Source organism: Streptomyces sp. V1I1 (assembly GCF_030817355.1).
GTDB lineage: Bacteria > Actinomycetota > Actinomycetes > Streptomycetales > Streptomycetaceae > Streptomyces.
This window is the reverse complement of record NZ_JAUSZH010000001.1, coordinates 4,214,521-4,269,097: the sequence shown is the minus strand read 5'-3', so window position 1 is coordinate 4,269,097 and position 54,577 is coordinate 4,214,521. Positions and strand designations below refer to the sequence as shown.

At 71.2% G+C, this 54,577-nt stretch carries 54 protein-coding genes, 3 tRNA genes and 4 pseudogenes (2 of these 61 running past the window's edge); 31 read left to right on the top strand and 30 right to left on the bottom strand.

Annotated elements, in window-relative coordinates:
• From QFZ67_RS20095 to QFZ67_RS20075, 5 genes are all read left to right on the top strand, one after another.
• Positions 1–171, top strand: the 3' end of a protein-coding gene (locus tag QFZ67_RS20095; RefSeq protein ID WP_307662463.1) for a PRC-barrel domain-containing protein. 186 nt of this gene lie to the left of the window's left edge; 171 of the gene's 357 nt are visible here — the last part of the coding sequence; the start codon falls outside the window, past its left edge; it ends in the stop codon at positions 169–171.
• 74 nt (positions 172–245) lie between these two features.
• The gene (locus tag QFZ67_RS20090) at positions 246–416 is read left to right on the top strand and encodes a hypothetical protein (protein WP_307662462.1); all 171 of its coding nucleotides are present in this window, start codon (positions 246–248) and stop codon (positions 414–416) included.
• A 173-nt stretch (positions 417–589) separates the two neighbouring features.
• The gene (locus QFZ67_RS20085; RefSeq protein ID WP_307662461.1) at positions 590–1,207 is read left to right on the top strand and encodes a DUF5994 family protein; all 618 of its coding nucleotides are present in this window, start codon (positions 590–592) and stop codon (positions 1,205–1,207) included.
• A gap of 5 nt (positions 1,208–1,212) precedes the next feature.
• Positions 1,213–1,365 (top strand): hypothetical protein, encoded by a 153-nt coding sequence (locus QFZ67_RS20080; RefSeq protein WP_307662460.1) that lies wholly within the window; start codon positions 1,213–1,215, stop codon positions 1,363–1,365.
• 52 nt (positions 1,366–1,417) lie between these two features.
• On the top strand, positions 1,418–1,924 hold the full coding sequence (locus QFZ67_RS20075) for a DUF5994 family protein (RefSeq protein WP_307662459.1): 507 nt from the start codon (positions 1,418–1,420) through the stop codon (positions 1,922–1,924).
• Between the two features lie 15 nt (positions 1,925–1,939).
• On the opposite strand, the gene QFZ67_RS20070 is transcribed toward QFZ67_RS20075, so the two are convergent.
• On the bottom strand, positions 1,940–2,761 hold the full coding sequence (locus QFZ67_RS20070) for an alpha/beta fold hydrolase (protein WP_307662458.1): 822 nt from the start codon (positions 2,759–2,761) through the stop codon (positions 1,940–1,942).
• A 122-nt stretch (positions 2,762–2,883) separates the two neighbouring features.
• Here QFZ67_RS20070 and QFZ67_RS20065 point away from each other — a divergent pair, with 122 nt between their 5' ends.
• Both QFZ67_RS20065 and QFZ67_RS20060 read left to right on the top strand, forming a co-directional pair.
• Entirely contained in the window at positions 2,884–3,474 is a 591-nt protein-coding gene (locus tag QFZ67_RS20065; RefSeq protein WP_307662457.1) for a TetR/AcrR family transcriptional regulator, read from the top strand.
• A 48-nt stretch (positions 3,475–3,522) separates the two neighbouring features.
• Positions 3,523–4,260, top strand: coding sequence for an SDR family oxidoreductase (locus QFZ67_RS20060; RefSeq protein ID WP_307662456.1), 738 nt, complete (start codon positions 3,523–3,525; stop codon positions 4,258–4,260).
• Positions 4,261–4,353: 93 nt separating this feature from the next.
• Here the strand turns inward: QFZ67_RS20060 and QFZ67_RS20055 are convergent, their stop codons facing one another.
• On the bottom strand, positions 4,354–4,800 hold the full coding sequence (locus QFZ67_RS20055; protein ID WP_307662455.1) for a hypothetical protein: 447 nt from the start codon (positions 4,798–4,800) through the stop codon (positions 4,354–4,356).
• A gap of 204 nt (positions 4,801–5,004) precedes the next feature.
• Here QFZ67_RS20055 and QFZ67_RS20050 point away from each other — a divergent pair.
• Positions 5,005–5,481, top strand: a pseudogene (locus tag QFZ67_RS20050) (aldo/keto reductase); the annotation flags it as partial.
• Between the two features lie 7 nt (positions 5,482–5,488).
• Here the strand turns inward: QFZ67_RS20050 and QFZ67_RS20045 are convergent.
• Positions 5,489–6,097 carry a sigma-70 family RNA polymerase sigma factor gene (locus tag QFZ67_RS20045; RefSeq protein ID WP_307662454.1) on the bottom strand — a complete coding sequence of 203 codons (609 nt, stop codon included), beginning with the start codon at positions 6,095–6,097 and terminating at the stop codon, positions 5,489–5,491.
• A gap of 140 nt (positions 6,098–6,237) precedes the next feature.
• Positions 6,238–6,858: a hypothetical protein gene (locus tag QFZ67_RS20040; protein ID WP_307662453.1), complete on the bottom strand. Its 621-nt coding sequence runs from the start codon at positions 6,856–6,858 to the stop codon at positions 6,238–6,240.
• A 226-nt stretch (positions 6,859–7,084) separates the two neighbouring features.
• Here QFZ67_RS20040 and QFZ67_RS20035 point away from each other — a divergent pair, with 226 nt between their 5' ends.
• The 3 genes from QFZ67_RS20035 to QFZ67_RS20025 are packed head-to-tail and all read left to right on the top strand — an operon-like array spanning position 7,085 to position 9,205.
• Positions 7,085–8,269, top strand: coding sequence for an MFS transporter (locus QFZ67_RS20035; RefSeq protein ID WP_307665902.1), 1,185 nt, complete (start codon positions 7,085–7,087; stop codon positions 8,267–8,269).
• Positions 8,266–8,664 (top strand): hypothetical protein, encoded by a 399-nt coding sequence (locus tag QFZ67_RS20030; RefSeq protein WP_307662452.1) that lies wholly within the window; start codon positions 8,266–8,268, stop codon positions 8,662–8,664. The genes QFZ67_RS20035 and QFZ67_RS20030 overlap by 4 nt, the downstream gene beginning before the upstream one ends.
• Positions 8,612–9,205: a hypothetical protein gene (locus QFZ67_RS20025; RefSeq protein WP_307662451.1), complete on the top strand. Its 594-nt coding sequence runs from the start codon at positions 8,612–8,614 to the stop codon at positions 9,203–9,205. The genes QFZ67_RS20030 and QFZ67_RS20025 overlap by 53 nt, the downstream gene beginning before the upstream one ends.
• On the opposite strand, the gene QFZ67_RS20020 is transcribed toward QFZ67_RS20025, so the two are convergent.
• Entirely contained in the window at positions 9,202–10,395 is a 1,194-nt protein-coding gene (locus tag QFZ67_RS20020) for an acyl-CoA dehydrogenase family protein (RefSeq protein WP_307665901.1), read from the bottom strand. The genes QFZ67_RS20025 and QFZ67_RS20020 overlap by 4 nt on opposite strands.
• A 114-nt stretch (positions 10,396–10,509) precedes the next feature.
• Here QFZ67_RS20020 and QFZ67_RS20015 point away from each other — a divergent pair, with 114 nt between their 5' ends.
• Together QFZ67_RS20015 and QFZ67_RS20010 are read left to right on the top strand one after the other, a co-directional pair.
• Complete coding sequence (locus QFZ67_RS20015; RefSeq protein ID WP_307662450.1) at positions 10,510–12,330, top strand: CoA transferase; 1,821 nt, start codon at positions 10,510–10,512, stop codon at positions 12,328–12,330.
• On the top strand, positions 12,327–13,985 hold the full coding sequence (locus tag QFZ67_RS20010) for a class I adenylate-forming enzyme family protein (protein WP_307662449.1): 1,659 nt from the start codon (positions 12,327–12,329) through the stop codon (positions 13,983–13,985). Before QFZ67_RS20015 ends, QFZ67_RS20010 begins: the two co-directional genes overlap by 4 nt.
• Before the next feature lie 60 nt (positions 13,986–14,045).
• Here QFZ67_RS20010 and QFZ67_RS20005 read toward each other — a convergent pair whose 3' ends face one another.
• From QFZ67_RS20005 to QFZ67_RS19980, 6 genes are all read right to left on the bottom strand, one after another.
• The gene (locus tag QFZ67_RS20005; RefSeq protein ID WP_307662448.1) at positions 14,046–14,852 is read right to left on the bottom strand and encodes a metal ABC transporter solute-binding protein, Zn/Mn family; all 807 of its coding nucleotides are present in this window, start codon (positions 14,850–14,852) and stop codon (positions 14,046–14,048) included.
• Positions 14,807–15,676, bottom strand: coding sequence for a metal ABC transporter permease (locus tag QFZ67_RS20000; protein WP_307662447.1), 870 nt, complete (start codon positions 15,674–15,676; stop codon positions 14,807–14,809). Before QFZ67_RS20000 ends, QFZ67_RS20005 begins: the two co-directional genes overlap by 46 nt.
• Positions 15,673–16,308 carry a metal ABC transporter ATP-binding protein gene (locus QFZ67_RS19995; RefSeq protein ID WP_307662446.1) on the bottom strand — a complete coding sequence of 212 codons (636 nt, stop codon included), beginning with the start codon at positions 16,306–16,308 and terminating at the stop codon, positions 15,673–15,675. The genes QFZ67_RS20000 and QFZ67_RS19995 overlap by 4 nt, the downstream gene beginning before the upstream one ends.
• A gap of 83 nt (positions 16,309–16,391) precedes the next feature.
• Positions 16,392–16,907 (bottom strand): copper chaperone PCu(A)C, encoded by a 516-nt coding sequence (locus QFZ67_RS19990; protein WP_307662445.1) that lies wholly within the window; start codon positions 16,905–16,907, stop codon positions 16,392–16,394.
• Entirely contained in the window at positions 16,888–19,173 is a 2,286-nt protein-coding gene (locus QFZ67_RS19985; protein WP_307662444.1) for a cation-translocating P-type ATPase, read from the bottom strand. Before QFZ67_RS19985 ends, QFZ67_RS19990 begins: the two co-directional genes overlap by 20 nt.
• A complete protein-coding gene (locus QFZ67_RS19980; RefSeq protein ID WP_307662443.1) occupies positions 19,170–19,361 on the bottom strand; it encodes a hypothetical protein in 192 nt (63 codons plus the stop codon). The genes QFZ67_RS19985 and QFZ67_RS19980 overlap by 4 nt, the downstream gene beginning before the upstream one ends.
• Positions 19,362–19,538: 177 nt before the next feature.
• On the opposite strand from QFZ67_RS19980, the gene QFZ67_RS19975 reads away from it, so the two are divergent.
• The 4 genes from QFZ67_RS19975 (at position 19,539) to QFZ67_RS19960 (ending at position 23,157) form a co-directional block, all read left to right on the top strand.
• The gene (locus QFZ67_RS19975; RefSeq protein WP_307662442.1) at positions 19,539–20,126 is read left to right on the top strand and encodes an HhH-GPD-type base excision DNA repair protein; all 588 of its coding nucleotides are present in this window, start codon (positions 19,539–19,541) and stop codon (positions 20,124–20,126) included.
• Between the two features lie 187 nt (positions 20,127–20,313).
• A complete protein-coding gene (locus QFZ67_RS19970) occupies positions 20,314–21,840 on the top strand; it encodes a M28 family metallopeptidase (RefSeq protein ID WP_307665900.1) in 1,527 nt (508 codons plus the stop codon).
• A gap of 274 nt (positions 21,841–22,114) precedes the next feature.
• Positions 22,115–22,411, top strand: a complete 297-nt coding sequence (locus QFZ67_RS19965) for a type II toxin-antitoxin system VapB family antitoxin (RefSeq protein ID WP_003955420.1) — start codon at positions 22,115–22,117, stop codon at positions 22,409–22,411.
• A gap of 113 nt (positions 22,412–22,524) precedes the next feature.
• Positions 22,525–23,157, top strand: a complete 633-nt coding sequence (locus QFZ67_RS19960; RefSeq protein ID WP_307662441.1) for a LytR C-terminal domain-containing protein — start codon at positions 22,525–22,527, stop codon at positions 23,155–23,157.
• A gap of 1 nt (position 23,158) precedes the next feature.
• On the opposite strand, the gene upp is transcribed toward QFZ67_RS19960, so the two are convergent.
• Positions 23,159–23,794 (bottom strand): uracil phosphoribosyltransferase, encoded by a 636-nt coding sequence (gene upp, locus QFZ67_RS19955; protein ID WP_307662440.1) that lies wholly within the window; start codon positions 23,792–23,794, stop codon positions 23,159–23,161.
• Positions 23,795–23,914: 120 nt separating this feature from the next.
• Between upp and QFZ67_RS19950 the strand changes: the two genes are divergently transcribed.
• The 9 genes and pseudogenes from QFZ67_RS19950 (at position 23,915) to QFZ67_RS19910 (ending at position 29,055) form a co-directional block, all read left to right on the top strand.
• Positions 23,915–24,106: a hypothetical protein gene (locus QFZ67_RS19950; RefSeq protein ID WP_307662439.1), complete on the top strand. Its 192-nt coding sequence runs from the start codon at positions 23,915–23,917 to the stop codon at positions 24,104–24,106.
• A 142-nt stretch (positions 24,107–24,248) separates the two neighbouring features.
• Positions 24,249–24,779, top strand: coding sequence for a hypothetical protein (locus QFZ67_RS19945; protein ID WP_307662438.1), 531 nt, complete (start codon positions 24,249–24,251; stop codon positions 24,777–24,779).
• Between the two features lie 62 nt (positions 24,780–24,841).
• A pseudogene (gene tadA / locus QFZ67_RS19940) lies at positions 24,842–25,271 on the top strand (tRNA adenosine(34) deaminase TadA).
• A gap of 88 nt (positions 25,272–25,359) precedes the next feature.
• Positions 25,360–25,444 (top strand) — tRNA-Ser (locus tag QFZ67_RS19935).
• A 157-nt stretch (positions 25,445–25,601) separates the two neighbouring features.
• Complete coding sequence (locus QFZ67_RS19930; RefSeq protein ID WP_307662437.1) at positions 25,602–25,766, top strand: hypothetical protein; 165 nt, start codon at positions 25,602–25,604, stop codon at positions 25,764–25,766.
• Between the two features lie 9 nt (positions 25,767–25,775).
• Complete coding sequence (locus tag QFZ67_RS19925; protein WP_307662436.1) at positions 25,776–26,069, top strand: Dabb family protein; 294 nt, start codon at positions 25,776–25,778, stop codon at positions 26,067–26,069.
• Between the two features lie 179 nt (positions 26,070–26,248).
• Positions 26,249–27,094: an RNA polymerase sigma factor SigF gene (locus tag QFZ67_RS19920; RefSeq protein WP_307662435.1), complete on the top strand. Its 846-nt coding sequence runs from the start codon at positions 26,249–26,251 to the stop codon at positions 27,092–27,094.
• Positions 27,095–27,327: 233 nt separating this feature from the next.
• Entirely contained in the window at positions 27,328–28,191 is an 864-nt protein-coding gene (locus QFZ67_RS19915; RefSeq protein WP_307662434.1) for an RNA polymerase sigma factor SigF, read from the top strand.
• A 60-nt stretch (positions 28,192–28,251) separates the two neighbouring features.
• Positions 28,252–29,055, top strand: coding sequence for a hypothetical protein (locus tag QFZ67_RS19910; RefSeq protein WP_307662433.1), 804 nt, complete (start codon positions 28,252–28,254; stop codon positions 29,053–29,055).
• A 29-nt stretch (positions 29,056–29,084) separates the two neighbouring features.
• Here QFZ67_RS19910 and QFZ67_RS19905 read toward each other — a convergent pair whose 3' ends face one another.
• On the bottom strand, positions 29,085–29,303 hold the full coding sequence (locus QFZ67_RS19905; protein ID WP_307662432.1) for a hypothetical protein: 219 nt from the start codon (positions 29,301–29,303) through the stop codon (positions 29,085–29,087).
• Positions 29,304–29,497: 194 nt separating this feature from the next.
• Here QFZ67_RS19905 and QFZ67_RS19900 point away from each other — a divergent pair, with 194 nt between their 5' ends.
• From QFZ67_RS19900 to QFZ67_RS19890, 3 genes are all read left to right on the top strand, one after another.
• Entirely contained in the window at positions 29,498–29,953 is a 456-nt protein-coding gene (locus tag QFZ67_RS19900) for a MarR family winged helix-turn-helix transcriptional regulator (protein ID WP_307662431.1), read from the top strand.
• Between the two features lie 23 nt (positions 29,954–29,976).
• Positions 29,977–31,860 (top strand): MFS transporter, encoded by a 1,884-nt coding sequence (locus QFZ67_RS19895; RefSeq protein ID WP_307662430.1) that lies wholly within the window; start codon positions 29,977–29,979, stop codon positions 31,858–31,860.
• Positions 31,861–31,988: 128 nt separating this feature from the next.
• Positions 31,989–32,456, top strand: coding sequence for a PPOX class F420-dependent oxidoreductase (locus tag QFZ67_RS19890; protein ID WP_307662429.1), 468 nt, complete (start codon positions 31,989–31,991; stop codon positions 32,454–32,456).
• Positions 32,457–33,497: 1,041 nt separating this feature from the next.
• Here QFZ67_RS19890 and QFZ67_RS19885 read toward each other — a convergent pair.
• The 12 genes and pseudogenes from QFZ67_RS19885 to QFZ67_RS19830 form a co-directional block, all read right to left on the bottom strand.
• Positions 33,498–34,289 carry a TetR/AcrR family transcriptional regulator gene (locus QFZ67_RS19885; RefSeq protein WP_307662428.1) on the bottom strand — a complete coding sequence of 264 codons (792 nt, stop codon included), beginning with the start codon at positions 34,287–34,289 and terminating at the stop codon, positions 33,498–33,500.
• Positions 34,290–34,323: 34 nt separating this feature from the next.
• Positions 34,324–35,344 (bottom strand): annotated as a pseudogene (locus tag QFZ67_RS19880) (MFS transporter).
• 73 nt (positions 35,345–35,417) lie between these two features.
• A pseudogene (locus tag QFZ67_RS19875) lies at positions 35,418–37,674 on the bottom strand (ArnT family glycosyltransferase).
• Positions 37,671–39,032, bottom strand: a complete 1,362-nt coding sequence (locus QFZ67_RS19870; protein ID WP_307662427.1) for a bifunctional glycosyltransferase family 2/GtrA family protein — start codon at positions 39,030–39,032, stop codon at positions 37,671–37,673. Before QFZ67_RS19870 ends, QFZ67_RS19875 begins: the two are co-directional and overlap by 4 nt.
• A 25-nt stretch (positions 39,033–39,057) precedes the next feature.
• The gene (locus QFZ67_RS19865; protein WP_307665899.1) at positions 39,058–40,515 is read right to left on the bottom strand and encodes a HAMP domain-containing sensor histidine kinase; all 1,458 of its coding nucleotides are present in this window, start codon (positions 40,513–40,515) and stop codon (positions 39,058–39,060) included.
• A gap of 52 nt (positions 40,516–40,567) precedes the next feature.
• Complete coding sequence (locus QFZ67_RS19860; protein ID WP_307662426.1) at positions 40,568–41,305, bottom strand: response regulator transcription factor; 738 nt, start codon at positions 41,303–41,305, stop codon at positions 40,568–40,570.
• A 66-nt stretch (positions 41,306–41,371) separates the two neighbouring features.
• A complete protein-coding gene (locus QFZ67_RS19855) occupies positions 41,372–42,292 on the bottom strand; it encodes an amidohydrolase family protein (protein WP_307662425.1) in 921 nt (306 codons plus the stop codon).
• On the bottom strand, positions 42,285–42,629 hold the full coding sequence (locus QFZ67_RS19850) for an antibiotic biosynthesis monooxygenase (RefSeq protein WP_307662424.1): 345 nt from the start codon (positions 42,627–42,629) through the stop codon (positions 42,285–42,287). Before QFZ67_RS19850 ends, QFZ67_RS19855 begins: the two co-directional genes overlap by 8 nt.
• Before the next feature lie 87 nt (positions 42,630–42,716).
• Positions 42,717–43,589, bottom strand: a complete 873-nt coding sequence (locus tag QFZ67_RS19845; protein ID WP_307662423.1) for a DUF2797 domain-containing protein — start codon at positions 43,587–43,589, stop codon at positions 42,717–42,719.
• Positions 43,590–43,617: 28 nt separating this feature from the next.
• The gene (locus QFZ67_RS19840) at positions 43,618–44,478 is read right to left on the bottom strand and encodes an arginase family protein (RefSeq protein WP_307662422.1); all 861 of its coding nucleotides are present in this window, start codon (positions 44,476–44,478) and stop codon (positions 43,618–43,620) included.
• A 139-nt stretch (positions 44,479–44,617) separates the two neighbouring features.
• A tRNA-Arg gene (locus QFZ67_RS19835) sits at positions 44,618–44,690 on the bottom strand.
• A gap of 159 nt (positions 44,691–44,849) precedes the next feature.
• Positions 44,850–44,943, bottom strand: a tRNA-Ser gene (locus QFZ67_RS19830).
• 246 nt (positions 44,944–45,189) lie between these two features.
• Here QFZ67_RS19830 and QFZ67_RS19825 point away from each other — a divergent pair.
• A complete protein-coding gene (locus QFZ67_RS19825) occupies positions 45,190–45,645 on the top strand; it encodes an SSI family serine proteinase inhibitor (protein WP_307662421.1) in 456 nt (151 codons plus the stop codon).
• A gap of 168 nt (positions 45,646–45,813) precedes the next feature.
• The gene (locus QFZ67_RS19820; RefSeq protein ID WP_307662420.1) at positions 45,814–49,749 is read left to right on the top strand and encodes a PAS domain-containing protein; all 3,936 of its coding nucleotides are present in this window, start codon (positions 45,814–45,816) and stop codon (positions 49,747–49,749) included.
• Positions 49,750–49,824: 75 nt separating this feature from the next.
• On the opposite strand, the gene QFZ67_RS19815 is transcribed toward QFZ67_RS19820, so the two are convergent.
• From QFZ67_RS19815 to QFZ67_RS19795, 5 genes are all read right to left on the bottom strand, one after another.
• Positions 49,825–51,471 carry a long-chain fatty acid--CoA ligase gene (locus QFZ67_RS19815; RefSeq protein ID WP_307662419.1) on the bottom strand — a complete coding sequence of 549 codons (1,647 nt, stop codon included), beginning with the start codon at positions 51,469–51,471 and terminating at the stop codon, positions 49,825–49,827.
• Between the two features lie 199 nt (positions 51,472–51,670).
• Complete coding sequence (locus tag QFZ67_RS19810) at positions 51,671–52,252, bottom strand: SigE family RNA polymerase sigma factor (protein ID WP_307662418.1); 582 nt, start codon at positions 52,250–52,252, stop codon at positions 51,671–51,673.
• Between the two features lie 205 nt (positions 52,253–52,457).
• Positions 52,458–53,624 (bottom strand): lipid-transfer protein, encoded by a 1,167-nt coding sequence (locus tag QFZ67_RS19805; protein ID WP_307662417.1) that lies wholly within the window; start codon positions 53,622–53,624, stop codon positions 52,458–52,460.
• The gene (locus QFZ67_RS19800; RefSeq protein WP_307662416.1) at positions 53,621–54,016 is read right to left on the bottom strand and encodes a MaoC family dehydratase; all 396 of its coding nucleotides are present in this window, start codon (positions 54,014–54,016) and stop codon (positions 53,621–53,623) included. The genes QFZ67_RS19805 and QFZ67_RS19800 overlap by 4 nt, the downstream gene beginning before the upstream one ends.
• Positions 54,013–54,577, bottom strand: the 3' portion of a protein-coding gene (locus tag QFZ67_RS19795; protein WP_307662415.1) for an acyl-CoA dehydrogenase family protein. 467 nt of this gene lie beyond the right edge of the window; the window shows 565 of its 1,032 coding nt (coding positions 468–1,032); its start codon lies off the right edge, out of view — the gene reads right to left on this strand; the stop codon is at positions 54,013–54,015. The genes QFZ67_RS19800 and QFZ67_RS19795 overlap by 4 nt, the downstream gene beginning before the upstream one ends.

Below are 54,577 nucleotides of genomic sequence, written 5' to 3'. Positions count from 1 at the left end.
CTCGGGCCCGGCTACGTCAGGGTCGCCTACGCCAAGGGACTGGTGAGGAAGGCCCCTTCGATCGGCACGGACGACGTACTGCCCGCCGAGCAGGAGGAGTCGATCTTCCAGCACTACGGCATTCCCTACCGGCAGGGCGCGAACGGCGAACGGCAACTCGCGCGGCGCTGACCGCCCGCGCTCAGTACAACCGGCACAGCTCAGCACAGCTCAGTTCAGCTCAGCACAGAGGAGGTGTTCGGGTGATGGTGCTCTTCCTGCTTCTCGTCCTGGTGGCCGTCGTACTGGGAATCATCGGTGTGGCAGCAGAGGGCCTGGGCTATCTGCTGATCATCGGCATCGTGCTCCTGGTGGCCGATGTGGCGTTCATTGCGGTGCAGTGGTCCCGGCGCGCGGGGCGGCGTCCCATCCGCTGACGGGGCTCCCCGCAAGGCCTTCAACCCGTTGCTCGGTATCTGTCCGGCGGGGTTGGCCAGGAGTACCCTGAAGTTACCGAGAACATTTCGCATACGAGCCTTCACGTTCGTGTCGTTCCCGGCGATTCACAACACCGGGCCGGTCCCGACCGGCCCGGAGCGGGGTCCGCGTCATGACCGCGACCATTTTCGATAAGCCCGCGGTCGAAGAGCGGGCCTCTTCTTCGTTGCCGCTGCGACTCACGCTGGCGCCGGCCGGCACCGCTCCGACGCTGATCGACGGTGCGTGGTGGCCCCGCTCCCGCGACCTGACCGCTGAACTTCCCGCGCTCACAGCCGTACTGGACCCGTTGTGGGGGCGGATCACCCGCGTCACGGTGAACCCCACCTTCTGGCCGGTCATCCCGCGCAAGGTGCCCGTCGCCGGGCATCTGGTGCACGTTGGCTGGTTCAAGGCCGAGCAGGACCCCCACAAACTGCTGCTGCTCTCCTACACCGCCGGCCGCTGGGACCTGCTCGTGATCCCACCGGAGACCAGCCCCGACACAGCCGCCCGACTCATGACCGCCGCCGCCGACCCGTTGCGCGTCCTGACCGCGAGCGGCCTGGTCCAGGAGGCAGAGTTCTTCCGGATCGCGGCCGAGGCCGACTGGGACTCGACCCGGGAGCGGGCCTGGGACTCCGAAGGCGGCCATGGAGCAGGCCGCCGGATCTCACGATCACCCGCCCAGGCATTCACCGCTGCCCAGGCAGTCACTGCACAGATACCGGTTCCGAAGGAAGGCAAGTGAGGATCATGGGCACCTTCGTCACCATCCTCGTGATCACGGCGATGATCGCTCTGGGCGCGCTCGCGATCCACATGCTCAACGCCCAGCACAGCGAACGCATCGCCGATGGTGTCGGCGGCTTCGGGCGGCTGTGGCCACGACGTCGCGCCCGGAAGTGAGCCAGCATGCGCAGTCGGCCCTTGCCGAAAGGCCCTCAGAGGGCGGCAACCCATGACTGCCGATTCCAGCACTCCGACTTCCGGCACTCCGACTTCCGGCACCCCGGCTCCTCTCCTGCTCCTCGCGGACACAAGCGATCAGCCGATGACTCCCGGCGCGGCCGTACTGAGGATGGAGACAACCTCCAGCCGAGTGGGGCTTTTCGACGGCGTGTGGTGGCCACGCTCCCGCGCCATCGAAACCCAACTGCCCGGCCTGATCGTCGCCCTGACCACCCGACTGGGACCCATCGCACGCGTCGGCCTGGACGCAAGCGCCTGGGACCACGCTCCCGGCCACATGGTCATCGACGACCGCACAGTCCGTATCGACTGGTCAGCCGTCGACGACCACACCATGATCATCACTCGCGGGCCTCAGGACCACTTCTCCTTCCTGGTGATCCCGCCACACGCCGACGCCTCCGCCGCCCGTGCCGCGATGACCATGGCTGTCCAGGACGACAACTGCACGTCGGCGGAACAGATACTCACCGACACCGGTATCACCCCGGCGTAGCAGCGCCCGTCCGGCTTACTTCTTGATGAAGTCGATCAGGTCGTTGGTGAATGCCTGCTCGTAGTCGCCGGTCAGGCCGTGCGGAGCGCCCGGGTAGACCTTGAGGGTCGCGTCCTCGACCAGCCGGGCCGCCTTGTGCGCGGAGTTGGCGATGGGGACGATCTGGTCGTCGTCGCCGTGCGCGATGAGGGTGGGGACGTCGATGCGCTTCAGGTCCTCGGTGAAGTCGGTCTCCGAGAACTGCTTGATGCAGTCGTACGCGGCCTTCAGCCCGGCCTGCATGCTCATCAGCCAGAACGCGTCCCGGGTGCCTTGCGAGACGGTGGAACCGGGCCGGTTGGCACCGAAGAAGGCCTCGCTCAGCGTCCGGTAGAACTCCGACCGGTCGACATGTACACCTTCCCGGATGCCGTCGAAGACCTCGATGGGCAGGCCTTCCGGGTTGCTGTCGGTCTTCAGCATCTGCGGCGGTACGGCGCCGAGGAGTACGGCCTTGGCGACGCGGCCGGTGCCGTGCCGGCCGATGTAGCGGGCGACCTCGCCGCCGCCGGTGGAGTGGCCGACGAGGATGACGCCTTCGAGGCCGAGGTGTTCGATCAGCTGGGCGAGGTCGTCGGCGTAGGTGTCCATGTCGTTGCCCTGCCACGGCTGCGCGGAGCGGCCGTGTCCACGCCGGTCGTGGGCGATGGCGCGAAAGCCGTTCTCGGCGACGAGGCGCAGCTGGTGGTCCCAGGCGTCGGCGTTCAGCGGCCAGCCGTGGCTGAAGATGACGGGCTGTCCGCTGCCCCAGTCCTTGTAGTGGATGTCGGTGCCGTCGGTGGTGGTGAAGCTGCCCATGAGTCCTGTTCCTCTCGACTGCAATCCAGGTAGACAGAACGTTCTGTCCTCCTCAGAGTGAACCCCCTGCCCGCCCGCTGTCAAGGCCAAAGGAGACAGACCGGTCTGTTAGCGTGGGAAGCATGTCCGCTCAGTCCACCCCGCCCGCCCCCGCTTCCAGGTCATCCGCGCGTACTCGCCTCGTCACAGCCGCGGCGGACATGTTCTACGCGGAGGGCATTCACTCCGTGGGCGTCGACCGCCTCATCGCCGCCGCCGGGGTGACCAAAGCGACGTTCTACCGGCACTTCCCCTCCAAGGAAGACCTGGTCATCGAGTACCTCCGCCTGCGGGACGCGGAGATCCGGTCCCAGGTCGCGCACACGACCGCGGAGATCCCGGACCCCCGCGAGGCATTTGCCGCCGTGGTCGAGTGGCTGGCCGATGAGGTGTGCGGTGCCGGATTCCGCGGCTGCCCCTTCATCAACGCCGCAGCCGAGTACCCCGACCCGGCCCACCCGGTCAGGCTCCTGATCACCGGGCACCGCACATGGTTCCGCGGGGCGGTCGCCGACCTGCTGCGTGCAGCCGGGCACCCGGACCCCGTACCGGCCGCGGCGTCTCTCCTGCTCCTGCGCGACGGCGCGATGGTCGGCGGCTACCTCGACGGAGACGAGGTCCGGGACACCATGATCCGCACAGCCGACGAGTTGCTCAAGGACACCGACGACTGAACCACGGCACCAGCCGGGCCCGGCCGCACCGCAGCTGAAGGACGCGCCATGACCACCATCGCGACTGCCAAGGACACCCTCGACGGGCGGCGGCTGATCGTCGTCGGCGCCGGCTCGCACGTCGGGAGGCAGCTCGCCGCGGCCGCATCGGCGGCGGGGGCCGAGCTGGTCCTGGCCGGGCCCGATGCGGGGAAGCTGGAGGCGACGGCGGTCGCTCTTGCCGGGCCGGCGCGGATACAGCCGGTTGATCTGGCAGACGAGGACTCGATCGCCGCCCTCGCCGCGCAGGCGGGGGCCTTCGACCATCTGGTCTCCACGGCGGCGATGCCCGCCAACGGTCCGGTCGCCACACTTGAACTCGCCGCAGTGCAGCGCGCGTTCGCGGCCAAGGTGATCGGTCCACTGCTGCTCGCCAAGCATCTGGCGGGGCAGGTGAACGAGGGCGGCTCCTTCACCTTCTTCTCCGGCGTTGCCGCCTGGCGGCCCGCCCCGGAGCGGGTGGTGATGGCCACGACCAACGGCGCACTGTCCTTCCTGGTCGAGGCACTCGCGGTGGAGCTCGCGCCGGTCCGCGTCAATGCCGTATCGCCCGGCATCGTCGACTCGGGGGCCTGGGACGGCCTCGGCGAGCGCAAGGAGGCGTTTCTGCGGGGCATCGCGGAGCGCAATCCGGCGCGGCGGGTCGGCACCCCCGACGATCTGGTCCAGGCCGTGCTGTACGCGATCGCCAATCCCTTCGTCACCGGCACCGTTCTGCACGTCGACGGCGGCGGCCGGCTCGCCTGACGCTCAAACCTGACGCTCATAGGGGAAGGCCCGGACCGCATCGCGGTCCGGGCCTTCCCCTGCCGGCGGGGGCCCGCCGACAGGGGTCCGTGCCTACTCCACACGCGAGGAACTCGCGGACCAGTCCGCGCACAGCGCCCAGATCACGAAGACGCCGATCGCGATGCCGATGAGCCCCCAGAGCGGCAGGTACGGCAGCCAGATGAAGTTGATGATGACGATGAGGCCTGCCAGCGCCACACCCACTGCGCGGGCCCAGCCCGCGTTCCTGAGGATGCCCGCGCCGGTGACGGCCGCGATCACGCCGATGATCAGGTGGATCCAGCCCCAGGCGGTCAGGTCCCACTCGAAGACGTAGCTGCCGATGCGCGTGTAGACGTCGTCCGCGGCTATGCCCGCGATGCCGTTGAGGATGCCGAGGATGCCGTCCACGAGGAGCAGGACCCCGGCGAACATGGTGCCGCCGGCCGCCCATGCCTCGCCGGGAGCGGGCGCGGGGGACCTGGTGGTGCCGGACGAGGTCGATGCCTGCTGTGCCATGAGAGCTCCTTGGTCGGGATGACTCCGAGCGTGAGCGGGAGCCTCCCGGACGACCACGCGGACGCGTCCATTCGGGTGAATTACCGACGCTTGCGTGACCGTGCGGGTACAAGGCGCAGTCGATTGCCCGATGGACCTGCCGGGCGTAGAGGAAGCGCCGTGCCCTCGCCGTCGTGGGGCTCTTGACATAGAGCGCGCTTGGCCTGGCGCGTGGAACGGGCCCGCACCCTGGCCGCGGCGGCCGGACTGCCCGGCTACGAAGTCCTGCAGTACCACCACAGCTATCTGCGCCGCCGCACCGACCGGCCGACCCTGCGCTCCCCGGACGGCGAGGTGGGCGTGGCCGCCGGAGACCTGTTCAGCTGTCTGCGGGCCGAGCCGGAGCTCGCCCTCGTCGCCTACTCACCGCTGCTGGCGCGCGGTTACGTACGCGAGGACAAGCCCCAGGACTCCGGCTTCGACCACGCGGGCACGCCCGTCCGGCTGGCCGCGCTGCGTAAGGTCGCCAAGGAGACCGGCGCGACCGTCAATCAGGTGGTCCTCGCCTGGCTGATCGGCGGCGAGATCCCCGTGATCCCGCTGGTCGGCGCCTCCTCGGTGGCGCAGCTGGACGAGAGCCTGGCCGCGGTGGACCTGGAGCTGACCGCGGACCAGCGGGCATGGCTCGACGCGGCAGGGTGACACCGCCTCAGGCGGGCGGCTGCCAGGTGGGGCGCTCGGCGTCGTGCAGCAGTCCGATCAGGGAGCTGCGCGCCCGCGCCACCCGGGAGCGGACGGTGCCCACCGGACAGCCGCTGACCAGGGCTGCCTCGGCGTACGGCAGTCCCAGCAGCTGCGTGAGGACGAACGCCTCCCGTCGCTCGTCCGGGAGGGTCGCCAGGAGTTCGGCCAGAGCGATGCCGTCGTCGAAGCCCGGCAAATTCCGGGACTGGGCACGCTCGGCGGCCGCCTGCCAGTCGTCCGTGTCCGCGAGCCGGGGGCGCGCGGCGGTGTAGCGGAGGCTGTCGATCACCGCGCGGCGGGCTATGGAGAGCAGCCAGGTGCGGGCCGACGAGCGGCCTTCGAAGCGGTGCAGGCTGCCCAGCGCCCTGAGAAAGGTGTCCTGGGTCAGATCGTCGGCGGCTTGTGGGTCCGCGCTGAGGTAGGCGACGTACCGGCGTACGTCGCGGTGCAGTGCGCGCACGAATCGCTCAACGGCCAGTGGGTCACCGCCGCGGGCGGCAAGCGCCCACGCGGTGATCGCGTCGTCGTGACCGGTCGTACATCGCGGCATGGTCGAGGTGAGGGCAGCGTTCATCGCCTGGTGTCCTTCTCGGGAATCCGGGATCCGGACCGGCATGTCTGCGGGCCCGGTGAGTCGTACGGCCGCACGCGAAGGGCGCGGCCGATGCCCGAGCGCCGGGGATTGACCCCGTGGCGGCATCGGGAAGCCGGCTGTCAGATGACAGCGGTCCCGGCGGGCGGACCCCGAGAAGTAAGGACGTGAACGAGCAGCAGCTGCCGGGGCGTACGCATGGCACGGTTCCGGCGCGGGCGGACGCGTGGCCGGTGCGGCATCGCGGGGACGCGGACCGGCAGGCACAGCGGTACGACGAGCCAGCCGGCGACGGCGCGCAGGATCCGGAACGCCGCCCGCTCTCCGTACGCGAGCCAGAGGCCGCTCAGCAGCGCGGCCAGCAGGTGGGCGGCGAGCATTCCGGTCGACGACATGTCGCTCATGTCGTGGTTGGTCGGTGCCATGGATGCCATGGACTGCATTGCGGACCCGGCATGGTGGTGGTGCATGGGCTGCGCCGGCTCAACTGCCGTCTGGGACAAGGAGAACGCGGTGTGCAGTGCGCTCTGGGCGACCAGGGCGAAGGCCACGACCGGGAACAGGCCGTATTCCCGCCCGGCCAGACACCACGCCGCCGCGCCCGTCACCGTGACTCCGGCGAGCGGCGCCCACCAGGGAAGACCCGCCTTCGACATGAGTACGTGGCCGATGGTGGCGAGCAGCACGCAGACGGCCGCGAACACCGCAGCCCGTACCGCGCGCACACCCCGACCAGCAATCATGGCGGGCTCATCCTTGCATTCGCCGCGAGTTCTTCAAGGGTGGATACGGGACTTCCCGAGCGTCGCTCGAGGTTCGGCACGTGATTCAAGCCATAGAAATCCGCGGGAACTTGAGGGGTCATCCGGCCGACTCCTGGCACGACTGGCGGGACCCGGGCACCCGGGTGGAACCGCCCGGGGCGGCAACAGGAATGGAGAGGTGCCTGTGAGGGCGGAGCAGATAGTGATGGGCGCCGCGGCGGGCACGAGCCGTGGGACGAGCGCCACGACGGCTCTGCTGACCTGCGCCATGGCGTTCTCGATGATGCAGTTGTTCCTGCTCGGGGCGCTGGGCCCGCGGCTGGTGGACGAGCTGGATGTATCGCCCACCGTGCTCGGTCTGACGACGACCATCGGCTTCGGCGCCGCGGCCGTGCTCTCGCCGGTCGGCGGCCGCGTGGTCGACCGGGTGGGACCGCGCCGCTGTCTGGTCGCGCTGCTCCTCGTCTCCGCCATGGCGCTGGCGCTGATCGGATCGGCGCCCGGCGTCGGACTGCTGCTGGCGGCGGTCGCGCTCGGCGGGCTCCCGCAGGCGCTGGCCAACCCGGCCACCAACAAGGCGATCCTGGCCACGGTGCCGCCCCGGCGGCGCGGCTCGGTGACCGGGATGAAGCAGTCGGGCGTACAGCTCGGGGCGTTCGCCGCCGGACTGCCGCTCGCCGCGCTGGCCGGGGTCGCGGGCTGGCGGGGAGCGGTGTGGACGGCAGCGGGTGCGGCGGCGGGAGCGGCCCTCTGGGCGGCGCGAGGGCTGCCTGCCGATCCGCCGCCGGTCGCCGCCGGACCGCGCTCGTCGCTGGTGCCCCGGGGCGCGATCGCCTGGCTCGCGGTGTTCTCACTGCTGCTGGGCTGCGGGATCGCGTCGGTCAATACGTACCTGGCGCTGTACGGCGCGCAGCGGCTCGGCCTCGGCCCCACGGCCGCCGGTGCGCTCGTGGCCGTACTGGGTGTCGCGGGTGTCGCGGGCCGGGTGGGCTGGTCGAAGGTGGCCGGAGATGCAGGCCGTGCCGTGTGGCTGCCGGGCGGTCTCGCTGCGGGCTCGGTGGCGGCGGCGCTGCTGCTGGCGGGCGCGTCCTTCGTGCACCCGCTGGCGTGGGTCGCGGCGGTCGCCGTCGGCGTCTTCGCGGTCGCCGCCAACGCGGTGTCGATGGTGCTGGTCATGCAGCGGGCGGCGCCCGGGCGGGCGGGGCAGGACTCGGCGCTGGTCTCGGCGGGGTTCTTCGCCGGGTTCGCGGTCGGACCGCCGCTGTTCGGGCTGCTGGCCGAGTCCGGGCACTACGGGCCCGGGTGGGTGCTGGTCGCGGGTGAGTTCGCGGGGGCGTGTGCGGTCGCGGTGTGCTGGGCCGTACGGGACCGGCGCGAGGCGCGGGCGTGAGTACGCCGCCGAATACGCCGCCGAATACGCCACATTGGGCCGAGCCCGCCCTGGCCAGGGTCCTCGAACGGGTCGCCGTGACCCGGACCGGAGTCGGCGACCGGTTCCCGCTGTACGCGGACCAGGAGACCGGGCTGTGGACGACGACCAGGCGCGGCTCGTGGACCGGCGGGTTCTGGGCGGGGCTGCTGTGGCTGCGGGCCCGGCACACCGGTGACGTACGCGACCGGGAGGCGGCCCGGGCCACCGCGATGCGGCTCGCCGACTGGGCAGGGGCCGACACCGCGACCCGCGGCCTGATCCTCTGGTACGGCACCGCCCCTCGCAGACGACCCGGGGGCCGTGGCGCTGCAAGAGCGCGCGGCACGCGCCTGCCTCGACGCGTACGACCATGAACTCGGGCTGGTTCCTTGGGGATCGGCCTTCGGCGACCCCCGGCGCGTGGCGCGCGTGGACGGCGCACCGGGCATGGTGCCACTGCTCGCGTCGGTGAACGCCAAAGCGGCCGAATCGCATCTGCGCGCGCATCTCGGACTCGGCTCGCCCGGGTGGAGCCGTGGCCGTGCCTGGTTGCTGCTCGCGGTGGCGGACGGACTGCGGTGCCTGGATATGCCCGATCTTCGCGGTACGGCAGGGGAGTTGACGCCTTCGCGACGTGTTCCGCCCGCTACCGAGGAGCGTCCCGACGGGCCCCTCGACACCTCCGCCGCCGCCATCACAGCTGTGGCCCTGCTCAAACTCGGGCAGCACGAGCATGCCGTCGCGGTGCTGGAAGAGCTCGTACGCGTACATCTGGCGGCCAACGGCTCGCTGCGGCACGGCTGCTACGACCTTGACAGTGGCACCGCCACACGGCACGAGCTGGTGTGGGGCAGCTTCTTTCTGGCGTTCGGGCTGGCCGTGCTGACGGGGCTCGTCGACGCCCACTCCGCCTAGGACGTACGCAGCACCCGCCGCGCCACGGAAGTGATGTGCAGTTCGTCCGGGCCGTCGAGTATCCGCGCCATCCGTCCCGTACGGAACAGCGCGGGCAGCGCCGTGTCGGGGCCGAGACCCGCCGCGCCGTGCACCTGGATCGCCGCGTCCGCGACCTGCTGGAGCATGCGCGCCGCCGCGACCTTCGCCAGGCCCACCTCCACATGGGCCTCGCGCCCGGCGTCGAGGTGCGCCACCGCCTCGTACACCAGCGGGCGCGTGGTGCGCAGGGCAAGCAGCCCCTCGAAGATATGGCGCTGGACGAGCTGGAGGTCACCGAGCGGTCCGCCTGACCGGCCTGACCGGGTACGGGTGATCGCCCGCTCGCGCATCAGGTCGAAGGCGCGGCCTGCCTGGCCGAGCCAGCGCAGACAGCGCAGGGTGCGGCCGAGCTGGAGCCGCTCGCCGGCGATCGCCAGGGCCTTGCCGCGTTCGCCGAGCAGATGGTCGCCGTCCACGGGCACCGCGTCCAGGGCGATCTCCCACTGGCCGCCCGCCCCCAGCACGGGCAGTTCGCGCACCACCCGGAAGCCGGGCGAGTCCGTGCCGACGAGCAGCAGCGAAAGACCTTCGCGGTCCGGCGGGACACCGTCGGTGCGGGCGAGGACGGTGACCAGGTCGGCGTCGGCGGCAGCGCTGGTGAACCACTTGCGGCCGCTGACGCGCCACGTGCCGTCCACGGCGGGCTCGGCCCGGGTTTCGGTGAGGAAGGGGTCGGTGCCGGGGGTTTCGGGTTCGGTCATGGCGTAGCAGGAGCGGATCTCGCCCGCGACCAGCCGCTTCAGATACTGGTCGCGTACGCGCGCGCTGCCGTGCCGCCGCAGCATCAGCACGTCGAGCAGGGACGCGGAGCCGAGTACGACCGGCCCGTGGTCGCTGGCGCCCTCAGCCTCTGCGATATGCGCGTACGACAGGAGGGGCAGCCCCTGGCCGCCGAGTTCGGCGGGCAGGGGCAGCGCCCACAGGCCCTGCTCCTGGGCCTCGTGCCGGAGCCCGCGCAGCACGGCGGCGGCGTCCGGGCCGCCCAGGTCGAGCACCGGCTCCCGCGGCATGACCCGGTCCCGTACGAAGTCAGCGACCCGGTCCCTCAACTCCCGTACGTCGGGCGGACACGGGGGAAGTCCAGCTTTCGCCGACGCCTCGCGCTGCACCACTTTCCGCCGCCTTCCGGGAACCCATGGGAACGACTGTCCGACTGCCTCTCACACGGAACTGGTCGGGCGCGACGGCTCCCGGGTTCCCACCACTTCGGGGAGAGCAGAGGCATGGCATCAGGCACCGCATCACCGGGCACCAAGCGCGCGGTCCGGCCGCTGGACGGACTGCGGGTGCACAAATCGGGGCCGCCGGGGCCGGGCGCCGGGCTTGTGGCGGAGCATCTGCGGCTGCTGGGCGCGGAGCCCCCGAGCGCCTTGGGCTCTCATGCCGTCGGTTCGCATGCCGTCGGTTCTCATGTCGCCGGTTCTCATGTCGTCGTCGAGGGCGCCGGGTTCGACGGGCTCGCCGCCCGGGCCGTATGGAGCGAGGCCGCGGGCGGCCTCACCGACGAGGCCACCGTGCAGGCCGCCACCGGGATCATGGCGGTGCACGGGCGGCGCGACGGCCGCCCGCGCGGCATCGCGGCCGACTACGCCGCCACCGCCACCGCCGTACTGACCGTGCAGGGCTTGCTGGCGGGGCTGCTGGCCCAGGCGCGCGGCGGACAGGTCGCGCAGGTGTCGACCAGCGCCGACCGGGCCGGGCTGCTGGCCGTCTCGCAGTATCTGGCGGCGGCAGGAGCGGAGGAGGGCGAGGCGGCCGAACTCGCCCCGGGCGGGCCGCCCTTCACCTCCGCCGAAGGGACCGTCTTCGAGCTCGAGACCCTGGACCCGGGAGCGTGGGCCGCGTTCTGGCGCACGCTCGGCGCTCCGGAAGAAGCGATACGGGCCGGCTGGCGGCCCTTCCAGTTCCGTTACGCCACGGCCTGCGCGCCCTTCGCCGAAGTCCTGCACACCACCGTCAACGGATGTTCCTGGGAGCGGATCCGGTACGCCGCCGAGGCCTCCGGCGCGGAAGTGTGCCCTTTGCGCTCCCTCGCCGACCGGGGCATCGCGGGCGCGCCGCCGTGGGCGCTGACCTCGTACGAAGCGTCATACTCCTCGAGATACTCCTCGAGCACACCCCCGCTCGGCCTGCCGCTCGCCGGGCTGACCGTCCTGGAGGCCGGACGGCGCATCCAGGCCCCGCTGTCCGCACACCTGTTGGGCCTGCTCGGCGCGGAGGTCGTCCGTATCGAGCCGCCGGGCGGCGACCCGTTGCGCGGTATGCCGCCCGCCTGCTCCGGGATCTCGGCGCGCTGGCTCGCGCTCAACCGGGGCAAGGAGGCCGTCGAGGTCGACATCAAGTCGGACCACGACCGGCGGCGACTGCGCGAGATGGCGGCCGGCGCCGACGTCTTCCTGCACAACTGGGCGCCGGGCAAGGCCGCCGAGCTCGGCCTCGACCGTGAGCAGCTGGCCGCCGCCAACCCCGCACTCGTCTACGCGTACACCAGCGGCTGGGCGAACCGGCTGCACGCGGCGCTTATGGGCACCGACTTCATGGTGCAGGCCCATACGGGTGTCGGCGAGGCGGTCCGGCCGGCCGACGAGCCGCCCGCGCCGTCCCTGATGACCCTGCTCGATGTGCTCGGCGGGCTGCTCGGTGCGGAGGCTGTGCTGGCCGGGCTGCTGCTGCGGGAGCGCACCGGCAACGGCGTACGGGTGGACTCATCCCTCCTCGGGGCGGCCGACGTCCTCACCGCGCCCGCGCTCCGTCGTCTCGCGGACGGCCGGGGCGCGCGCCGTCCCGCCGGGTTCCGCCGCCCCTTGCCCACCGCCGACGGCTGGATCGCGCCCGCCGACTCCTGCGCGGTCGCGGCCGCGGCGTACGACCTGTGCGAACTGCCCACGGCCGAGGCGCTGGCGCGGCTGCGAGCGCACGGACTGACCGCGACCGCGGTCACCGCCGATCTGGCGGCTCTGCACGACGACCCACGCTTCGCCGGCTCGATCAGCCGCGACGCGCATGGTGCCCCTGCCGTTCCCGACCCCTGGAGCTTCCTGTGACCGTCGCCCTGCACGACCTGCTGCCCGCCGAGCTGCGCCGCTCCTGGACGGTCGACGGCACCTGCCCCGACCTCGACATGTACAGCCTCTACCGGGCGCGCCAGATCGCCGACCTGCATCGCACCGCGGTGATCGACGCCAAGGGGAAACTCTGTTACACGGCACTCGACCGCAAGGTGCGATGTCTGGCCGCCGGCCTCACCGGCCTGGGCATACGCCCGGGCGATGTGGTCGGCGTACAGCTTCCGGGCGGCCGCAACGCCGTCATCGCCGACTTGGCGCTGGCCGCGATCGGCGCGGTCGCGCTGCCGTTCCCGGTGGGCCGGGGCGGGCGCGAGGCGGCCTCGCTGCTGAGCAGATCCGAGGCGGTCGCCGTGATCGCCGCCATCGAGAACCGGGGCTGCCCGCACGCCGCCGATCTGGTCGGCCTCGCCGCCGAACTGCCTGCCCTGAGCACGGTGATCGCCGCCGGACGCGGCGACGCGCCGGAAGGCTCCGTACCGCTGTCGCAGCTGCTGCGTACGGACGCGAGCGCCTTCGTCCCGGCCCGCCCGGACCCCGAGTCCGCCGTACGCATCCTGGTCTCGTCGGGCTCCGAGGCCGAGCCCAAAATGATCGCGTACTCGCACAACGCGCTGGCCGGCGGCCGCGGTAACTTCCTGGCATCCCTGCTGAAGGACGGGCAGCCGCCGCGCTGCCTCTTCCTCGTCCCACTCGCCTCCGCCTTCGGCAGCAACGGCACGGCGGTCGTCCTCGCCCGGCACGGCGGAACCCTCGTCCTGCTCGACCACTTCACGCCAGAGGCGGCCCTGGACGCCATCGCCGAGCACGAGCCGACTCATGTGCTGGGCGTGCCGACGATGATCCGGATGATGCTCGACCGGCTGGCCGAGCAGCCGCGCGAACTCCCGGCGCCCACCGCGCTGGTGCTCGGCGGCTCGGTCCTCGACGCAGCCACCGCGGACGAGGCGCGCCGCGTTTTCGGCTGCCCGGTGGTCAATCTGTACGGGTCGGCGGACGGCGTCAACTGCCATACGGGGCTTGGCGACGACGCTCTACAGTCGGCCGGGCCCGGCGTGCTCGCGGGCCACCCCGACCCGCGCGTCGCGGACATCCGGATCGCGGTCCCGGACACCCGCGAGATGGAGGAGGTGCCCGCGGGAACGGTCGGCGAGATCGTCGCCCGCGGCCCGATGACCCCGCTCTGCTATGTCGGCGCGCCCGAGCTCGATGCCCGCTACCGCACGGCCGACGGCTGGGTGCGCACCGGAGACCTCGGCATCCTGCCGGAGGACGGCGCGCTGCGGGTCGTGGGCCGCCTGAAGGACGTGGTGATCCGCGGCGGCGCGAACATCAGCCCCGCCGAGGTCGAGATCGAACTGGCCGCGCATCCGGGGATACGGGACGTGGTGTGCGTCGGCGTCCCGGACCCGCTGATGGGCGAGCGGCTCGCGGCCTGCTTGGTCACCCGGGACGGCCACGCCCCCACGCTCGACGACCTGCGCGCCCACCTCGACGCCCGCGGCCTGGAGCGCCGCAAGTACCCGGAACGCCTGCTGGTGGTGGCGGCGGTTCCACTGACCCCGGCGGGCAAGCCGGACCGGGCGTCCCTGCGGGAGCAGTTCGCCGGTGATCCGTTGGTTCAGGCGGTCTGACCCGCGGGTCCGTCCTCAATCGCCGGACGGGCTTGAAATCAAGCCCGGCCGGCGCAGGGCTCAGGCGGCCTGGGCCATCGCCTTCTTCAGCGCCGACGCCGCATCGCGGTACACCGGCAGCAGATCCAGGTCTTTCCCCGGGAAGTTGACGATCTTCACCTGCTTCGCGCCCGTGTCGGGCAGCACCGTCCCCGTCGACATATGCGCGTTGTCCAGAACCAGCGCGGGCTTCTTCGCCGACAGGTCCGAGAGCTGCTTCGCGGTCACGGCCTCGGGACCGTACGTCCCAACCACCTCCGCGCCCGCCAGCTTCGCCGACCACGCCGTGAAAACCTGCGTGACGACAGCCGGAGCCTTGCCGCCCGGCCACGCCGCCTTCAACTCCCACTGCAGATCCGCGTACTGCGTCCCGAACGTCTTCTGCCACGTCGCTGCCGCGTCCTGCGTGCCGAACAGCTTGCCCAGCCGGGCCACTTCCGCGCTCGCCTTGTCCGCGTCGTTGTCGAGATTCACCTCGACCAGCTCGGCCTCCGAGCCCGCCGCCTCCTTGATCTTCTCGGCGTACGGCTCGAAGGGCGCGTAGAGGACGAAGTCGGCGTCGGCCACCGCCGCGAGGTCGGACGGCTTCGGGTCGTAGTCGGGGGCGTGCTGCACCGACTGCGGAACGATGACCTTGACGTCCTTCGCACCCGCGGCCTTGGCGAAAGCGCCCTCCCAGGTCGTGGTGGCCACGACCACCGGAGCCCCGTCGTGAGCGTGCCCACCGTCGCCGGACTTGGCGTCCGAACTGCCGCAGCCCGCGGTGAGAAGCAGTACGGCGGTCAGTGGTGCAAAAAGGTATGCGAGGCGGACGCGGTTGCGCGCCATGGGCGGGTTCTCCGTTCGGGTACGAGATGGACGCCGAGGGCCACGGCCCCCGCCGTCAGGACGAGGACCGGGCCTGGCGGCAGGTCCAGCCAGAGGGCGACGAGGAAGCCGGTCGCGTTGACCGCGACGCCGATGGCGACGGCCCACGCTGTGATCGACTTCAGCGAGGAGCCCAGGCGCCGCGCGGCGAGCGCGGGCAGCAGGGTCAGCGCGTCGACGAGCAGCGCGCCGGTCAGTTTGATCGCGCCGGCGACGGCCACCGCGACCAGGACGAGCAGGAGGAGCGTCAGCCGCTCGACCCGCACGCCTGAGCAGAGGGCGAGTTCACGGTCGTACAGCAGCAGGGCGATGTCACGCCGCCGCCACCAGAAGAGCCCCGGCACCAGGACGGCGAGCGTCCCCAGCACCCACAGGTCAGCCGTGCCCACCGAGAGGATCGAGCCCCACAGCAGCGCGAACGCGCCCGCGGCGTTGACCCCCGAGACGGCGAGCACCAGCAGTGCGGCCGCGATGGCGAGACTCATCAACAGGCCCATCGCGCCGGAGAGTCCGTCCGGTGTACGGGCGAGCGGCGCGACTCCGGCGCCGGCGAGCGCACACGCGAGAAGCGCACACAGCATGGGGTCGAGGCCGGTCAGAAGGCCCACGGCGATCCCCAGCAGAGCCACGTGCATCATCGCGAAGCGCACCGGCATGATGTCGAGCCCTGCGATCACCACGCCGATGACCGGTAGCCCGACGGCGGCCAGCAGCAGGGCCACGCCGGCCCGTTGAACGGGGACGAGCTGCAGCAGGGCCCCGATGTCGGCGGTGGCGAGAGTCATCCGGCCTCCCGCAGCCGCCCGGCGGCCATCTCGAGCACCCGCTCACAGCGGTCGGCCAGCGCCCGGTCGTGGGTCACCACGACGAGGGTCGCGGGCAGCGCCAGCAGTACGTCGGCCGCCTCTTCCTGACCGGCGAAGTCGAGCGCGGCGGTGGGCTCGTCGGCCAGCAGCACTCCGGCCCCGGCGGCGACGGAACCGACCGCCCGCGCCAGATACATACGCTGCAACTGCCCCCCGGACAGGGTGTGCAGCGGCCGCCGGGCCAGCTGCCCAACGCCCAGCTTCTCCGCGGCGTCCGCCGACTCCGCGGGAGCTCCGCTGCTCGCCAGCAACTCCCCTGCTTGCAGCGGGAACCGCCCGGCCGCGGGCTTCTGCGGAATCCACGCACACGCCCGCCGCCGCCATGCCCACTCGGCGGCCGTACGCGCCTGCCGCCCGCCGACCAGGATCTCGCCGTCGGCCGTGCGGTGCAGACCGAGCAGGGCCCGCAGCAGCGTGGTCTTGCCGGATCCATTGGTGCCGGTCAGCGCCACGCGCTCACCGGCAGCGACGTCGAGATCGACGCCGCTTACGGCATCCACGCGGCCGTGCCGGCAGCCGACGTGGCGCATCCGGATGTCCAGCCCGCCCATTCCACCTCCCAGGTCACGGGAGAGGAGTCGGACGACGGGGCGGGTCGGTTCCCGCGCTTTGCCAGGTCACTGACCGCACCAGGTCACTCCCCGGCCCGCACCACCACCGCCACCGCCCGCACCGTACTCGCGTCCCCGAACCGCAGGACGAACTCGACCCGCTCGCCCAGCTTCAGCTCCGGCGGGTCCTCGACCATCACGTCCCCCACCGCCGGGGACATCTTCAGCTCACCGCCCGCGGGCACCTTCAGCGCGGACACCGCCTCCATCCGGCCCGCGCCGTCCGTCTCGACGTCCCGGGCCAGCATGGTGGGGGAGCCGAGCAGCGGGGCGTCGACCGATACCAGGGTGGCGTCGGTGCCGCCGGTGTTGCGCAGGTCGATGTAGGCCACCGTGTCCCGGTCCGGGAGCGGCTGGACGAGGCGGGCGCGGGTGACGGTGATCTCGGCGGGCGGGGTGCCGGCCGCGCCGCTCGTCACGTAGGCCGTGAGCAGGGCGAGCGTCACGGCGCAGGCCGCCACCGGGATCAAGACGGCCGCGGCCACGGCTGCCCGGGGCCCGGGGAGGTCGTCGGAGCCTTCAGCGGAGGCTGAGGTCATCGGAGCCCCTCCGGGCGTCGGCGGCGGAACGGTGGGTGACGCGCGCGGGGTTCGCGGGCCGGGTGCGTGGCTGGGACCTGTGGGTGCGCAGCCGAAGGCTGTTGCCGACGACCAGCACGGAGCTGGCGGACATCGCGAGCGCCGCGAACATCGGGTTGAGCCAGCCGGTCGCGGCCAGCGGCACGGTGACCACGTTGTAGCCGAAGGCCCAGACGAGATTGGCCCGGATCGTGGTGAGCGTGCGGCGGGTGAGGAGTACCGCCGCGACGACCGCCGCCATGTCCTCCCGTACGAGAGTGATGTCGGCGGCCCCGATCGCCGCGTCAGTGCCGCTGCCCATGGTGATGCCGAGGTCCGCGGATGCGAGGGCGGCCGCGTCGTTGACGCCGTCGCCGATCACCGCGACGTGCCGCCCCTCGGCGCGCAGCGAGGCGACCAGCTCCGCCTTGCCCTCGGGGCTGACGCCCGCGTGCACGGAGGTGATGCTCAGCTCACGGGCGACCGCCCGCGCCGCGGCCGGTCCGTCGCCGGTCACCAGGACCGGCTCGATGCCCAGGCGCTTCAGCTTGGTCACCGCGGCGCCGCTGGAGGGCCGCACGGTGTCCCCGACGGCGAGCAGAGCCACGGGCCGGGAGTCGATCTCGACGACGACCGCCGTGTGTCCTGCCTCCTCGGCGCGCAGCAGGCCGGTGTGCAGGGCGTCCGGGAGCGGGCCCGCCGCGCGTGGACTGCGTACGGAGATCTCCCGGCCCTCGACCCGGCCGTGCACGCCCTCGCCCCGCACGGCCCGGAAGCCGGCCACCTCGGGCAGCTTGTCCTCGCCGGTCTGCTGGCGAGCGGCGGCCACCAGGGCGCGGCCGATGGGGTGTTCGGAGCCGTACTCCACCGCACCCGCGAGACGCAGCACGGCCGCGGTGTCCAGACCCTCGACGACCACCGTCTCGACGAGCGTCATACGGCCCGTGGTGAGCGTGCCCGTCTTGTCGAAGACCGCGGTGTCGACACGGCGCAGCCGCTCCAGCGCGCCCGGCTCCTTGATCAGTACGCCGAGCTGCGCACCGTGCCCCGTTGCCGCCAGGAACGCGGTGGGCGTCGCAAGGCCCAGCGCGCACGGGCAGGCCACGACGAGCACGGCGACCGCGGCGGTGACGGCCGCCTCCGGCTCGGCACCGGCCCCGAGCCAGAAGCCGAGCACGCACGCCGCGACCGTCACGATCGCCGGGACGAACACCCCGGCGATCGCGTCGGCGAGCCGCTGGATGCGCGCCTTGCCGGCCTGGGCATCGGTGACCAGCCGGGTGATACGGGCGAGTTGGGTGTCGGCTCCGACGGCGGTCGCGCGGACGACGAGCAGCCCGCCGGAGTTGACGGCACCACCCACCACACGAAAGCCGGGCCCCACTTCCACCGGTGTCGACTCACCGGTGACCAGGGAGAGATCCAGCGCCGAGCTGCCCTCGGTCACCACCCCGTCGGTGGCGATCTTCTCGCCAGGCCGGACCATGAACTCCTGCCCGGTCCGCAGCTCCGACACCGGGATACGGCGGCTGCCGCTCCCCTTCAACTCCACGTGCTTCGCTCCGAGTTCGGTGAGCGCCCGGAGCGCGGACCCGGTGCCGTGCCTGGCACGCGCCTCCAGATACCGGCCGGTGAGGACGAAGAGCGGAACGCCGACCGCGGCCTCCAGATACACATGCGCGGTTCCGCCGTCCGCGGTGGGCAGCCAGCTGAACGGCATCCGCATGTCCGGATCGCCCGCGCCGCCGAAGTACAGGGCGTACACGGACCAGAGGTAGGACGCGATCACACCGAGCGAGACGAGGGTGTCCATGGTGGCCGTGGCATGCCGCAGGCCCCGCAGCGCCCGGGCGTGGAAAGGCTCGGAGCTCCAGACGACGACGGGGCCCGCGAGACTGAAGCAGAGCCACTGCCAGTAGTCGAACTGCAGGGCGGGGACCATGGACAGGACCAGGACCGGGATCGCCAGAACGGCGGTGATCAGCAGCCGCTCGCGGCCCTCGGCCCGCTCGTCCTCGTCGTCGTCGGAAGTCTCCTCGGCCGGTGGCGGCGGCAACTGGGCGGTGTAGCCCGCACGTTCCACCGTGGAGATCAGCTCGTCCTCGCCCACCTCGGGCGGATGCGCGATCCGGGCCAGGCCGGTGGCCAGATTGACGGTGGCTCTCACCCCGTCGATGCGGTTCAGCTTCTTCTCGACCCGGGCCACGCACGCCGCGCACGTCATGCCGCCGACCAGCAGGTCCGTCATCGGCCCTCCCCCGCGCCATGCATGCCGGGCATGCCGGGCATGCGGTCGGGACCCTCCTCGACGCGGTGCAGCCCCGGCGCCACCGGACCGACGGCACGCCCCACCGCGTACGAGACGGCCGTCAGCGCGAGCACCAGGAGCACGAACCCCACCAGAGCCGGGGGCGCGGGTATCCGTGAAGTCCTCATGCGTCCATACCGTAAGGGGGTATGGACGCGAGGCGAACCCCCCGGCGCTGTGAGGAAGAACAGCGCCCCCGCCGGGAACCCGCGAGGGCACCGCTCCGACTGCGTCCGGTCAGATCCGACTGGCGAGTCGGCCGACGATTACTGGCGGCGCGCCCACGGCCGGGCGATCATCGGGACATGAGCCCCACGATTCATCTCGCCCAGCAGCCCGAGGCCGACGAACTGCTCGGCCGCAGTCCGCTCGCCGTCCTCGTCGGCATGCTGCTCGACCAGCAGGTCCCAATGGAGTGGGCGTTCTCCGGCCCGTACACCATCGCGCAGCGCATGGGCAGCGACGATCTCGACGCCGCCCGGATCGCCTCGTACGACCCCGATGCCTTCGCCGAACTGCTGAAGCAGAAGCCCGCCGTCCACCGCTACCCGGGAAGCATGGCCAAGCGGGTGCAGCAACTGTGCCAGTACCTGGTCGACAATTACGACGGCGATGTCAGCGCCATCTGGCGCGATGTGGCGACCGGCGACGAGTTGCTGGCGCGGCTGAAGGCGCTGCCGGGCTTCGGCGAGCAGAAGGCGAAGATCTTCCTGGCGCTGCTGGGCAAGCAGTTCGGGGTGCAGCCCAAGGGCTGGCGCGAGGCGGCCGGGGCGTACGGCGAGAAGGGCTCGTACCGCTCGGCCGCCGACATCACCGGGCCGGAGTCGCTGGCCAAGGTGCGCGCGTACAAGCAGGAGGCGAAGCGCGCCGCAAAGGCGGCCGAAGAGACCTGACGTTCCGCTGTGCTCGCTCGGCGTGTTGAAGTGGATGCATCACGTCCTGGTGTCAATGCGATGAAATGCGCCGTGAGTTGAGGCACATCTGTTCACAGAACCCGCAGAGATCGCTAACTTCCCCTCAACCTCGTACACACCGGGAAGGACCTCTGTGAAGGCAACCCATCGCAGAGCCGTGGCCACCATGGCCGCCGCCGCACTCGCGACCCCGCTCCTGCTGGCATCCGCCTCCCCCTCCGTCGCGCACCGCCACAGCCCTGGCGAGCAGGCGGCGAAGGACGCGTCGAAGCTGGCCAGGAAGCTGGTCGAAAAGTCGTCCGCCACGGACGCCTACAAGCATCTGCAGAAGTTCCAGCAGATAGCCGACACGACGGGCGGCCACCGGGCCGCGGGCACGCTGGGGCACGACGCCTCCGCCGCCTACGTCTACCAGCAGCTGAAGAAGTCCGGCTACGACGTCTCGTACCACCAGTTCGACTTCATCTACACCGAGACACAGGCCGAGAAGCTCTCGGTGCTCACGCCCGCGCCGCGCGACATCGAGATCAAGGCGATGACGTACACCAAGTCCACGCCGGTGGGCGGCATCAAGGCCGATCTGGCCGCGGTGCCCGTGGACGAGACGACCGGCTGCGAGCCCGCCGACTACGCGTCGGGGACCTTCACCGGCAAGATCGCGCTGATCAAGCGCGGCGGCTGCACCTTCGGCGCGAAGCAGGCAGCCGCGGCAGACGCGGGCGCGGCCGGCGCGATCATCTACAACAACGCCGACGGCGCGCTCGCCGGCACCCTGGGCGACTCGGCCACCGGCAAGATACCGACCGGCGGAATCACCAAGGCGGAGGGCGAGAAGCTCGCCGCCGACCTCGCCACGGGCCCGGTGAGCATCTCCTTCGAGATCCGCCAGCTGCAGCAGAAGCGCGTCACCAACAACGTCATCGCGGAGACCCGCGGCGGCAACGCGGCCAACACCGTGATGCTGGGCTCACACCTCGACTCGGTGACCGCGGGCCCCGGCATCAACGACAACGGCTCCGGCTCCGCCGGACTCCTCGAAGTCGCCCAGGAACTCGCCAAGTCCAAGTCGAAGCCCGCCAACAAGGTCCGCTTCGCCTGGTGGTCGGCGGAGGAGAACGGCCTGCTCGGCTCGGAGGCGTACGTCGCGCAGCTGAGCTCCCTGGGCAAGCAGGAGATCAAGCTCTACCTGAACTTCGACATGATCGCCTCGCCGAACTACGGGCTCTTCGTCTACGACGGCGACGACTCGGACGGCGTGGGGGCGGGTCCCGGCCCGGTCGGCTCTGCCCAACTCGAGCGCGACATCAATGAATTCCTCGACAAGCGGGGCACGCCGCACGAGGGCACGGACTTCACCGGCCGCTCCGACTACGGCCCGTTCATCGAGGTCGGCATCCCGTCCGGTGGCACGTTCACGGGCGCGGAGGGCATCAAGACCGACAAGCAGGCGGAGAAGTTCGGCGGCACGGCGGGCGTCGCGTACGACTCCTGCTACCACGCCAAGTGCGACACGATCAGCAACATCGACATGAAGGCGTTCGCCGTCAACATCGGCGTCATCGCCAACGCGGTGGGTACCTACGCCCATGACCTGAGCTCGCTGCGCAAGCCGGTGGTCACCGTCCCGACGGACGGCGACGCGGGCAGCGGCGGCGGCCTGCACGACGGTCACGGCCACGAAGTGACCGAGTAACCGGTCCGGGGGACCCCCAAGAGACTGAAACTCGTGAGAACACTTCCCCTACGTCCTGCGGGCGTAGGGGAAGTGCACGTTCAGCGCCGGCGCGGCCGTCCCGCCCGTCCCGACCCGCCCGGCCGTAGGCGCGGGCGTGTCCGTTCCGGCGCGGTCGGCGGCTGCTCGGTGACGCTCATGACACCCCCCTATTCCGGGTTTGCGTCATTTTGATCAACATTGCACTGGCGCTGCGTGGCTGCGCCAGGAGCCGCTTGACCGGTAGGCTTTCCGTGTGATCTTCAAGCGCATCGGTAACGGGCGGCCGTATCCCGACCACGGCCGGGAAAGCACCCGGCAGTGGGCGGATGTCGCGCCGCGCCCGGTCCGCCTCGATCAGCTCGTGACCACCAAGGGCCAGCTCGATCTCGAAACGCTGCTCGCCGAGGACTCCACGTTCTACGGCGACCTCTTCGCCCATGTCGTGAAGTGGCAGGGTGACCTCTACCTCGAGGACGGCCTGCACCGCGCCGTGCGCGCCGCGCTGCAGCAGCGCCAGGTGCTGCACGCCCGCGTTCTCGAGCTGGGCTGAGCCGGAGCGGCCACGGTCGCCGACTGACCCTTTCGGGCCCTTTCGGGACCGTACGGACGCAATCGGTTGATCATTTAGTAGGCATCGGCACCAGGCCGCACTACGCTGCGCCCATGAGCATGCTCACTCCCCCCGGCATGGGCGGAAAGTACCGCATCACGGGCGACAGGTACCCCCGAATGCGACGCCCGCGCAACCGCGGCAGGATCGTTGTGGCAGCCGTTGCCGCGGTGATCGCCCTCGGCCTGGCCGGCTGGGGAACGCTGCAGCTCATCGACGTCTTCACCGGCAACGGCAAGAGCACGTCCGCGGCCGTCCGCACGACGGACTGCAAGCCCTCACCCAAGCCGTCCGGCGCGCCCGTGCGGCCCGTGACGCTCAAGCCGGGCCAGATCACGGTGAACGTCTACAACGCGACTCCTCGCAGCGGCCTCGCCAAGGCGGCCGCCGACGAGCTGAAGAAGCGCGGCTTCGCCATCGGCAAGGTGGGCAATGCCCCGGCGGAGTACGACAAGAAGATCCCAGGCACCGCGATACTGCTGGGCGCGCCGGCGGCCACCAACGGCCCCTTCTCGGTGCTCGGCACCCAGCTGAAGGACGCCACGACCAAGATCGACGCCCGCACGACCCCTGACGTCGACCTGATCCTCGGCACGGCCTTCAAGACCCTGGACGCGCCGAAGGACGCGGACGCGGCCCTGGCCACGTTGGCCAACCCCGTGCCCGCGCCCTCCAGGAAGTGCTGAACTAGTCCGCCGTGCCGTACATCCGGTCGCCCGCGTCGCCGAGCCCCGGCACGATGTAGCCGTTGTCGTTGAGCCGCTCGTCGACCGAGGCGGTGACGACCGTGACCGGCGCGCCCGCCAGCTCGCGCTCCATCACCTCGACGCCCTCAGGCGCCGCCAGCAGCACGACCGCGGTCACGTCGTCCGCGCCGCGCTTGATCAACTCCCGGATCGCCGCGACGAGCGTGCCGCCGGTGGCCAGCATCGGGTCCAGGACGTACACCTGGCGGCCGGAGAGGTCCTCCGGCATCCGGGTCGCGTACGTCGACGCCTCAAGGGTCTCCTCGTTGCGGATCATCCCGAGGAAACCCACCTCGGCGGTCGGCAGCAGCCGCACCATGCCGTCGAGCATGCCCAGGCCGGCCCGCAGGATCGGCACGACCAGCGGGCGCGGGTGCGAGAGCTTCACGCCCGTCGTCCCGGTGACCGGGGTCTCGATGTCCACCTGCTCGGTGCGCACATCCCTGGTGGCCTCGTACGCGAGCAGGGTGACCAGCTCGTCGGCGAGCCGCCGGAAGGTCGGGGAATCGGTGCGCTTGTCGCGCAGCGTGGTGAGTTTGTGCGCCACCAGCGGGTGGTCGACGACATGGATCCGCATGGCGCCAACAGTAGCCCGGGCTCGCATCAAGGGAGGGTCCGGAGGGAAAGTGGTGGGGGTACCCCCAGGCCGCAGGGCCGAGGGGGAGTACGGACCCAGCCGTGGGGTGGTGTGTGGCCGATGCCGAAGCCAGAGCCTGATCCTGAGCAGTACGACATAGAAACCGAGAGCGATGCGGAGCGCAGGCGGCGACGCGCCCATTTCCTCCGCGAGCTCAATGAGGCCAAGGCACTGCGCGACCGCGTCCAGCCACGGCGGGCCCGAGCGGCCCGGATGCGCCAGCAGATGCGCATGCGGACCTTCCGCTGGTAACCGGTCGTGGTGAGAACTGATGGCCGACGCAACGACGGAAGACCTCTCGCATCGGCTTGGTTTCTGCCACGATTCCGAGTGGGCGGGGCACAGAGCATTTGCACCGCCGGTCGTCACACCTCTGATCAGTGGGAGAGTCACGGTGTACTTCGCCGCACTGCTCGCGCGCACTCAAGACGGGTGGGAAGCGAGCGACACAGAGCTCGACGATGTGGAGACCCTGTCGGATCTGACCGACCTGGCCCGCGAGGCCTCGGTGGACGAGGACACGGTGCTCGTCTACATCGAGCAGGAGGACGCTTGGTTCGGGATCATCCGGGTCGAGGGCGAGGAGGATCCTCGTATCTTCGTCTCGGACGCGGCCGCGGCCGCGCGTTCCTCGTACGGGGAAATCCTCACCAATGAACTGCTCGGCGGGGACGATGACGACCCGGCCGACGATCTGGACGCGCTGGACCTCGACGGCACGGAAGACGGAGAGCCGGACGAGGACGACGAGGAGGGCGAGTCCGCCCCGGTCGGCGAGCTGGTGCCCGCGGGACCGGTCGGCGACCGCTTCATCCTCACGGACCTGGGGCTGTCGGAGAAGGAGCTGCTGGCACTGGACACGGACGCTTTGGCGGAGATCGCGGACTCGCTGGGCGCGGCCGAGGTGCTGGAGACCGTCCGCTAGTGACTCCGGCTCCCCCATCCCCTCCCGTAGGCGATCCAGTACGCGATCCCTGGGAGGAGCCGATGCGTCTCGCCCTGGCGGAGGCGGAGCGCGCGACGCTGTCCGGCGATGTGCCGGTCGGCGCCGTCGTGCTGGCCAGGGACGGCGCGCTGCTCGCCGCCGGGCACAACGAACGCGAGGCGACCGGCGATCCGACGGCGCACGCCGAGGTGCTGGCGATCCGCAGGGCCGCGGCCCTGACCGGCGACTGGCGGCTGAGCGGCTGCACGCTCGTCGTGACGCTGGAGCCGTGCACGATGTGCGCGGGCGCGGATCGTGCAGTCCCGGGTGGACCGGGTGGTCTACGGCGCACGTGACGAGAAGGCGGGCGCGGCCGGCTCGCTCTGGGACGTCATACGGGACCGGCGGCTGAACCACCGGCCCGAGGTGATCCTCGGTGTGCTCGAGCAGGAGTGCGCGAAGCAACTGACGGACTTCTTCCGCGAGCGCTGACCGCCGCGAGCTCCGGCCGACGGGTTCCCGATACGGGTTCCCGATACGGATTTCGGAGCACGGCCCACCTTGGGCTAAGCTCTCTCCCGGTAGCGTGTCCGAGCGGCCGAAGGAGCTCGCCTCGAAAGCGAGTGTGGGGAAACTCACCGAGGGTTCAAATCCCTCCGCTACCGCTCTTGTCGAAGGGGCCCCGGTGCATCGCACCGGGGTCCCTTCGTCTTTGACGTGTGCGGCCCCCCAGTGAGGGCCGGTCCCTGGCCCGTTAGACTCACGCGACGCGCGGCCAGGGGGCTGCAGAGGCCACAGGGATCGCAGGGGAGGCAGGGGCTGATGGTGCAAACGAAGAAGATAGCTCTCTACATCGTCGTCGTCTTCGTGCTGTACACGATCATCACCTCCCCGGCCAAGGCAGCCGACCTGGTCCAGATAGGGTTCGAGGGCATTTCGAGCGCCGCGCAGGGCGTCGGAGAGTTCATGTCCGAGCTGGTCAACTAGGAGTGCCCCTTGATCCGCCATCTGGTCCTCTTCAAGCTCAATGAGGGCATCGAGCGCGACGAGCCGCGTGTACTCGCCGGTGTGAAGGCCTTCCAGGAGCTGGATGGCTTCGTACCCGAGCTGGAGTTCTGGGAGTGCGCCTGGAACATCACCGACCGGCCGATCGCCTATGACTTCGCCATCAACTCGGCAGTCGCCGACCGCGATGCGCTGAACCGGTACATCGCGCACCCGGCCCATCAGGCGGCCGCCGGACAGTGGCGCGAGTTCGCCACGTGGGTGATCGCCGACTACGAGTTCTGAGCCCCCGGCTTCCCAGGCCCCTCGCCACTCTGGCGAGGGGTTTTCTGAGGTTTAAATCCCAACTTTACCGTCAACACGGCGTTATCAGGTGCTTGCACACAGTGGACATGTCTTGTGATGCTATGACCGCTTTTGACGGATGAGTTGACCGTAGTTGACCGCAAAGGGGTCGCGTGACCGTGCCGGCCAGTACTGCGCCTCAGGTGCCGCCCCAGAACGAGCGGCCCGACGATCCCCCGGCCACTGCCGGGAAGCCCCAGAGCAGGGGCGCGGACACCCGGGCGCTGACCCAGGTGCTCTTCGGCGAGCTCAAGGGACTCGAACCGGGCACCCCGGAACACTCCCGGGTCCGCGGGGCGCTGATCGAGGCGAATCTGCCACTGGTGCGGTACGCAGCCGCCCGCTTCCGCAGCCGCAATGAGCCGATGGAGGACGTCGTCCAGGTCGGCACGATCGGGCTCATCAACGCGATCGACCGGTTCGACCCGGACCGCGGGGTGCAGTTCCCGACCTTCGCAATGCCCACCGTGGTCGGCGAGATCAAGCGGTACTTCCGCGACAACGTGCGGACCGTGCATGTGCCACGACGGTTGCATGAGCTGTGGGTGCAGGTCAACGGCGCGACCGAGGATCTGACGACGGCTCATGGCCGCACGCCCACGACCGCCGAGATCGCCGAGCGGCTGAAGATCGGCGAGGACGAGGTGCTGGCCTGCATCGAGGCCGGGCGCTCGTACCATGCGACTTCGCTGGAGGCGGCCCAGGAGGGCGACGGGCTGCCCGGGCTGCTCGACCGGCTCGGTTACGAGGACCCGGCGCTGGCCGGCGTCGAGCATCGTGACCTCGTACGCCATCTCCTCGTACAACTGCCCGAGCGGGAGCAGCGGATCCTGATGCTCCGCTATTACAGCAATCTGACGCAGTCGCAGATCAGCCAGGAACTGGGCGTTTCCCAGATGCATGTGTCAAGACTGCTGGCCAGAAGCTTCGCGCGACTGCGATCCGCAAACAGGATCGAGGCGTAGCTGGAACGGGTAGACCACTCCAGGACCCCTTCAGCCACCCATAAGCCGCACACCCCCTCTTTCCAGCGCAAATTCACCCGACACTTGTCGACATGTCACTACAGCGTGTTGCCGACATGTGACATTCTGCCGGAACCGCGTTTGCCGCAGCCCCGCCTCCGGTATTCAGGTGGAGGCTGCGTTCCTCCGATGGTCGTGGCCGCCGCGACCGTCCGCGACCTCAAGGGGGTGGCATGTCCTCAGAACAGGGCAGCTCCAAGGTGCTCACGCTCACGAAGAGCGCTCCCGCACCCGTCGTGCCTGACAGCTCGGAAGCCATCGACACCCGCACCCTGTCCCGCTCCCTGTTCCTGCGGCTGCGCGCGCTGGATACCGAGAACGCCGCGGGCACGGGCAACACCCCGGAGCGCACCTATGTGCGTGACACCCTCATCGAGCTCAATCTCCCCCTCGTGCGGTACGCCGCGGCCCGCTTCCGCAGCCGCAATGAACCGATGGAGGACATCGTCCAGGTCGGCACGATCGGCCTGATCAAGGCGATCGACCGGTTCGACTGCGAACGGGGGGTGGAATTCCCGACGTTCGCGATGCCGACGGTCGTCGGCGAGATCAAGCGCTTCTTCCGCGACACCTCGTGGTCGGTGCGGGTGCCGCGCCGGCTCCAGGAGCTGCGGCTCGCGCTGACCAAGGCCAGCGACGAGCTGGCGCAGAAGCTGGACCGCTCCCCGACCGTTCCCGAACTTGCCGCGGTGCTCGGGGTGTCGGAGGAGGACGTGGTCGACGGCCTCGCCGTCGGCAATGCGTACACCGCCTCCTCCCTGGACTCCCCCTCGCCCGAGGACGACGGCGGCGAAGGCTCGCTGGCGGACCGGCTCGGGTACGAGGACTCGGCGCTGGAGGGCGTCGAGTACCGGGAGTCGCTCAAGCCCCTGCTGGCCAAACTCCCGCCCCGCGAACGGCAGATCATCATGCTGCGCTTCTTCGCGAACATGACCCAGTCGCAGATCGGCGAGGAGGTCGGCATCTCCCAGATGCATGTCTCGCGGCTGCTGACCCGTACGCTCGCGCAGCTGCGGGAGGGCCTGATCGCCGACTGAACCCGGCGGAACCCAGTGAGCGGGGTTCCTTATTGACGGTGCGTCAGACACACTGACGCGATGCGACGACGTCATGGAGCAGCTCTCGCAGCGGTCGCGCTCTGCCTCGGCGGGGCGCTGACCGCGTGCGGGAGCGGTGGCGGCGACGGTTATGTGGCGGTCGGCGCCGCCGGGTCCGGGCCCGACGAGGCGCCCAGCGCCGCCGTGCCGCCGACGGGCAAGGTCGTACTGGTGCCGCTGGACGGCGCCGTGCCGTCCGGTGACTCGGAGGGGAAGACGCCGGAGGAGAAGCCGGGGAAGCCGGGCGAGCGGGAGCTGCCCGCCGTCCCGGGCGGCGGCGGCACGGGAAGTACGAGCGGCGGTACGGGAAGTGCCGTCGGCGGTACGGGTGGCGGCGCAGGCGGCACCGGAAGCCCGGACGGTACGGGCGGAGCCTCAGGCGGTACGGGAAGCACGGGCGGCTCTGGCGGATCAGGTGGCTCGGACGGCCCTCCTGCCACCCCCACCACCCCAACCCCGCCCGGTACACCGCCGAAGCCGGCCCCGACCCCCGCCGGGCCCGCCGTACTCACGCTCGGCCAACCGGTCCGTGCCGCCCTCGACAAGCGCTGGTGCGAGAAGGTGACGGTTCAGTTCCGCAACACCGGCGGCTCACCGGTGACCTCGGGCACCGTCACCTTCGCGACGCACATCATCGGCGCACTCGGGATCGACTGGGCGACCATCGAGTCGGCTCAGCCCCTGCCCGCGCCGATCGCCGCGGGAGGGTTGAGAAAGCAGGCGTACACCGTGTGCGTGGACGCCTGGCGGGTGCCGCTGGGCATGCATATCGAGACCCAGAGCGTCACCGCCGTATGGAAGTGACCCGGCGGAAGGTGACTCGGTCGGCGTGATCAGCCGAGCGCGAGCCAGGCCACCGCGCCGAGGATCACGACGGCCGCGATGACGCCGGCGATCAGCCCGGCGCGCGAGGACGACTGCGCGGGTGCCGCCGCCTGGCGGCCCTGCGGCGCACCCTCGTCGACGAAGGCGCGGAACATCTGGGTGCTGCCCGCCGGGTCGTAGTTGCCCTCGGGGCCCTGACCTTGGGGAGCGTGGGGGTTGTGTGCCATGGGGCAGGACCCTAGCGAACCCGGGTGGCGGGCCCAACCCCGGGCGGGCAGCAGATATCTCCCTGCGCGGGCCATGACCGGCGGCATGCGAAGGCTTTGGTGTTCCTTTACTACTGCAAGCCCGTTTTCGTTTGCCTGTAGCAACCAACGGCTTCTATGGTTGCCCTAAGCAACAAGATGGGGAGGGGCCTGCCATGGCCGCACAGAGTCAGTACGCGGAACTGGCCCGCCAGCTCAGCGCCATCGGCGCCATAAAGCGTGGCATCGCGCGGATCCTGCCCGTCGAGTGCCCGTCCGGCTCGGCCGCCGTGCTCACCCTGCTGGACCGGCACGGTGGGATGCGGATGAGCCGGCTCGCCGAGCTCCTCGCCGTCGACATGTCGGTGACCAGCCGGCATGTCGCCCACGCCGCCGAGCGCGGCTGGATCGAACGGACCCCCGACCCGGGCGACAAGCGCTCCCGCATCCTGCGGCTGACCCCTTCGGGCCTGGACACGCTCGACGAGCTCGCCCAGCGAACCACCGACATGTTCGCCCGCCACCTCAACGACTGGTCCGACGACGAAGTCGGACAGCTCATCGTGATGCTCGCCAGGCTGCGCGACTCCTTCGGAGACTGCCGGGCCCACGCCCCCCGTACACCCGCATGACACGACGCAAGACAAGGAACTCAATGGCTACGACCACACCAGCCGGTGTGCGGGGCGGCCACGCCAAGCATGGAGGGCACTCCTTTGCCGACGGCGCGCCGATGACACACAGGCAGATCATGGAGGCGTTGTCCGGGCTGCTGCTCGGCATGTTCGTCGCCATCCTGTCGTCCACGATCGTCTCCAACGCCCTGCCGGAGATCATCACCGACCTCGGCGGCGGACAGAGCGCCTACACCTGGGTGGTGACGGCCTCGCTCCTGGCGATGACCGCGACCACCCCGCTGTGGGGCAAGCTCGCCGACCTCTTCTCCAAGAAGCTGCTGGTCCAGATAGCCCTGGTCATCTATGTCCTGGGCTCGGTGGTCGCCGGGCTCTCACAGAGCGTCGGCATGCTCATCGCCTGCCGCGTCGTCCAGGGCATCGGCGTCGGCGGTCTCTCCGCCCTCGCGCAGATCGTGATGGCCGCGATGATCGCCCCGCGCGAGCGCGGCCGCTACAGCGGCTACCTCGGCGCGACCTTCGCCGTCGCCACCGTCGGCGGCCCGCTGCTCGGCGGCGTCATCACCGACACCGAGTGGCTCGGCTGGCGCTGGTGCTTCTACGTCGGCGTGCCCTTCGCGCTCATCGCGCTGATCGTGCTGCAGAAGACTCTGAAGCTGCCGGTGGTGAAGAGGCAGGTCAAGGTCGACTGGGCGGGCGCGTTCTTCATCAGCGCCGCGGTCTCGCTGCTGCTGGTCTGGGTGACCTTCGCCGGTGACAAGTACGACTGGATCTCCTGGCAGACGTACGCCATGCTCGGCGGCTCGGTCGTGCTCGGCGCGCTCTTCCTGCTCGTGGAGTCGAAGGCGAGCGAGCCGATCATCCCGCTGCGGCTGTTCCGCAACCGCACCATCACGCTGGCCTCGCTGGCCTCGCTGTTCGTCGGCGTCGCGATGTTCGCGGGCACGGTCTTCTTCAGCCAGTACTTCCAGCTGGCGCGCGACGAGTCGCCGACGATGTCGGGCGTCATGACCATCCCGATGATCGGCGGCCTGTTCATCTCGTCGACCCTCTCGGGCCAGATCATCACCAAGACGGGCCGCTGGAAGGCGTGGCTGGTCAGCGGCGCCGTGCTGGTGACGGCGGGCCTCGGTCTGCTGGGCACCATCCGGTACGACACCGAGTACCGGCACATCGCGGTCTTCATGGCCGTCATGGGTCTCGGCCTCGGCATGATGATGCAGAACCTGGTGCTCTGCACGCAGAACCAGGTCGCTCCGGCTGACCTCGGCTCGGCCAGCTCGGTGGTCACCTTCTTCCGTTCGCTGGGCGGCGCGGTCGGCGTCTCCGCGCTGGGCGCGGTGATGTCCAACCGGGTTACGCAGTACGTCAAGGACGGGCTCGCCGAACTCGGCCCGCAGGGCGCGGCGCTGGGCCACGGCGGCACGGGCGGCGGGGGCATCCCCGACCTGGACAAGCTGCCGGCTCCGATCCGTACGGTGATGGAGAGCGCGTACGGGCACGGCGTCGGCGACATCTTCCTCTACTCGGCGCCGTTCGCGCTGCTGGCCTTCCTGGTGACGCTGTTCATCAAGGAGGTGGCGCTCAAGTCGAGCGCGGCGCCGGAGACGTCGGAGGGTTCTGTCCGGGGTGTCGTGCGGGCAGGCACCGATCACCGTCCGCTGGCGGACGCCCGGGTGACCCTGCTGGACGCCACGGGGAACGTGGTCGCCACCGCGACGACCGGGGACGACGGGGCGTACGGCTTCGCCGACCTGGACACGGGGCAGTACACGGTCATCGCGACCGGATCCCCTCCCCCACTGCCTTCGGCGTGGGAGGTACCCCCAGTGGCGGGCGCGCTGACGGTGGCCGGTCGCGGGATCGAAGGGCACGACATCGAACTCGCCCACCCCGGCGAGTAGTCGATCCCCCGGAGCGCTCCGGGCGGAGGCGGCTCCTCGGCAATCGGCACGGCGCTGAGGGTGAAGCAGGCCATCCGGGCCGTCCAGGGTGAGGTCCTGCCGACGGCCTGAGGATTAGGCTGCCGCGCATGGCACCCAACATCGCCACCAACACCACGGTGGACCTGGACGAGTTGCTGGAGTTCGTACGCCCCAGGCACCGGGCAATCCTGCTGACCACCCGGACGGACGGCACCCCGCAGGGCTCCCCGCTGACCTGCGGGGTCGACGACTCGGGCCGGATCGTGATCTCCACGTACCCGGAACGCGCGAAGACCCGGAACGCGAAGCGGAACCCGCAGGTCAGCTTGATCGTCCTGTCGAACGACTGGGACGGGCCGTGGGTCCAGGTGGACGGCACGGCGGAGGTGATCGACTCCCCGGCGTCGGTGGAGCCGCTGGTGGAGTACTTCCGGAATATCGCGGGGGATCATCCGGACTGGGACGAGTATCGCGAGGCGATGGTGAAGCAGGGGAAGTCGATCATTCGGGTGACGCCGGGGAGGTGGGGGCCGATCGCGAAGGGCGGGTTCCCGGCGAGGCTGAGCGAGAACTGACGCGCGGGGGCTTTGCGGCTGCGCCGCGGTAGGGGGCATGCCCTGGCCGCTGGCGGAGGGGTACGCGGGGTGAGGGCGCGGTCCTTTCCCCACCCCGCCCCTTCCCGGCTGTGTCAATTTGCGGCTCCGCCGCGTGGGGGGGCATGCCCCGGCCCCTGGGCGGAGGGGTACGCAGGGCGCGGGCGCGAACTTTCCCCCACCCCGCCCCTTCCCGAGACTGGGGGCGCTGCCCCCAGGCCCCCTGGCGGGGAGGGGGAGGGTACGTGGGGGCTGACGCCCCCACACCCCCGGCTACTCCGGCGGCTTCGCCGCGGAGCCCGCGAAAGCGGGGCGGCCTCGCGCCGAACACGAAACCGGAGACGGGGGCCGACGCGCCCCCATACCCCGCCACGCGGCGGGGTCGTCGCGGAGCCCAGGAAGGCGGGGCCGGCGCCCTACACCCCTGCCACGCGGCGGCTTCGCGCCGCCCAGGAACGTGGGTCAGCACCCCCGCCGCTCCGGTGGCTTCGCCGCGGAGCCCAGGAAGGCGGGGCTGGCGCCGCCGCACCCATGCCGCTCCGGCGGCTTCGCGCCGCCCAGGAACGTGGGTCCGCACCCCCGCCGCTCCAGTGGCTTCGCCGCGGACCCCAGGAAGGCGGGGGCTAGCCCCCGGCCGCTCTGGCGGCTTCGCCGCGGAGCCCGCGAAAGCGGGGCTGGCGCCCCCGCGTCCCACCGGGCGGCGGCTTCGCGCCCCCGGGCGGGCCCGAACCGAGTACCTCCCGTTGGGGAGGGGCCGTGCAGGGTCGTCCCCGCAGGGGATCGGCGGCCGGACCCAGTGATCAACACGAACCCCTTCACGCCGCCGGCCCCGAGGAGTCGAGCCCGGAGGGGCCCCGGAACCCGCACCCCACGACACCGGGCAACCCCGCGACCCGCACCGCGGCCCCCCGCACCCGCGGCACCGGGCAACACCGCGACCCGCACCCCCGCACCCCCGCACCCCACGAAACCGGGCAACCCCGCAGCCCGCACCGCGGACCCCCGCGGCCCCGGGCCACCCCCCTACGCGCGAGCAACCATCGCTTCGATGCCGGCCACCAGCAGCTCCAGCGCAAAGTCGAAGTCCCGCTCCCGCATTTCCTCCACCGTGTCCCCGCCCCGCGCCTCCATCAGTTCCGACGCGTTCGCGAAGCTCTCCCTGAACTCCGGCTGCTCGCTGATCGTCCCCATCGCCTGGCGGAAGTACTTGTCCTGGCTCATCCCCGCCGCCGCGCACCGCTGGATGAAGTGCCCCTCGATCGTTCCGAACCCGTACACGAACTGGAAGACCGCCGACAGCCCGCCCATCTGCCCGTGCGGCGGCAGCCCGGTGTTCCGCATCACCTGCTGCACCGCCAGCGAGAACGCCATCGAGTGCGGCCCGATGTTCAGGAACGTACCGATCAGCGCCGACACCCACGGGTGCCGCACCAGCAACGCCCGGTAGCCCGTGGCCAGTTCACGCAGCTGGTCGCGCCAGTCCGTCTCGATGCTCACGTCCGGCAGGGGGAAGGTTCCATACACCGCGTCGAGGGCGAGCTCCAGCAGGTCGTCCTTGGTGTCGACGTACCAGTAGACGGACATCGCGGTGACGTTCAGCTCCGCGGCCAGGCGGCGCATCGAGAACTTGGCCGCGCCCTCGGAGTCCAGCAGCCGGACCGTCGCTTCGATGATCTTGTCGCGGTCCAAGCCGGCCGGCTGGCCCGACTTACGGCCCCGGTCCCGATCCCGATCCCGGTCACGATCCCGGTCCTTGCCGTCCAGCCACACACTCGTCCGCGCGGGACCCTTCGCGCGGTCGGCCGCACTCACCATCGCGCACCCTCCTCGGTTGGCCCCCGCCCCGATGCTATTCCGCTGCCCTGGGTGATTCTGCCCGGTCCGACCGCCGCAGCAGCATCGCGGCCAGCAGGCCACCGGCCAGCACCGCCACCGCGCCGACCAGCTGACTCGTCCGGAGGCCGGAGGCAAAGGCGTCCGAGATCCGCTCCCGCCCATCGGCATCGCCCGCGGCCGCCAGCGCCGCGGGCAGCGAGGCCGCGCCCACCCGTCGGTACGAGCGCGGCGAAGCGGGAGCTGAGCACGGCACCGAGGACGGCCCGCCCAGCCCGTTGCCGAACTCGGCGAGCGTGCCGTTGATGCCCGCGCCCACCCCCGCCCCCACTCACCGCAAGACCGAGCAGCATGCCGGAGTACGCATCCCCGCCGCGGCCGAGGCCAGGACCTGCGTGGAGGTCCGGGCGGTCGCCCTGCGGGTTTGGACTGCGGTACGAGCGCGACGACCGCGAACAGGCCGATCGCCGCCACCGGAATGTTGATCAGGAAGATCGCGCCCCACCAGAAGTGGTCGAGCATGACCCCGCCGATCAGCGGACGGCCGCGAAGCCGAGGGAGTTGACGGTGGATCAGAGTCCGATGGCCTTGACCCGTTCGGCGGCGTCGAAGATCTGCACGACGACCGCGAGGGTCGTGGTCATCAGCAACGCGCCGCCGAAGCCCATGCCCGCTCGGGCGGCGATCAGCTGGGTGGTGGACTGGGCAAGCCCGGCGGCGAGCGAGCCGACGCCGAACAGCGCGAGGCCGGAGATCAGCGTCTTCCTGCGGCCGTAGCGGTCGGAGGCGTTGCCCGCGGTGAGCAGCAGTCCCGACTGGACCACCGAATACGCGTTGATCATCCACTGGATGTCGGCGGTGGAGGCGTCGAGCTCCCTGGCGAGGGAGGGGATCGCGACACTCAGGACGGTGTTGTCGAGCAGCACGGTGAGCTGGGCGAGACAGATGACGCCGAGGACGAGCCAGCGCTGCGGATGGCCCGAGGTGCCCGAGGGGCGCGTGTCGACCGGGTCGGTCTCGGCGGTCGTCGCCGTCATGGACGCCCCTTGTACGGTGTACGCGACTCAGGTCTCGTACACCGCACAAGGAATCCTCGTACGCCGTATAGGGCTATTCCTCGTCGGTCAGGTCGTAGAGCGTCGCGCCGTCAACGGGTGACCTTGGTGAAGGTGGACTCGATCCAGGAGGTGATCCCGGAGCTGGAGTTGCCGCCGGGCCCGCCGCCCTGCCCACCACTCGCGATGAAGTAGTGGATCTTCCCGTCCGCGACGTACTGCTTGAACTGCGCGAGGGTCGGGGACGGGTCACTGCCGTTGAAGCCGCCGATCGCCATCACCGGCTTCTCGGTGGCGAGCTGGTAACTGGCCGCGTTCTGGGAGCCGATGGCCGCGGCGGCCCAGGTGTAGTCGTCGGCGTTCTGCTTCAGCTTGGCCTCGACCTTGGAGTTGACGTTCGCGCCGTTGGGGAGACCACCCATGCCGCCGCCCATGCCGCGCTCGCCGGCCTGGCCGCCGCCCGGGAACGCGCCGGGCATCTGGCCCTGGACCCGACCCTGGCCCTGCTGCCCGCCGGTCGGGGGCTGGCCCATGCCGCCGCCGGGACCACCCTGCTGGTTCCGGCCCTGGCCCTGCGCCTGGCCGGGCGGCTGCATCCGCCCGCCGGCCCCGCCGTCACCGCCGCCCGGACCACCACCACCGCCCGGACCACCGCGGCCTCCCGCCACCGCCGGTCCCGCCGTCACGATCGAGCCCGCGTGCCCCTCGCTCACCGTCGTGAGGGAGTACGCGACCGGCCCCGCCAGCGACGCCGCAAGCCCCAGCACCGCGGGGCCGAGCGCCAGCCGACGGCCGAGTCGCCCCGCGAGCAGCAGCCCCGCCGCGGCCGCCAGACCGCCGATCAGCACCGCCCACCGCAGCCACGGCAGATAGTCCGTGCTCCGGCCAAGGAGGGTGTACGACCAGTACGCCGTCACCGCGACCGTGCCGCCGAGCGCCGCCGACGCGAGGAACGAACGCCGCTCCTCCCACAGCACCGTGGCGCCCATGCCGACGAGCGCGGCGATGTACGGCGCCAGCGCCACCGTGTAGTACTCGTGGAAGATCCCGGCCATGAAGCTGAAGATCCCCGCGGTCATCAGCAGCGAGCTGCCCCAGACCAGGAACGCCGCCCGCGCAGTGTCAGTTCTCCCCCAGAGCCTGCCGGCCTGGGAGGTGCCCCCAGCACGCCAGGTGACGACGAGTCCGGCGATGAGCAGCAGCAGCGCGGCGGGCAGCAGCCAGGAGATCTGGCCGCCGATGTTCCCGCTGAACATCCGGTCGATGCCGGTCTCGCCCCAGCCGCCACCGCCGCCGCCACCGCCGCCACGGGCCCCGCCACCGCCGCCTCCGACGCTGCCGGTCTCATTGCCGTTGATCCGGCCGAGGCCGTTGTAGCCGAAGGTCAGCTCCAGGAAGCTGTTGTTCTGCGAGCCGCCGATGTACGGGCGCGAGGAGGCGGGCCACAGCTCGACGATCGCCACCCACCAGCCGCCCGCGACGACCATCGCGAGCCCGGCGAGGGCGAGTTGGCCGAGCCGCCGCCGCAGCGTCGTCGGCGCGCACACCGCGTACACCAGCGCCAGCGGCGGCAGGATCAGGAACGCCTGGAGCGTCTTCGTCAGGAACGCGAAGCCGACGGCGACGCCCGCCCAGACAAGCCACTTCGTCCGCGCGCCTTCGAGGGCGCGCAGCACGCAGTACACCGTCACCGTCATCAGCAGTGCGAGCAGCGCGTCCGGGTTGTTGAAGCGGAACATCAGCGCGGCGACGGGCGTCACGGCGAGCACCGCGCCCGCGATCAGCCCGGCTGTGGGCGTGAAGCGCCGACGTACGGCCCCGTACAGCACGCCCACCGTGGCGAGACCCATCAGCACCTCGGGCAGCAGGATCTGCCAGGAGCCGAGCCCGAAGAGCCGTACGGACAGGGCCATCGGCCACAGCGCGGCCGGGGGCTTGTCGACGGTGATGGAGTTCGCGGCGTCGGACGAGCCGAAGAAGAAGGCCTTCCAGCTCTCGCTGCCGGCCTGGGCCGCCGCGGAGTAGAAGGAGTTGGCGTAGCCGGACGCGCTCAGGTTGTAGAGGTAGAGGAGCGCGGTGGCGACAAGGAGCGCGAGGAAGGCGGGGCGCACCCAGCGGGCGTCCTCGGCCCGCCCGCGCCACCAGCGCGCGGGCGCCGACGCGGAACGCCGTAGTCCGTGCCCCGCGGGGGCGGAGGGCTCCGCCCACACGGGCGGAGCCACGGTGACAGCGTCCCCGGCGGCGGCCACGGCGTCCACGGCGGCAGCACCGCCTGGCTGCATACCCTGGTATCGGTCGTGTTGCGTGGTCATCGTCGATTCCTCGTCATCGTGATCGTCTCGTCGTCGAGGGACATGGCGTACAGCGGCGCGGTCGTGTCCCCGCGAGGGGCGCCGGGTGCGCCCGGTCCGCCCGGCACAGACACGTCACCGCGCCGGTCGGGGAAGACCCACGCGCGGAAGAGCAGGAACCGCAGCACCGTCGCCGCCAGGTTCGCGGCGATCAGGACCGCCAGCTCCGTGCCGTGGGACGGATTCCCGGCGGCCGCGTCCAGGGCCGCCAGCGAGCCGCTGGTCAGGGCGAGGCCGATGCCGAACACGACCAGGCCCTGGGCCTGATGGCGTACGGCGCGGTCCCGGCCGCGCACCCCGAAGGTGAGCCGCCGGTTCGCGGCCGTGTTCGCGACGGCGGACAGCAACAGCGCGCCCGCGTTGGCGACTTGAGGCCCGGCTCCCGCCCGGAAGACCGAGTACAAGAGCAGATACAGCAGGGTCGAGAGCGCGCCGACCACACAGAAGCCGACAAGCTGCCGGGCAAGTCCGCCCGGCACTCCGGTCAGCTGCCTGTCCCGCGGATCGTCCCCGAAGGGCCGCGCCAGCCGGTCCAGCGGCAGCGCGCCGACCGCCAGCGCCCGCCCCACCCGCCACACACCCTTGAGGTCTTCGGTCGCCGTGCTCACGATGTGCACCGTCGAGTCGGGGTCGTCGACCCAGTCCACCGGCACCTCGTGGATACGCAGCCCGGCTCGCTCGGCCAGCACCAGCAGCTCGGTGTCGAAGAACCATCCGGTGTCCTCGACCATCGGGAGCAGCCGCTCGGCCACCTCCCGCCGTATCGCCTTGAATCCGCACTGCGCGTCGGAGAACCGCGCCGCCAGCGACGACTTGAGAATAAGGTTGTAGGCGCGCGAGATGAACTCCCGCTTCGGGCCCCGGACCACGCGCGACGAGCGCGCGAGCCGGGACCCGATCGCGAGATCCGAGTGCCCGGAAATCAGCGGCGCGACCAGCGGCAGCAGGGCGTTGAGGTCGGTGGACAGATCCACGTCCATATAGGCGAGGACGGGCGCGTCGGAGTGCGACCACACGGTGCGCAGCGCACGCCCCCGGCCCTTCTGCTCCAGCCGGTACGCCCGTACCTCGGCGATCGAGCGGTCGAGCCGGGCGGCCACCTCGGGCGTGCTGTCGGTGCTCGCGTTGTCCGCGATGGTGATCCGGAAGCCGTACGGGAAGGTCCGTGCGAGGTGGTCGTGCAGCCTGCGCACACACCGCTCGAGGTCATCCTCCTCGTTGTAGACCGGGATCACCACGTCGAGTACGGGCAGGTCGGCCGTGTCGGCGAGCAGATGCTCCCGGGCCGGCAGAGTCCCCCTTGGGGTGTCGGTTCGCATGGAACGACACTCGGCGGGCGCGCTGTCACGGCTGTGTGATGTGCCTGTGCCCCGTCTGTGAGTCGTACGCGGCGGGCAGTTCCACCGCGAAGACGGTGTGCCCGAGCCGGGACCACACCGTCACGGTGCCGCCGTGCGCGGTGACGACGGCCTGCACGATCGCCAGGCCGAGACCGGTGCTTCCAGCGTGCCGGGACCTGGACGCGTCGCCGCGCGCGAACCGTTCGAAGATGTGCGGTTGCAGCTCGGGCGGGATGCCGGGCCCGTCGTCCTCGATCTCCAGCACGACCTTCGGCCCGCCGACGCGCACCCGCGCGGTGACGGTCGTGCCGGGCGGTGTGTGGGTCCGGGCGTTCGCCAGCAGATTGACCAGCACCTGATGGAGCCGGGCGCCGTCGCCCCGCACCGCCGCGGGCTCGACCGGCAGCTCGAGGAGCCACTTGTGGTCCTGGCCGACCGCCCGCGCATCGCTGACCGCGTCCACGACCAGCGGTGAGAGATCAGTGCTCTCGTACGAGAGCGGGCGTCCGGCGTCGAGACGGGCGAGCAGCAGCAGATCCTCCACCAGGCCCGTCATCCGGGTCGCCTCGGCCTCGATCCGCCCCAGCGCATGCCGGGTGTCCGCGCCGACGTGCTCCCGGCCGCGCCGGGTGAGTTCGGCGTAGCCGCGTATCGACGTCAGCGGTGTACGCAGCTCATGGCTGGCGTCCGCGACGAACTGCCGTACCCGCGTCTCGCTCTCCTGCCGCACCGCGAGCGCCGAACCGACGTGCCCCAGCATCCGGTTGAGCGCGGCGCCGACCTGCCCGACCTCGGTCCGCGGATCGGCCTCGGCGTCCGGGACCCGCTCGAGCAGGGCCACCTCGCCGCTGTCCAGCGGCAGTTCGGAGACCCTGGTGGCGGTGGCGGCTACCCGCCGCAGCGGCCGCAGCGCGACGCCGACAAGGGCGGCGCCGGCGATCCCGGCGGCGATCAGTCCGGCGCCGGTGACACAGACCTCGACCACGACGAGGGTGCCGAGCGCGTCCTGCAACTCTCGCGTAGGGAGCCCGACGAGGAAGGAACCGCGCATCCCGGTGGTGTACCTGACCCGGTAGTCGCCCCGGCCCGCCAGCTCCACGGTGTGCGGACTGCCGTCGCGCGGTACCTCCGTCAAGGCCTCGGTCTGCGCCACGGTGAGCGGGCTCACCTGCGGCGCGAGTCCGTCCGACGCCTGCTCGGTGCTGGCCACGCCCCGGTCGATGCTGCCGTCGTCGGCAACCAGGGCGCCGACGGTGCCCACCGGCATACCGCCGCCGGTGACGAAGCCCAGCGGATCCTTGGACAGCGTATCGATGGGCGGCCGCCCGCCGTCCGTGTCCGGCGGGCCCGCGGCCCGGGCCGCGACGTTGCGCAGCTGGATGTCCAACTGGCCGTACAGATAGGTGCGGTACGCGATCGCCGTGACCGTGCCGATCACCGCCGCCACCACCGCGATCAGCATCACCGCCGAGACCACGAGCCGGGTCCGCAGCGACCGCCGGCGGCTCCGGGTCCTACTCACCGGGCTTGATCAGATAGCCGGCCCCACGCCGGGTGTGGATCATCGGCGTACGCCCCGCGTCGATCTTCTTCCGCAGATACGAGACATACAGCTCGACGACATTTGCCTGCCCGCCGAAGTCGTACGACCACACCCGGTCGAGGATCTGCGCCTTGCTGAGCACCCGCCGCGGATTGCGCATCAAGAAGCGCAGCAGCTCGAACTCCGTCGCCGTCAGATGGATCGACTGCCCGCCCCGGCTCACCTCGTGGCTGTCCTCGTCGAGCGTCAAGTCCCCGACCGCCAGCAGGGATTCGCTTCGTACGGCCGCCGTCCCCGACCGCCTGATCAGCCCGCGCAGCCTGGCCACGACCTCCTCCAGCGAGAACGGCTTGGTGACATAGTCGTCGCCGCCCGCCGTCAGCCCCGCGATCCGGTCCTCGACCGCGTCCCTGGCGGTCAGGAAGAGCACCGGCACCTCGGGCAGTTCGCGCCGCAGCCGCCCCAGCACCGCGAGACCGTCCATGTCGGGCAGCATCACATCGAGCACCACTGCGTCCGGCCGGAAGTCGCGCGCCGAACGCACCGCGCCCGCGCCGTTCCCGGCGCTGCGCACCTCCCAGCCCTCGTAGCGCAGGGCCATGGACAGCAGCTCGCTCAGCGCCGCCTCGTCGTCCACGACGAGCACCCGGACGGGGCTGCCGTCCGGCCTGAGCATTTCGGTACGCCCCTGGGGCGAGGTCGCGGTCATGCTCGTACCCTGCGACCTCGCCCTGAGAGGGTCCTTGCCCGTCCCTGTGAATTCCCTGAGAAAGCGCTAGGAGGCGGCGGGAGCGTCGGGCAGGTCGAAGAGCCGCGCGCCGTTGTCGTGGCAGACCGCCCGCAGCCAGCCGTCCCCGAGCCCGAGCCGTTCGAGCACCTGTAGCTGATGGGCGTACGGATACGGAATGTTGGGGAAGTCGGTCCCGAGGAGAATCCGGTCCGTCAGCTCCAGCAGCCGCCCCTTCTCCCGCTCGGGGAAGGGCGCGAAGCGCTCGCTGAAGTCCGTGAAGGCCATCGTCGTGTCGAGGCGGACCTCCCCGTACCGCTCCGCGAGATCGAGGAAGTCGGCGTACTCCGGCATCCCCATGTGCGCCACTACCAGCCGCAGCCGCGGATGCCGCGCGAGCAATCGCCCCACCGGCTCGGGCCCGGTGTGCTTGCCGGGCACCGGCCCGGACCCGCAGTGCACCACCACCGGGACCCCGGCATCGGCGAGCAGCCCCCACGCGGGATCGAGCAGCGCGTCATTGGGGTCGTACGCCCCCACCTGGAGGTGCGCCTTGAAGATCCGGGCCCCGCGCTCGACGGCCTCGCGCACGTACCGCGTGACTCCTTCCTCGGGGAAGAGGGTCGCGGTCTGCAGGCACTCGGGTGTGCGCGGCGCGAAGTCCGCGGCCCAGCCATTGAGCCACTCGGCCATGCCCGCCCTGTGCGGATAGAGCATCGAGGTGAAGGCACGGACCCCGAAGTCACGCAGCAGCGCGACCCGTCGCTCCTCCTCGTGCCGGTAGGTGATCGGCCACTCCATGCCGGTCAGCGGCCCGGCGGCGTCGAAGTAGGCCCACACCTTCTTGAGGACCTGCTCCGGCATGAAGTGGGTGTGTACGTCGACGAGCCCCGGCAGTCCGAGCCGCGTCCAGAACTCCCTTACGTCCGCAGCCTCGTCCTGGTCCGCCGTCTCATTGACTTCACTCACGCTCAAATCCATAACTCCGCTCGACCTTGCCGACATGGACGCTGTAGCTCTCGTACCACTCGGCGCGTCCGCGCTTCTGCGCCGCCTGGTGCTCCAGATTCCGCTGCCAGGCGGCTATGGATTCCTCGTCCCTGAAGTAGCCGACGGAGATCCCGAGTCCGCCGGGGGTGCGCGCCGACTCGTATCCCAGAAAGCCGGGGACCTCCTGCACAAGTTCCTTCATCCTCTCGGCGGTCTCGCCGTAGCCCTCGGGCCGCTCGGTCTGAACGGAGGTGAACACCACGGTGTAGTAAGGCGGTTCGTGTGCCGCGACAGGCCTGATGTTTTCGATGCTCATGACGCCCACCTTCCGTGCCAGGTCAGGGAGGTGTCCACCCTCATTGCCGTAAGGGATCCAAACGGGATCCAAGACTTGACCATCCGGTCAGAAGAGCCCGTCCTGCACCGATCCGGGCGCGGAGCCCATGTCGGCGAGGGGCACCGTCACCCCCGCCCCCGAATCGGACCCGACGAGCGCCCACCCGGTCATCAGCCGGGTATCGAGTACGACAAGCCCGTCCCCCGCGGTCCGCAGATGCAGATCGGGGCCGGCGGCCACCATCAGCCGCCCGGCCACCACCCCGCCGTCCACCAGCTCGCGCACCACCCCGGTCGCGGCCGGCAGCCCGTCGAGACCGAACACCCCGGCGTGGTCGACCGCCTCGAAGCCGATGCGCTCCAGCGACTCGGCCCACCCGGTAAGCCCGACCGCACGCCGGTGCAGCTCCTCGACCTCCGCGGCGCGCTCGGCCGCCCCCGGCAGCGCGGCCCGGACCGCCCGTTTGTCCGCGTACGGAATCCGGTCCGGCACCCCCAGCGCACTGCGCAGCAACTCCTCGGTCCGCCGCGCGGCCATCAGCGGCCCGCGTCCGAGCCAGCTGAAGACCACGGCCCCCTGCTCAAGCAGCCGCGCGGGCCCGCGCTCCTCCGCGGTGATCCCGACCTTGACCATCCCCGGCCCGAACCAGGCCAGATACACGCGGTACGTCCGCGGATCGTCGGCCATGGTGTCGGCGGCCACCGAGTGCGCCCGGTCCAGCCGCGCGCACTCCGCACACCGCGCTCCTGTTGCCCGCCCGCTCACGACGGCCACCAGGGGACAGGGATTCCCACGCGCCCCGACACACCGCCGCTGCCCTTCCGCCCGGAACCCCAGCTCTTTCCCAGGGGTCAGCGGGCTGACCCGCCCGCCTTCCCACGCGAGTACGGCCGTCCGCGCCCCGCGCGGCCAGCTGAGCCCGGTGCACCGCCACGCCATACACACCTCCGCCCGACTACGCGGGACGCTACCCGAGCCCTCGGCACAGGCACTCGACGAGGCGAGCGGCGATGGTCCCGTCGGGATCGAGGCGCGGATTGAAGATCGTCACATCCAGACCGACGGCCCGCTCGTCGCCCAGCGCCGTCCGCAGCACGCTCTCCAGCTCGGCCCAGCTCAGCCCACCGGGCAGGCGATAGTCGACAGCCGGCATGAGCGCGTCGTCCAGCACGTCGACATCGAGGTGCACCCAGTAGTCGCCGAGCCGCCCGACGGCCTGCCGCGCCGCCGCAGCTGCCCCAATCGCACGCACCCCGTCGAGGTCGACGGCATGCAGCCGCTCCGGCAGCGGCTGCATCCCGGCCGCCGCGGACTCCTCGGAGTCACGGAACCCGAAGGCGACGACGTCCTCGTCCCGCACTAGCGGCCCAAGACCTTCGATATCGGCCAGCACCCGCGGCCCGCGTCCGGTCGCCAGGGCGAGCTCCATCGACGCCACTTCACCGGTCGGCTCCGCGGCCGGCTGGTAGAAGTCGGTGTGCCCGTCGAGGAACAGCAAGCCGTACCGACCCCGTCGGCGCAGCGCGAGAAGACTGCCGAGCAGGATGCTGCAGTCCCCGCCGAGGACGATTGGGAAGAGCCCCCGATCGATGACCCCGCCAACAGCGTCCGCCAGCCGTACGGAGTAATCGGCGATACCACCCGGATTGAGCACCCCGGTCTCCTGGTCCCGCCCCGGGTCGTACGCCGGCGCCTCAACCCTCCCCGCCCGCACCGCCCCGAGCCGATCCCCGAGCCCGGCCCCGACCAGAGCCGCGGGCAGCTCCTCAACCCCGGACGGCCGCAGCCCGAGGACGGACGGCGCCTCGATGATCGCCGGCTCTCGCACCCCGGATCCCTTCGTCGGACGCACGCTCAGGTCGCTGTCGATGATGGGCGGTCAAGGGCGACGTCGCGACCGGGACGGACGAGGGGGGTACGGGCAACGCACGAGGCCCCCGGAATTCTCCGGGGGCCTCTCAGCTGTGTGCACTCGGCAGGATTCGAACCTGCAACCTTCTGATCCGTAGTCAGATGCTCTATCCGTTAAGCTACGAGTGCTTGGCGTTCCGGGCTTTTGTGCCTGGTCGGCGTTGCGGGAACAACATTACATGACCCGCGCCGTCAGGTGAAATCCGTTAAGCGCACCCCGCCTGACCTGCGAAAACAACGTCGAAACGACCGAAGCCCCCGCCATTGGCAGGGGCTTCGGTGATCAACTGGCGGAGGCGGAGGGATTTGAACCCTCGATGGGCTTTAAGACCCAAACCGCATTAGCAGTGCGGCGCCATAGACCGGACTAGGCGACGCCTCCAGCCCACCCGCGTGGGCGCGAGTGGTGCGTGCAGATGATGACACAGCCCAGCGGGGTGTCACCAATCGCTGCCCACGGTACTAGGCACGCGGGCCGCAGAGCAAAGTCCGGGGGCCCGGGGCCCGGGGGCGGTCCCCCGGAGAACATACTTCCGGTTGCGCAACGCCGAGGCTCAAGGAGCGTTAGAGATGCCGGGGCCTCGCTGCCCTTGAAGGATTCGTGATCTCTTCAGCTCCAGGAGCTCCCATGCTGCGCCGCATCGTCCTCACCGCAACCGCGTCCTTCGCCGCGCTGGTCGCCGCCGTGCCTGCCGCCGGGGCCTCGCCCCTGCCCCTCGCGCTGCCCCTCCCGCTTCCGCTGCTGTCGCCCCAGGCCGCGGACCAGCTGACCATGACCGTCTCCGAGACCGGGGCGCGGACCGACGGGCTGTACCAGCTGGAGTGCGGGCCCACCGGCGGGACCCACCCCTCCGCGCAGGCCGCCTGCGACCGGCTGGACCAGCTGGCGCGGGACGGAATGGACCCGTTTGCTCCAGTGCCCCAGGACCAGATGTGCACCCAGCAGATGGGCGGGCCCCAGACCGCGCACATCACCGGCACCTGGCAGGGGCAGCGCGTGGACGCCACCTTCAGGCGGACCGACGGCTGCGAAATCTCGCGCTGGCGGACCATGGAGCCCGTACTGCCGAACACCAGGTCATAGGCCCAAGGCGTACGCCATGTGCACACAACCTTGGTGAGAGCTCCCCCTCATCCGCCGCCCCTCGCACATCGCTGCCTTTAGACTCCCTCCAGTGACAGGCTGAGGCCCGAGGGGCAAGATGGGACCGGCCGTCCGCACCATGCAGTAGGTCAGGGAGGAACCGCCGTCGTGAGCAGCAGGCCATCCCGAGGCGCTGCTCGCCTCGCAGCCATACTCGACGCCCTTCCGGATGGGCTCGTGCTCGTCAACTGCAACGGCACGGTCGTCAACGCCAACACCATCGCCCTCGAACTCTTCGAGACGCCCGGCACCGCCCTCGTCGGACGCGGGCTGCTCGATCTGCTGCCCTCCTTCGACTCCCGGCTGATCCCGGGCTCCATGCGACGGCCCGAGGCGGCGGACGAGCGGGGGCGCACCAAGCCGGCCCGGATGGTCGCGCGGCGTACGGACGGCAGCGAGTTCCCTGTCGAGGTGACCAGCGCGAGCCTGGAGGACGGTCGTGAGGCGTACGACTCGTACACCGGCTACACCGGCGACGAGCTGCTGATGCTCGTCGTACGGGATCTCTCGGGCACCGTGGACACGGAAGCGGAGCTGGCGCGTTCGCAGCGGCAGACCGAGATGATTCTGCGGGCCGCGTCCGAGGGTGTCGTCGGGACGGACACGGACGGTCGGGTCGTTCTGGTCAATCCGGCCGCCGCGCAGATCCTCGGGTTCCGGGCGAGCGACCTGGGCGGCCAGGAGCTGCATCCGCTGATCCTGCACTCGCGGGCGGACGGCGAGCCCTTCCCGTACGAGGAATCACCGCTCGCGGACACCCTCAAGTCCGGCCGCAAGCACCGGGTGCGCGGGCAGGTGCTGTGGGCGAAGAACGGCTCGACGGTGGCCGTCGATCTGACGACCGCGCCGGTACGGGACGGGGACCAGCTCGTCGGCGCGGTGATGACCTTCACCGACCGGCGTCCTTACGAGGAGCTGGCGGAGCAGCACGCGGCGGAGGTCACGCAGACGACCGAGCGGCTCACTGCCGAGCTGGCCGAGACCACCGAGCGACTCACTGCCGAGCTGGCGGACAAGTCGGAGCGGTACTCCGCCGAGATCGAGGCGCGCGCGGAGCGGTACGAGGAACTGGCCGCCCGGCACGCCCAGCTGACCGCCGTCCTCGGCGAGTCGCTGCGGGGGCCGCTGGAGGAACTCCGCGCCGAACTGGGGACGCTGGCAGCCGACCCGGCAGGCCAGCTGTGGCCCGAGGCCAACCAGATCCTGCACCATCTGGCCGCCGGATATGCCCGGATGACAACGCTTGTCGACAATGTGCTGGGCTTCCAGCGGCTCGACACCGGCGCCGAGGGGCTGAACAAGGCGAACGTACTGCTCGACGGTGTCGTGGCGGCGGGCGTCGAGGGCGCGATCGAGTTGATCGGTCCCGGGCGGGCACAGTTCGCGGTGCACGCGCCGCCGATAGAGGCCGAGGTGGACGCGGGGCGGCTGGCGACGGCGCTCGCGCATCTGGTCGCCGACGTGGCCGGGGTCGACTCGACCGGCAAGGCCCGGGTGGTTCCGGGCGGTGGGTATGTGGACTCGACGGTCGTGGTGGCGGCGGCGCAGCGCGGTGACGTCGTACGGATCGAGGTGCGGGGGCCGTTCGCCGGGGGAGACCCGGTGCACGAGCCGATCGTGCGCGGGATCGTACGGGCGCACGGCGGCGTGCTGCAGACGCATGAGGTGCCGGGGATGAGCGGCAGCGCGTACGTCCTGGAGGTGCCGCTCGGCGAGGGCTCGGGGACGGTGACGGCTCCCGCTCCGGCTCCGGCTCCGGAGCAGGCCGGTGCACTCGCGCTGCCGGAGCAGCAGACGGGCACGCCCGGCGGGCGCGGGCGACGGCGCGCGCGGCGGGCCTCCACGGATGCCTTCCTGGAAAGCCCGGTGGCCATGGAGGACCCGGTGGCCGCGCAGCCGACGGGGCGGCGCCGGGCGCAGGGGCAGGAGACGCAGCAGGAACTGATCCCGGCCCAGGATTCGGGCGAGGGGAGTGGTCCCGCAAACGGCGGAGGCGCCGGGGGCGGCGGAAACGGCGGGACCGGGCGGCGGCGCGGGCGGCCGAGCCCCGCCGAGCAGGCCGTCGCGGTTGCTGCGGGCGGCGTCCGGCCCGCCGAGGGCTCGGTGGTGACGGCCGCGGAGGGCGCGGCGTCGACCGGGCGCGCGGCGCTCGGCGAGACGGTGCCGCCGCAGGGCGTGCCCGTCGAACCACATGGAACAGGCCCCTCGGGGCGGCGCGCGCGGCGCGGCGCGGAGAGCGGGCTGCCCGAACTCTCCGCTGCTCCGGGTCCGGGCGCAGGTCCGGGTCCGGGCGCGGGTCCGGCTCCGGGTCCGGCTCCCGGTGCGCCTGCCGGGCGGCGAGCCAGGCGGGCGCTGGCGACCGCGCCGGCCGAGGTGGAGTCAGGACGTACGGCGTTCGCGCTGCCGCCGGCCGAGGCCGACCGGATCTTGCCGACGGCCGGCGAGACGGATGCCTCGCTGCCGGGCCGACACGACGCCGTACGCACCGAGCCTGGCACCGATCACCACACGCCGCCGCAGCCGCATCCCGTGCCGACGGGCCGCCGCCGCGGCCGCAAGGAGGCGCAGCCGCTGCCCGCCGAGGCACCGGACGCGCAGCCCGTACCGCCCGGCGTGCAGCCGGACGGGCAGCTCCAGATGCAGCCCCCCGTACAGCCGCAGACGCAGCCCGAGTGGGCGGAGGCCAGCACCTCGGGCACCGGTCTCGCGGCGCTCGCCTCCGACGGCTCGACCGGTCAGCACACGGCGGATGTCGACGAGACCGCCACCGCCGCGAGCACCGCCCAGAGCACCGCGAGCGCCGCGAGCACCGGGGAGACGGCCCAGGTCACCGGTTCCGTATCCCTGCCGGAGCCGCAAACGCCGCAGACGCAGACGCAGACGCAGCGACCGACGCAGCCCTTGCCGCAGCCCGCCGCCGACGGGCCGTCGGCCGCGCCGCGCGCCGCCCAGCCGCTGCCCGCCGAGGCTCCGGCTCCGGCGGACTCCACGCAGGGGCGGGCGTTCAGCGTGCGCACGCTCGGGCAGGGCGTGCCGTTCTCGCAGCAGATCGCCCAGCAGCAGAACCAGACGCTCGCCTCCGGCCGCCGCCGCAAGCTGGCCACGCCCCCGGAGGGCGAGCGGCCCGAGACCGCCGCCCGGCCGCACCCGCAGGCCCCGGCGCAGACCGGGTCGCGGCTGCCGGCCGACCGGTCCGAGGGCCGGGCGTACGTGATCGGCGCGCCCGACGAGGGCGCGGAGGGCCCCGAGCCGCTCGACGGCCCGGGCGGCGCGGTCGAGGTGGCCAACCAGCCGCAGCCGCAGCCTGTCGACGACGAACTGCCCCCGGAGCCGCTGGACAACCCGCGTCGGCTGCTGGTCTGGCCCGCGCCCGACGTCTCAACGCAGCAGGCACTGAGCGACCGCGGCTACCGCCCGGTGGTCGTGCACTCGCGCGAGGAGGTCGACGCGCAGATCGCAGCCTTCCCGGCGGCGCTCTTCGTCGACCCGCTGACCGGCCCGATCACCCGGACCGCGCTCCAGTCGCTGCGCCAGGCAGCGGTGGCCGCTGAGGTCCCGGTGCTGGTGACGGCGGGTCTGGGGCAGGCGACGCGGGAGGCGGCGTACGGAGCGGATCCGGCCGTACTGCTCAAGGCGCTCGCCCCGCGCGACAGTGAACAGCACCCCTCGCGCGTGCTGTTGATCGAGGAGCACGAGGAGATCGCGCTCGCGCTGTCGGCGACCCTGGAACGCCGCGGCATGCAGGTCGCCCGCGCAGGCGCGGACGCGGACGCGGTCACGCTCGCCGCCCAGATGCGGCCGAACCTGGTGGTGATGGACCTGATGCAGGTACGCCGCCGCAGGGCCGGGATCATCGACTGGCTGCGCGCGAACGGCCGGCTGAACCGCACCCCGCTGGTCGTCTACACCTCGGCGGGCCTCAACCGCGCTGAACTGCCACGCCTCTCGTCGGGAGAGACGGTGCTCTTCCTGGCGGAACGCTCCACGAGCAACGAGGTCCAGGCCCGTATCGTCGACCTGCTGGCGAAGATCGGGACAAACTGATCTGCAAGGGGCGGCAGTTGTCACCGCCGCCCCTTGCAGCACGTACTGGGGCTGCACGCACTACAGCCGCACGTACTACAGCTGTGTGACGTCCAGCTCGCCGTCCGCGTACTGCCTGCGGATCACCTTCTTGTCGAACTTGCCCACGCTCGTCTTCGGCACCGCCGGAATCACCGCCCACCGCTCCGGCAGCTGCCACTTCGCGATCTTCTCGGCGAGGAAGGCCTTCAGCCTTTCGTAGTCCGCGGTCGAACCATCCTTCAGCACCACCGTCGCCAGCGGCCGCTCGCCCCACTTGTCGTCCGGGACCGCGACCACCGCCGCCTCCACGACCTCCGGGTGAGCCATCAGCGCGTTCTCCAGATCGACGCTGGAGATCCACTCGCCGCCGGACTTGATGACGTCCTTCGCGCGGTCGGTCAGCGTCAGAAAACCGTCGGAGCTGATCACGCCGACGTCGCCGGTCTTCAGCCAGCCGTCCTCGCTGAACTTGTCCTCGGGCTTGAAGTCGTCGCCGCCCGCGCCGCCGTAGTACGCGCCGGCGATCCAGGTGCCGCGCACCTCCAGCTCACCGGCCGACGCGCCGTCCCACGGCAGAAGATCGCCGCCGGGGCCGACCAGACGGGCCTCGACGCCCGCCGGGAAACGGCCCTGGGTGACGCGGTACGGCCACTCCTCCTCCGCGCTCAGCCCGGCAGGAGGGTGCGCCATCGTGCCGAGCGGGGAGGTCTCCGTCATGCCCCAGGCGTGGCACAGCCGCACGCCCAGCTTGTCGTACGCCTCCATCAGCGCCGGCGGGCAGGCCGCGCCGCCGATGGTGACCTGCTTCATGGAGCTCAGGTCCCGGGGGTTCGCGGCGACTTCGGCCAGCAGGCCCTGCCAGATGGTGGGGACGGCAGCGGCGTGCGAGGGCCTCTCGCGCTCGATCATGTCGGCGAGCGGCGCGGGCTGCAGGAAGCGGTCGGGCATCAGCATGCTGATGCCGGTCATGAACGTGGCGTGCGGCAGGCCCCAGGCGTTGACGTGGAACTGCGGGACGACGACCAGGGTCGTGTCGCGCTCCGTCAGCCCCATCGACTCGGCCATGTTGACCTGCATGGAGTGCAGATAGATGGAGCGGTGGGAGTAGACCACGCCCTTGGGGTCGCCAGTGGTGCCGGAGGTGTAACACATGGCCGCGGCGGAGCGTTCGTCCAGCTCCGGCCAGTCGTAGCTGGTCGGGCGGCCGGCGATCAGCTCCTCGTATTCGTGCACCCGCGCCTGGGTGTCGGCCAGGAGTCCGCGGTCGCCCGGGCCGGACACCACGATGTGCTCGATAGTCGGCAGATCCGGCAGCAGCGGCGCGAGCAGCGGGAGCAGCGAGCCGTTGACGATGACGGCGCGGTCGGCGGCGTGGTTGACGATCCACACCAGCTGCTCCGCGGGGAGGCGGAGGTTGAGGGTGTGCAGTACGGCGCCCATGGAGGGGATCGCGAAGTACGCCTCGACATGTTCGGCGTTGTTCCACATCAGGGTGGCGACGCGCTGGTCGCCGTCGATCCCTAGCTCGTCGCGCAGGGCGTTGGCCAGTCGGGTCGCACGCTCCCCGACCTCCGCGAAGGTGCGGCGCTGCGGCTCGGCCTCACCTGTCCAAGTGGTGATCTGCGACTTTCCGTGGATCGTCATCCCATGCTGAAGGATGCGGGTCACAGTCAGCGGTACGTCCTGCATGGTGCTCAGCACGGCGTCCTCCCGGTGGGCGCTAGCGCTAGGTGGCAGTAAAGGTGTGAAGATTCTGCTCACGTACCGCTTGGTATGTCACTACCCGGGAGTAAGGATTCGCCCCACATCGGCAGACGGGATCGGACTCACATCAGCGCACGGGCGGGACTGGATCAGCACACCGGGGCCGGACTGGATCAGCGCACGGGAGCGGACCGGATCAGCGCACGGGCGACAGTTCCGGGTCCTCGCGGAGCTTGCCGAGCGCCCGGGACACCGCGCTCTTGACCGTGCCGACCGACACTCCGAGCACCTCGGCAGTCTGTGCCTCGCTGAGATCCTCGTAGTAACGCAGCACGACCATCGCCCGCTGCCGGTCCGGCAGCTTCATCACGGCGCGCCACATGGCGTCGTGCAGCACCTGCTGCTCGGCGGGGTCCGGCGTGGGCACCGTCTCCGGCTCGGGCAGCTCGTCGCAGGCGAACTCGTCCACCTTGCGCTTGCGCCACTGCGAGGTACGGGTGTTCAGCAGGGCACGGCGGACATAACCGTCGAGCGCCCGGTGGTCCTCGATCCGCTCCCACGCGACATACGTCTTCGTGAGCGCGGTCTGCAGCAGGTCCTCGGCGTCGCTCGGGTTCGCGGTGAGCGAGCGGGCGGTACGCAGCAGCACGGGCCCCCGCGCCCGTACGTACGACGAGAACGACGAATAGCGTGCGCAGGGCGCATAGCGCGCGGTCGGCGCGTAGGAAGGCACCGGCGCGGCGGCCTTCGAAGCGCTTGTGCAGACTGGCGTGGTCATAGGTCCACGCTAGGAGTGGGCGGTACTGTCGCGGATCGGCCCCAGGTCCCGAAGCGTTGTCCGCCTCAGGTTGTACTGGTGGTGTTGCCCTCACCTCCTGAAGGTGGAGGAGACCCTCAGGGTCGGACAGGGCAACGGACACGCCCGCGGTCATCGTCAGGGCCGCCGATACGCATACCGATGCGCATACGGCCACCACGGCTGCTCACCCGTCAGCGCCCAGGATCAGCCCGGATGTGGGGACGCCGGTGCCCGCCGTGACCAGTGTCCTGGCCGCGCCCGGTGTTTGGTTCACCGAGGTGCCGCGCAGCTGTCTGACCGCCTCCGCTATGCCGTTCATCCCGTGCAGATACGCCTCGCCGAGCTGGCCGCCATGGGTGTTCAGCGGCAGCGTGTCCGCGGCCACGAAATCCGCCGCCTCACCGGGCTTGCAGAACCCGAACTCCTCCAGCTGCATCAGTACGAACGGGGTGAAGTGGTCGTAGACGATACCGACGTCGATGTCGCCGGGGGCGAGCCCGGACGTCCGCCACAGCTGCCGGGCGACCACGCCCATCTCGGGCAGGCCGGTGAGATCGTCGCGGTAGAAGCTGGTCATCTGCTCCTGCGCCCGACCCGCTCCCTGCGCCGCGGCGACGATCACCGCGGGCGGCTGCGGCAGGTCGCGGGCCCGTTCGACGCTGGTGACGACGATCGCCTGGCCGCCGTCGGTCTCCTGGCAGCAGTCGAGCAGCCGCAGCGGCTCGACGATCCAGCGCGATGCGGCATGGTCGGCGAGGGTGATCGGCTTCTCGTAGAAGTACGCGGCGGGGTTGGTCGCCGCATGGCGGCGGTCGGTGACGGCGACATGGCCGAACGCCTCGGGGGTGAGTCCGTACGTATACAGATAGCGCTGCGCTGCCATGGCGACCCAGGAGGCGGGGGTGAGCAGCCCGAACGGGAGGTTCCAGCCGAGCGCCGTGCCCTCTGCCGACGGCTCCCGGTGCTGCACTCCGGAGCCGAAGCGCCGCCCGGACCGTTCATTGAAAGCCCGGTAGCAGACAACCACTTCCGCGACCCCGGAGGCGACGGCCAGCGCTGCCTGCTGCACGGTGGCGCAGGCCGCGCCGCCGCCGTAGTGGATGCGGGAGAAGAACGACAGCTCGCCGATGCCGGCCGCCTGGGCGACGGTGATCTCGGGGCTAGTGTCCATGGTGAACGTGACCAGGCCGTCGACATCGGTGGGGGAGAGACCTGCGTCGTCGAGAGCCGCCCGCACCGCCTCGACGGCCAGCTTGAGCTCGCTGCGCCCGGAGTCCTTGGAGAACTCGGTCGCCCCGATCCCGACGACGGCCGCCCGGCCGCCGAGCGTGTCCCGGCTGCGGATGCTCATGATCCTTCCCCCGGAACTGTCACCGTCACTGTGCCGGTGACGTGGTTGCCGATGCTGTTGGCGCCGACGATCCGCACTTCGGCGGCGTCGCCCTCCACGGAGGTGACCGTGCCGCTCAACACCATGGTGTCTCCCGGGTAGTTGGGCGCGCCCAGCCGGATCGCGACCTTACGGAGCACGGCCCGCTCCCCGAAGCAGTCGGTGATGTACCGCCCGACCAGGCCGTTGGTCGTGAGGATGTTCATGAAGATGTCCGGGGATCCCCGCTCCTTCGCGAGCTCGGAGTCGTGGTGGACGTCCTGGTAGTCGCGGGAGGCCATGGCCCCGGCGACGATCAGCGTGCGGGTGATGGGGATGGTCAGCGGTGGCAGCTCCTCTCCGGCACTCGTCATACGGGCTCCTCCTTCGCGAGCAATTGACCCAGTTCGGCGAGGAGTTCCGCGCCGCAGCCGAGGTAGGCGTCCAGCTGGCGCCCCCACAGGAAGTGCCGGTGGACGGGATGGTCCAGGTCGGCGCCGGTCCCACCGTGCAGATGCTGCCCGGCGTGGACGACACACTTGCCGGCCTCGGAGGCCCACCAGGCGGCTGTCAATGCCTCGGCGGCCGCGTCCAGGCCTACGTCCTGCCGCCAGGCGGCTTCGTAGGCCGTGACCCGTATGGCCTCGGTGTCCATGTACGCGTCGGCCGCGCGCAGCAGCACGCCCTGGTTGGTGGAGAGCGGACGCCCGAACTGCTCGCGGGTCGAGGTGTATTGGACGGCCCGGGCGAGGGAACCCGCGCACACCCCGGCCTGCAGGCCGGCGAAGGCCGTACGCCCCAGGGCCAGCACTGATTCGTACGCACCGGGCCCGCCCAGCCGTTCGCCCGGCGTCCCGGACAGGACTAGCCGCCCGGCCGCCCAGGGCGCGGTGGTCTCCACCTCCGACACCTCCGCGTCAGCTGTCCGTACGAGC

What these genes read in the sequence shown, in the direction of transcription:
- QFZ67_RS20000 (WP_307662447.1), bottom strand. Translation starts at nt 15,676, where the DNA reads ATGACTCTCGCCACCGCCGACATCGGGGCCCTGCTGCAGCTCGTCCCC.
- QFZ67_RS19990 (WP_307662445.1), bottom strand. Translation starts at nt 16,907, where the DNA reads ATGACCTCAGCCTCCGCTGAAGGCTCCGACGACCTCCCCGGGCCCCGG.
- QFZ67_RS20080 (WP_307662460.1), top strand. Translation starts at nt 1,213, where the DNA reads ATGGGCACCTTCGTCACCATCCTCGTGATCACGGCGATGATCGCTCTG.
- QFZ67_RS19810 (WP_307662418.1), bottom strand. Translation starts at nt 52,252, where the DNA reads ATGACCACGCCAGTCTGCACAAGCGCTTCGAAGGCCGCCGCGCCGGTG.
- QFZ67_RS19900 (WP_307662431.1), top strand. Translation starts at nt 29,498, where the DNA reads ATGGCCGCACAGAGTCAGTACGCGGAACTGGCCCGCCAGCTCAGCGCC.
- QFZ67_RS19910 (WP_307662433.1), top strand. Translation starts at nt 28,252, where the DNA reads ATGCGACGACGTCATGGAGCAGCTCTCGCAGCGGTCGCGCTCTGCCTC.
- QFZ67_RS20065 (WP_307662457.1), top strand. Translation starts at nt 2,884, where the DNA reads ATGTCCGCTCAGTCCACCCCGCCCGCCCCCGCTTCCAGGTCATCCGCG.
- QFZ67_RS19800 (WP_307662416.1), bottom strand. Translation starts at nt 54,016, where the DNA reads ATGACGAGTGCCGGAGAGGAGCTGCCACCGCTGACCATCCCCATCACC.
- QFZ67_RS20040 (WP_307662453.1), bottom strand. Translation starts at nt 6,858, where the DNA reads ATGATTGCTGGTCGGGGTGTGCGCGCGGTACGGGCTGCGGTGTTCGCG.
- QFZ67_RS19980 (WP_307662443.1), bottom strand. Translation starts at nt 19,361, where the DNA reads ATGAGGACTTCACGGATACCCGCGCCCCCGGCTCTGGTGGGGTTCGTG.
- QFZ67_RS19845 (WP_307662423.1), bottom strand. Translation starts at nt 43,589, where the DNA reads ATGGCGTGGCGGTGCACCGGGCTCAGCTGGCCGCGCGGGGCGCGGACG.
- QFZ67_RS19825 (WP_307662421.1), top strand. Translation starts at nt 45,190, where the DNA reads ATGCTGCGCCGCATCGTCCTCACCGCAACCGCGTCCTTCGCCGCGCTG.
- QFZ67_RS19995 (WP_307662446.1), bottom strand. Translation starts at nt 16,308, where the DNA reads ATGGGCGGGCTGGACATCCGGATGCGCCACGTCGGCTGCCGGCACGGC.
- QFZ67_RS19885 (WP_307662428.1), bottom strand. Translation starts at nt 34,289, where the DNA reads ATGGTGAGTGCGGCCGACCGCGCGAAGGGTCCCGCGCGGACGAGTGTG.
- QFZ67_RS19860 (WP_307662426.1), bottom strand. Translation starts at nt 41,305, where the DNA reads ATGACCGCGACCTCGCCCCAGGGGCGTACCGAAATGCTCAGGCCGGAC.
- upp (WP_307662440.1), bottom strand. Translation starts at nt 23,794, where the DNA reads ATGCGGATCCATGTCGTCGACCACCCGCTGGTGGCGCACAAACTCACC.
- QFZ67_RS19930 (WP_307662437.1), top strand. Translation starts at nt 25,602, where the DNA reads ATGGTGCAAACGAAGAAGATAGCTCTCTACATCGTCGTCGTCTTCGTG.
- QFZ67_RS20085 (WP_307662461.1), top strand. Translation starts at nt 590, where the DNA reads ATGACCGCGACCATTTTCGATAAGCCCGCGGTCGAAGAGCGGGCCTCT.
- QFZ67_RS19975 (WP_307662442.1), top strand. Translation starts at nt 19,539, where the DNA reads ATGAGCCCCACGATTCATCTCGCCCAGCAGCCCGAGGCCGACGAACTG.
- QFZ67_RS19915 (WP_307662434.1), top strand. Translation starts at nt 27,328, where the DNA reads ATGTCCTCAGAACAGGGCAGCTCCAAGGTGCTCACGCTCACGAAGAGC.
- QFZ67_RS20015 (WP_307662450.1), top strand. Translation starts at nt 10,510, where the DNA reads ATGGCATCAGGCACCGCATCACCGGGCACCAAGCGCGCGGTCCGGCCG.
- QFZ67_RS20070 (WP_307662458.1), bottom strand. Translation starts at nt 2,761, where the DNA reads ATGGGCAGCTTCACCACCACCGACGGCACCGACATCCACTACAAGGAC.
- QFZ67_RS20045 (WP_307662454.1), bottom strand. Translation starts at nt 6,097, where the DNA reads ATGAACGCTGCCCTCACCTCGACCATGCCGCGATGTACGACCGGTCAC.
- QFZ67_RS20005 (WP_307662448.1), bottom strand. Translation starts at nt 14,852, where the DNA reads ATGGCGCGCAACCGCGTCCGCCTCGCATACCTTTTTGCACCACTGACC.
- QFZ67_RS20035 (WP_307665902.1), top strand. Translation starts at nt 7,085, where the DNA reads ATGGGCGCCGCGGCGGGCACGAGCCGTGGGACGAGCGCCACGACGGCT.
- QFZ67_RS19870 (WP_307662427.1), bottom strand. Translation starts at nt 39,032, where the DNA reads ATGCGAACCGACACCCCAAGGGGGACTCTGCCGGCCCGGGAGCATCTG.
- QFZ67_RS19895 (WP_307662430.1), top strand. Translation starts at nt 29,977, where the DNA reads ATGGCTACGACCACACCAGCCGGTGTGCGGGGCGGCCACGCCAAGCAT.
- QFZ67_RS20075 (WP_307662459.1), top strand. Translation starts at nt 1,418, where the DNA reads ATGACTGCCGATTCCAGCACTCCGACTTCCGGCACTCCGACTTCCGGC.
- QFZ67_RS20090 (WP_307662462.1), top strand. Translation starts at nt 246, where the DNA reads ATGGTGCTCTTCCTGCTTCTCGTCCTGGTGGCCGTCGTACTGGGAATC.
- QFZ67_RS19850 (WP_307662424.1), bottom strand. Translation starts at nt 42,629, where the DNA reads ATGAGCATCGAAAACATCAGGCCTGTCGCGGCACACGAACCGCCTTAC.
- QFZ67_RS20060 (WP_307662456.1), top strand. Translation starts at nt 3,523, where the DNA reads ATGACCACCATCGCGACTGCCAAGGACACCCTCGACGGGCGGCGGCTG.
- QFZ67_RS19950 (WP_307662439.1), top strand. Translation starts at nt 23,915, where the DNA reads ATGCCGAAGCCAGAGCCTGATCCTGAGCAGTACGACATAGAAACCGAG.
- QFZ67_RS19905 (WP_307662432.1), bottom strand. Translation starts at nt 29,303, where the DNA reads ATGGCACACAACCCCCACGCTCCCCAAGGTCAGGGCCCCGAGGGCAAC.
- QFZ67_RS19985 (WP_307662444.1), bottom strand. Translation starts at nt 19,173, where the DNA reads ATGACGGACCTGCTGGTCGGCGGCATGACGTGCGCGGCGTGCGTGGCC.
- QFZ67_RS19865 (WP_307665899.1), bottom strand. Translation starts at nt 40,515, where the DNA reads ATGCTGATCGCGGTGGTGGCGGCGGTGATCGGCACGGTCACGGCGATC.
- QFZ67_RS19970 (WP_307665900.1), top strand. Translation starts at nt 20,314, where the DNA reads ATGGCCGCCGCCGCACTCGCGACCCCGCTCCTGCTGGCATCCGCCTCC.
- QFZ67_RS19960 (WP_307662441.1), top strand. Translation starts at nt 22,525, where the DNA reads ATGAGCATGCTCACTCCCCCCGGCATGGGCGGAAAGTACCGCATCACG.
- QFZ67_RS19890 (WP_307662429.1), top strand. Translation starts at nt 31,989, where the DNA reads ATGGCACCCAACATCGCCACCAACACCACGGTGGACCTGGACGAGTTG.
- QFZ67_RS20055 (WP_307662455.1), bottom strand. Translation starts at nt 4,800, where the DNA reads ATGGCACAGCAGGCATCGACCTCGTCCGGCACCACCAGGTCCCCCGCG.
- QFZ67_RS19805 (WP_307662417.1), bottom strand. Translation starts at nt 53,624, where the DNA reads ATGAGCATCCGCAGCCGGGACACGCTCGGCGGCCGGGCGGCCGTCGTC.